Raw genomic sequence first — 54,633 nt, 5'->3', positions numbered from 1 at the left:
GAACACGAACGCGCGGCGCTCCGCCAGGTACTCCCAGAGCGGTTCGTGCACGGGGTCGTCCAGCTCCGCGCCGAGCCCGCGGGTGCCGATGGCGATGCCGGCACAACCCAGTTCCTCCAGGCAGTACCGGGCTTCGTCGGCGGCTTTCCCGGTGCCGAGTGGCACGTGGCCGAGCGGATCGAGCACTCCGCGATGCCCGGCGAGCAACTCCGCGAGCGTGTCGTTGCCGCGCCGGACCGTGTCGAGGACCCTCCCCTCGTCGGTCGCGTCGGCGCAGGTGACGAACGGCGGCACCGACACCAGCTGCCGGGTGATGCCGGTGCGTGCCATGTCGGCCAGCCGCTCGTCCACGTCGTACTGGGCGGCGGGCAACGGGATCGGCGCGCCCTGCGGCATCCCGGAGATCACCGGGTCGATCCGGACCACCCCGTCGCCGCGCTCGGCGAGGCCCTGATCGGACAGCCAGTCCAGCAGCGGCAGCGGGAGGGCGTGCGTGTGCACGTCGACGACCGGGCGGTTCATCGCGTCCTGCCGAGGTGGTACAGGTAGCCGTCGTCGAGACGGCACAGGTCTCCCGTGCGAAGCCAGCCATCGCGGACCGGAGAACCGGGCGGGAACGCGTAGGAGCGCGCGATGTTCGGCCCGCGCACGCACAGCTCGCCCGCCGCGTCGATGTCGATCTCGATGCCGGGAAACGGCCGTCCCAGCGACGAGCGGTGCGGGCCGAGGTGGTCGTCCGGGGTGCTGTAGGCGATCGTCTTCGGCGCCTCGACCTGGCCGAACACCTGGCACAGCACGTGGCCGAACAGCGCGTGCGCGCGGTCGATCTCGTCGTCGGTCAGTGAGGTGCCGCTGTAGATCAGCAGCTTCAGGCTCGACCAGTCGACGCCCGCGGCCCGCGGGTGGTCCAGCAGTGCCCGGAACGTCGGCGGCATGGCCAGGAGCACCGTCGGCCGGTACGCGACGACGGCGTCCAGCAGCGCGTCCACCCCGGGCTCGTCCGGGATGGTGAACGTGCCACCGAGCAGCAGCGCCGGCAGCACGAGGTTGCCGAAGCCGCCGGACACCGGCTCCGGGCACAGCACCCGGGGGCGGTCCGGCCAGGGCAGCGTGTCCCGGAGCAGGACCGCGACCGCGCCCAGCGCCCCGCTCGTCAGCTCGACGCCCTTGACCGGGCCCGTGGTGCCGCGCGTGAACCCGAGCCGCACCACCACGTCCGCGGGTGCCACCTCGACCGGCCCGCCGGGCGCCGGGACATCCACATCGGACAGCACGGTCGCGGGGCCGATCCGGCCGAGCCGTTCGGCGAGCGCGGCGTCGTCCAGTGTGCCCGGCGGGATCCCGGCCGACCGGCGGCCTGCGACGTAGCACGCGGCGGTCACGAGCCACTGCAGCGGATCGTTGCGCCGGACCTGCACCACCGTGTCCTCGGACGGCAGCTTCGCCAGCAGTTCGACCAGGCCGAGCACCGTGGTTTCGGCGTCGCGATAGGACAGTGCGGTCCCCGCGTGTTCGAACGCCACCCGGTCCGGGTGTGCCCGCAGCGCGTCGAGGACCAGTTCGCCCGCGGGCCTCACAGGCGCTCGTCCGGCATGACCGTGCCGCACGCCTTGCACGTCCGCGCGTTGACGTCCCCGTAGAAGCGCTGGTACGCGCCCGCGACCGGATCCGTGCGGTAGTCGCTGACGTGCACGGCCTCCTCGTGCAGGAACTCGTCGCACTTCGGGCAGAACCAGCGGAAGCGGTCCAGCTCCCCCGGCCGCCGCAACCGCTCGATCACCAGCACGAACGCGTCGGGCGCGAACCGGGGCGAGTGCGCGATACCGGTCGGCGTGAAGATCGTGGCCCCCTCCGGGATCACCGCGACGTCCGAACCGCCCTCCGGCTTGCGGTAGTGCAGGTCCATCGAGCCGCGGACCATGAACATCACCTCGTCGCTCGGGTTGAGGTGGAACTCGCTGCGGTACTCGCGGCCGCGGGCGAGGAAGGCGAGCGACTCGCTCTCCTGCCACAGCACCTTGACCCGCTTCCCCGCCGCCTGGAGTTCGTCGGCGGCCTTCCGCAGCTCCACGATGGGCATCTTGCTGGGGTGCATCGGTTACCTCCTAGGTTGTGTTTCCAAGTGGCGGAGCCGCTTGTTCCTGCGCCGTCAGCTTGCACCGCCGCGGGTTCTGAGGCGGTTCCTCGCGAGGACAGCGCCTCCGTGGTGACCTGGCGGTCATGAGGAGGCGATCCCGGAGCGAGGGGCCGCCTCAGGTTCCGCTACCCGCACCGGCCCGCAAACCACTTCGATACAGGCTCTAGTCGAGCAGACCCGTGTCGTGGACGACCTGTCCGTCCACGATGGTCATCAGGGTCCGGACGTCGTCGACGATCGCGAGATCGGCCAGGTAGCCGGACGCGATCCGCCCCTTGATCGCCTGCTCACCGGTGTGCGCGGCGCCCGAGGTGGTGTACAGGCGGATGACCTCGGCGCGCGTGATCGCCTGTGCCGCGCCGACCACGCGGCCGTGCGCGTCCTGCCGGGTGGTCATGGCGTGGATGTTCTGCCACGGGTCGAGGTCGTTCACCGGGTAGTCGGTGCCCGCGGCAACGCCGTCGATCCCGAGCCCGTCGACGAGGTCCCGCAGCGGCACGGCCGCGTCGGCGCGGTCGTCGCCGAGGTGGCCCGCGATGGCGTCGCGGTTGCGCCACAGGAACGGGACCTGCGCGGCCACCTGCACGCCGAGTGCGCGAGCCCGGGCGATCTGGTCCGGCTGGATGAGGCTGGCGTGGATGAGCACGTCCGGCAGCGTGGTGCCGCCCCGGGTGGCCTCGTACACGTCGAGGGCGAGGTCGATGGCCGCGTCGCCGACGACGTGGGTGCCGACCGGCCAGCCCGCCTGGTGCGCGATACCGACCAGCTCGGTGAGCCGGGCCCGGTCGACGAACAACTCGCCGTGATGGCCGGGCCTGTTCTCGTACGGCTCGCGCGTGGCCGCCGTGCCGAGCGTCATGCCGCCGTCGACCTGGAGCTTGACGCCGCGGGTGAGGTACCGGTCGCCAACGGGTTTCGGTGGGCCCGCGGCGAGCAGATCACGCCACTCCGCCGCGGAGACCGACGGGTTCAGCTCGCCGGTCGGCGTGACCATGGCCGCCACCCGCACGGTCGCGGCGCCCGATTCGGCCAGGTCGCGCAGCACGTCCACGTCGGACGGCGGCAGCGCGCCGGCGACCACGGAGGTGATCCCGTGCTCGTTGAGCACCCGCATCGCCGCGGTCAGCTGCGCGGCCCGCTCCCCGGGTGTCCACGGCGGCACGATGCGGGCGACGGCGTGCACGTCACCTTCGACGAGACGGCCGTCGTGCCCGTCCGGGTCGATGCCCGCCAGCCGCAGCGCCGCGGTGCTGACCGACGCGGCGTGGCCCTCGGGCAGGAACACCGGACGGCCGCCTGCGGCACGGTCCAGTTCCGCGCGGGTCGGCGCCCGGCCCACCTGGAGCACGGGGTTCCACATCTGTCCCTGCACCCACGCGCCGGGCGCCTTGGTCGCGGCCAGTCCGGCCACCCGTGCCAGGGCCTCGTCGAGCGTGCGCGCACCGGCGAACGACACGAGGTGGCCGGCCATGCCCGCCTGCTCGAAGTGGCAGTGCGAGTCGATCAGCCCGGGGAGCACGGTGTGCCCGGCCAGCCGCACGACCCGCGTGGCCGGCCCGGCGAGGGCCGCGACGTCTTCGGTGGACCCGACGGCGGAGATCCGGCCGCCGGTGACAGCGACCGCCTCGGCGGCGGGTGCGCCCACCGCGTGCACCCGGCCGCCGAGCAGCACGAGGTCGGTCATGGCCGGGCCACGGCCGCGATGCACTCGACCTCCACCTGCACCCCGGTCCGGTGCGGCGTGGCGATCACGGTGGTCCTGGCCGGGAAGTGCGGGGTGCCTTCGAAGAACTCCCGGTAGACCGCGTTGAACGTCGGGAAGTTCGCGACGTCGGCCACGAAGCAGGTGCACTTGAGGATCGTCTCCCGGCTGCCACCGGCCGCCTCGACGACCGCGACCAGGTTGGACAGCGTCTGCTTCGCCTGCGCCGCGAAGTCGTCGGAGACGATGGTGCGTGTCTCCGGGTCGAGCGGGCCGGTCCCCGAGCAGTAGATCGTGTCCCCGTGCACGATCGCCTGGGACAGCGGCGCGGCGGTGCCTGCCGAGAAGCCCACGGTGGGCGCGTTGCGAGTACTGACGGCACGAATCTCGGTCATCTTTGCTCCCAGCTGGTTCACGGTGTGGCGATCTCCATGACGACGGCCTTCGGTTCGGTGAAGAACTCCCGGCTGTACGTGCCGCCCTCGCGGCCGACGCCGGAGTGCTTCGCACCGCCGAAGGGCGCGCGCAGGTCCCGCACGAAGAAACAGTTCGCCCAGACGGTCCCGACCCGCAGCGCGCGTGCGACGCGGTGGGCGCGGGAGAGGTCCTGGGTGAACACCATGGCGTTCAGACCGTATGGCGTGTCGTTGGCGGCTGCCACCGCATCGGCCTCCGTGTCGAACGGCAGCACCACCACGACCGGCCCGAAGATCTCCTCCTGGGTGACGCGGTCTCGCTGACCGGCGCCGACCACGACGGTCGGGCGCACCGACCACCCGTCACCGACACCGCCCGTGTGCAGGCGGGCACCGGCCGCGGTCGCGATGTCCAGGTACCCGGCGACCTTCTCGAAGTGTTCCCGCGAGGACAGCGGGCCGATCTCGGTGGCCCGGTCCTTCGGGTCGCCGAGCACCATCGCGTCGGCGGCCGTGGTGAACCGGGCCAGGAACTCGTCGAAGATGTCGCGCTGCACGTAGAGCCTGCTGCCGGCGAGGCACACCTGGCCCGAGTTGCTGAACACGGCCTGGACGGCCCAGCGGACCGCGTGGTCGAGGTCGGCGTCGCCGAAGACGATGTTGGCGCCCTTGCCGCCCAGTTCCAGGCTGACCGGTGTCAGGTTGGCGGCCGCGGCCCGGGAGATCGCTCTGCCGGTCGACGACTCGCCGGTGAAGGTGATCCGGTCGACGTCCGGTGACTCGGTGAGCGCCTGGCCTGCCGCGTTGGGCCCGTACCCGTGCACCACGTTCAGCACCCCGGGGGGCAGCCCGGCCTCGAGCGCCAGTCGCGCCAGGATGGTGGCGGATGCCGGGGTCTGTTCGGCGGGCTTGAGCACGACCGTGTTGCCCCAGGCCAGCGCGGGCGCCACCTTCCAGCTCGCCATCATGAGCGGGAAGTTCCACGGCGCGATGGCCGCGACGACACCGGCCGGGTCGTACTGGGTGTAGGCGTGGTGCCCGTCCGGCATGGGGAAGGTCTCGGCCGGGGTGAGCCGCGAGTGGTCGGCGAAGAACCGGAAGTTCCGCGCCGCGCGGGGCACGTCGTGGCCCGCGGTCTGGCTGATCGGCTTGCCCATGTCCGTCGTGTCGGCCAGCGCCAGCTCGCCTGCGTTGGCGACGATGAGGTCGGCGAGCCGGTGCAGGATCTCCCCGCGCTCGACGAAGCTCATCCGCGGCCACGGCCCGTCGTCGAAGGCCTGCCTGGCGGCCTGGATCGCGCGCCGCGCGTCGTCGGCCGAGCCGAGCGCGACCGTGGCCCAAGGCGCTCGCGTCCACGGGTCGACGGACTCGAACGTCGCCCCGTCCGCCGAGGCGACCTCCTCACCCGCGATGACGTGCCCGAAGGATTCCACCGCTCGTCCTCCCTTTCCTCGCTTCTCGGCTCACCCTCCGCCGCGGGCCGGGCTGTGCACAATGGTCCGTTTCCACTCACCGGGAACGCCCCCGTACGGTCTGGGACCACTCCCCCATCCGCCGCGCGAACTCCGGTGACCGCACCGCGCGGAGCTGTTCGGTGATCTCGGCGTCGATCGCCTCCTGGAAGGTGCCGGTCGCCGCCGCGATGAGCCGTTTCGTCGCCGCCGCGGCGGCTGGATCGGCCTCGGCGAGCCGCTGGGCCCGGGCGAATGCCTCGTCCAGCGGCGCGGGCACGATCTCGTCGAGCAGCCCGATCCGCAGCGCCTCCTCGGCGCCGACCTTGCGGGCGGACAGGGCGATCTCGGTCGCCCGCGCCTGCCCGGCCGCCCTGGCGAGCAGCCACGTGACACCCCAGTCGGGCACCAGCGCCATTCGGATGAACGGGCTCGCGAACACCGCGTCCGGCGAGCCGATCCGCAGGTCGCAGGCGAGTGCCAGCGCCATTCCCGCGCCGACGGCGGCCCCGTCGACGGCCGCGACGGTCGGGGCGCGGAACTCCAGCAGCAGCCTTGCCGTTGCGAACTCGCGTGCCATCCGCGCCCTGGCCTCGCCGGGGGTCTCCGCACCCAGGTCGGCGAGCACGTCCAGGTCGCCACCCGCGCAGAACGCGCCGCCACGGCCCGTGATCACCAGTGCACGCACCCGGTCGTCGGCGTTCAGTTCAGACAGCACGCCGGGCAGCCCGTCGAGCAGCGCGCGGTCCAGTGCGTTGCGGCGGTGCGGCCGGTCCAGCGCCAGCACGGCGACCCCGTCGGCGGGGAATGTCACGGTTGCGTCCATGCGGCGAGCGCACCGCACGCGCCGGCAGATCGCCAGCACCCGTTCTCACCCACCGGAAACGTGCGGTGGTGACGTCGCGGCCTGCGGCGGATGATCGCGGACGATGTCGACCTTTGTGGAGGAACACGTGACCGGACAGCTCAGCGGCAAGACGGCGATCGTGACGGGCGCGGCGTCGGGCATCGGCCGGGCGACCGCCGAACTGTTCGCCGCCCGCGGCGCGACCGTGCTCGCCGTCGACCGCGACGAACAGGGACTCGCCGAGCTGTCGATGGCCACGCTGGCCGTCGACCTCGCGGCGCCCGGCGCCGCCGAAGAGGTGTTCGGCCACTGCGCCGCGACCGTCGGCACGCCGGACGTGCTCGCCAACATCGCGGGCAAGGCCGGTGACCGGTCCGCGGGCGACACCAGCGACGAGGACTTCGAGTTCTTCGTGCGCACGAACCTGACGACGACGTTCGCGCTGTCCCGGCGGGCGGTCCAGGTGTTCGGCGGCGGCGGGGCGATCGTCAACACGGCCTCGTCGTTCGCGCTGACCGGGGTCGCGGGGTCGGCGCCGTACTCGGCGGCCAAGGGCGCGGTCGCGAGCTTGACCCGGCAGATGGCCGCCGACTACGGCCGGCGCGGCATCCGCGTGAACGCGGTCGCGCCCGGGCTGATCGAGACGCCGGCGACACGCGCGAAGATCGCGTCCGGGATCTTCGACGACCTGGTGACCCGCGCCCGGCCGCTGCCGAGGGTCGGCACCCCCGAGGACGTGGCGCGGGTCTTCGCGTTCCTCGCCTCCGACGAAGCCGCGTTCGTCACCGGGGTCACGATCCCGGTGGACGGCGGCTGGACCAGCACCCACTTCCGCGACTGAGTGCACAGCGAAGGGGGCCGCGGTAATCGCGGCCCCCTTCGCTGTCAGCGGGATCGGCGCTCGGCGATGGTCTCGTCGTTCGCCGCCCAATGCGTCGGCGGCAGTTCCCGCACCAGCACCCGCACGGACTCCCCCGGCACGCCCAGGCTCGTCACCACCGCGTGGTGGACCGCGGTGATCAGCTCACGCAGCTCCGCCTCGGTGCGTCCGGCCACCAGTGACACGTCGACGATCGGCATCCCGGTCACCGGCCCTGGCGAACGGGTTCGGCGGGTTCGGCGGCCGTGTCGCCGTCCAGGCTGACCTCGCCGAGGTCGACGCCCTTGGTCTCCGGCAACGTGAACAGCAGGATCACCAGTCCCAGCGCCATCGCGCCGACCGGATACCACAGGGCGGTGGTGAAGCTGCCGACCTCGGCGCTGATCGCGACCATCGTCGCGGGCAGCAGGCCACCGAACACGCCGACACCGAGCTGGTACGGGATCGACAGCGCGGTGGCGCGGATCCTGGTCGGGAACACCTCCGCCATCGCGGTCGCGGCGGGGCCCTGCGTCATCTGCGCGAGCGCGACCAGCGCCAGCAGCAGCAGCGCGACACCGAGCACCCGCCCGTCGAAGAAGTCACCGATCCCGTCGACCTTGATGGTGGTCGCCGACCCGTCCACCGGGTAGCCGGCCGCTTCGATGGCCGCCACGAGGTCGGTCTGCAACGACTCGCCGCCCGCGATCTCGGTGCCGTTCACCACGACCGTCGTCGGCCCGGACACGTCCTGCCGGTCGAACACGACCGAGTTGGCCTGCAGCACGTTGCGTGCCCGGTCGCAGTCCGAGGTGAACTCGGCCGTGCCGGCGGGGTTGAACTGGAACGAACAGTCGGCCGGGTCGGCCTTGATGACGACCGAGACGCTCTCCTGTGCCGCCGCGAGCGCCGGGTTGGTGGTCGACGTGATCGCGTCGGTGACGGGGAACGCGAGCAGCGCGGCGAGCCCGAGCCCGGCGAACAGCACCGGCCGCCTGCCGATCCGGTCGGACAGCCAGCACACGAACACGCACAGGAAGAACCCGATCAGCATGATCACCATGTAGATGGCGTTGACGGTGAACGAGTCGGCCTTCAGGTAGGTCTTCATCGTCGTCACCATGTACACGGTCGACAGGTAACCGATGAACGACTGCGCCGACGCCATCACGAACACGATCGCGATCATCCGCACCCGCGCCCGCGACCCGAACGCCTCCCGCAGCGGGGCCTTCGCCTGCGTGCCCTCCCGCTTCATCTTCAAAAACAGCGGGCTCTCGTTGAGCTTGCTGCGGATCCACACCGACAACGCCAGCGGCAGCACCGAGATGAGGAACGGCACCCGCCAGCCCCACGAGTCGTACGCCGCGGTGCCCACGATGGACTCCACGACGAGCTGCACCCCCAGCGAGAGGCTGAACGCGAGCGCGGTGGTGCCGGTGAGCCAGCCGACGAAGAACGAGCGCTGCCTGGCGGGCGCGTACTCGGAGACGTAGGTGACCGCCGCACCGAACTCGCCGCTGACCGCGAGCCCCTGCAGGATGCGGCACGTCACCAGCAGGATCGGCGCCGTGATCCCGATCTGCTCGGCGGTCGGCAGCAGCCCCACCGCGACGGTCGACACTCCCATCAGGACCAGCGTCATCAGGAACACGATCTTGCGGCCGACGAGGTCGGTGATCCGCGCGAACACCACCGCCCCGATCGGCCGGACGATGAACCCGGCGGCGAACGTGAGCAACGCGAACACGGTCTGCGCCGCGGACCCGTAGTCGCTGAAGAACTTGCTGCCGATGACCGGCACGAGCGCCCCGTAGAGGAAGAAGTCGTACCACTCGAACGCCGTGCCGACGGCCGACGCACCGACGACCTTGAGCTCCTGTTTGTTCATGGACGGTCTCCTCGAGCCAGCCGTGCCGCCCGCCACGTCGCGGGCGGCGGTTTGGAGCGACCGTAGGTCCGGTCGTGGCGAGAACAACGCACCCGTTTCCGGTGGCCGGAAACGACGGATGGTGTTACCTGGCCGAAACGTCCACAGTGGCGTCATGCCCGTGACCACGTGGACAGTCGAGCGGGCCGTCGGGGAACTGCGCGCTGCGGAGACCGGCCGCACCGCCCGTCGTCCCATCACCGACGACTGGCCGGAACTCGACCTCGCCACCGCCTACCAGGTGCAGACGGAGTTCGTGGCCGCCCGCGGCGAACGGGTGATCGGTGTCAAGCTGGGCCTCACGTCCCACGCCAAACAGCGGCGGATGGGCATCGACGCGCCTCTCACCGGCTGGCTCACCGACGGCATGGTCCTCGCCGCCGGTGCCCCGGTCCCGGTCGGCGAGCTGATCCACCCCCGGGTCGAACCGGAGATCGTCTTCACCCTGGGTGCCCGCCTGCGAGGCCCCGGCGTCACCCCGGCGACCGCCATGGCCGCGGTCAGCACCGTCTCGGCCGGGCTCGAGGTGATCGACAGCCGCTACCGCGACTTCCGCTTCACCCTGCCCGACGTGATCGCCGACAACGCGTCGTCGGCCCGCTTCGCCGTGGGCGACGTGACCCGCGATCCCCGCGAACTCGACCTCGCCCTGGAGGCCTGCGTGCTGCGCGAAGCAGGCGAGGTCGTCGACACCGCCACCGGCGCGGCCGTCCAGGGCCACCCGGCCAACGCGCTCGCGCTGGCCGCCAACGCACTCGCCGACCGCGGCCTCGCCCTCGAAGAAGGGTGGCTCGTCCTCACCGGCGGCCTCACCGACGCGGTGCCCTTCCGCCCCGGCCACCCGATCACCGCGGACTTCACCCACCTCGGCAGCGTCACGGTCGGCTGACCTGCTGAACGACCCCCGGCTCTGGTGGGTGCCCGTCGCCTCAATCCCGGGAGCGCGTGCCGTTCAGGAAGAAGCTCGCGGCGGTGGCGCTGGCTTCCTCCAGTCCCAGGCGGTGCTGCTGGTTGAGCGCGATCGCCTTCAGGATGGTGCCGGCGAGGAATTCGTAGAGGATCTCGACGGGCAGGTCGTCGCGCAGGACGCCGGTCTCGATTCCCCGGGCGAGGACGTCGTGGAGCGGGGCGGCGAGTTCTCCGTGTGCCGCTTCGAGTGTCGCCTGGTCGTTGGTGAGCACCGCATACCGGTCGCCGACGGCCACGAACGCGCGCAGGATCCGTTCGATCGCGTCTTCGACGGTCGCGCGTTCCAGGTTCGCGTCCGCGAGGCGTCGTGCCACGGCGTCAAGGGCGTCGGCCGTGAGGGCTTCGAGCAAGGCCTGGTCGTCGACGGAACTGGCCCCCGGGCCTGACCCTCGACGCGGCGAGCGGAGCCGTGTCCGGGACGCCGCCCCGCGCGGACAGCAGGCAGGTCACCGACGCGGCCGGGAAGGAGGCCACCGCGGCGTTCGTCTGGTTCGTTTTCCGCTGACCCGAAGAAGCGGTGCCACCCCAGGGACGGGGTGGCACCGCCGCCCATGGTCAGCTTTCCGCGGCGCAGAAGGTGTCGTCCGGCCGCTTCCCGCTCACCAGGTACTCGGTCACGAGCGCGTTCCCGCACTCGTTGGGCGTGAAGAGGTAGGCTCCGTGCCCGCCCTGGTCGATCGTGATCATCCGGGCGCGCTCGCCGAACGCCGCCCGCAGCTTGCGGGCCCCGGACAACGGCGTGCCCGGGTCACGCTGGTTCTGCACCATCAGCACGTTCGCCGGGCCGTGGCCGCTGATCCGCACCCGCGGCTCGGCGGGCGGCGCCCAGTACGCGCACGCCGCGATGTTCGCGCTCGCCGCGCCGATCAGCGGGTAGCGGATCCGGTCGACGGCCACGTCCAGCTGGTAGCTCGCGATCGAGCGCGGCCACGCCGAGTCGCCGCAGATCACCGCGAACCGGGACGCCAGCAGGTTTTCCACCCCGGTCACCGGTTCCGCCGGCGGCTTCGGGGCCCGGCCCTGCTCGAGCCCCTGCCAGTCCTCGGCCAGCTTCGTCAGGTCCGTCGAGTACAGGCCTTCGAACGTCAACCCGCGGAAGGTCGAGCCCGTGATGCCCTCGACCGGGGTGCGGTCCAGCCGCGCGGCCAGCTCGTGGAACTTGGCCGTCACCTGCGCGGGCGTCGTGCCGAGCCCGTACTCCGGGTGCTTCGCCGCGAAGGCCGCGAAGTCGGGGAACCGGTCCTCCATGCCCCGCCCGAAGCCGCGCATCGCGTCGATGTCGTAGCCGCCCGGACCGAGGCTGCTGTCCAGCACGATCCGGTCGCTGCGCTCGGGGAACAGCGTCGTGTAGACCGCACCCAGGTAAGTCCCGTAGGACGCGCCCAGGAACGACACCTTCGGCTCGCCGAGCGCCGTCCGGATGCGGTCCATGTCCCGCGCGGTGTTCGCCGTGGTGATGTACGGCAGCATCGATCCGGTCTCCGACCCGGCGCACTGCTCGGCTTCCCGCTTCGCGATCGCGGCTTGCTTCACGACGTCGGCCGGCCCGTTCGGGTACGGCAGGTTGCCGACCGCGATCTGCTCCGGCGTCAGGTCGCACGTCACCGGCGTGCTGTGCGCGACCCCGCGCGGGTCGAACCCGATGATGTCGTAGGAGTCGAGCACGTCCTGGGGCAGCTGCACGTACTTCAGCAGCTGCGGGTAGTCCAGGCCACCGCCGCCGGGGCCGCCCGGGTTGGTCAGCAGCACGCCCCGCCGCTTCTCCGGGTTCTTGCTCGGCAGGCGCGACACGGCGACGTCGATCGTCCGCCCGCCCGGGTCCCGGTAGTCCAGCGGGACGTTCACTGTCGTGCACTGCAGGTCCGGCGTCGGGAACGCCCCCGCCGGGCACGGTCCCCAGGTCAAGGTGCTCGGTGCGGCGGAGGCCGCGGGCACGGCGGTCGTCGCGCCGAGCACGGCGATCGCGGCCACCAGCAAAGCTTTGCGCATCGGAATTCCTTTCGTTCGCACCGCGCTCAGCGGCGCGGTTCCCAGCGGAAGAGCCGCGTCGCCAGCACGACCGCGACGAAGACCCAGGCCAGGGTCGGGGCGAAGAGGAGCAGGGAGCCGGCGGCCGGTTTCCCGCCGTTCCACGCGTCGAGCACCAGCTCGGCCGCCGAACCGCCGGGCAGCAGCCGCTTGAGCAGCGTCAGCTCGCCGGTGCCGGTGAGACCGACCCAGCCGGCCACCGCGATCACCCCGACGCTGATCGGCAGCGTGGTCACCTGCGCGTGTTCCGGCGAGTTCGTCAGCCCGGCCGTGGCCAGGCCGAGCGCGAGCATCATCACCACGGTGGCGACGACGGCGGCGGCCAGCAGCAGCGGGTTCGCCGGCTTCCCCGTGACCACGGCCAGCACCGCGAGCAGCACGGCGATCTGGACCACCGCGATCGCGGTGACCGGCAGCAGCAGTCCGCCGAGGATCGCGGCGTCCCCGGCCGCGGTCGAGCGCAGCCGCTTGAGGAACAGGTTCTGCCGGCGGGCGGCCAGCGTCGTCACCGTCGTGGTGTAGAGGCCGATGCCCAGCACGAAGAACAACGTCAGCGTCGCGATGTAGCCGAGGCTCCCCATTTCGGTGAAGGCGTCGTGCCGGGCGATGAAGAACGCGCTGAGCGCTGCCGGCAGCACCAGGGCGGTGACCAGCACGAGCCGGTTCCGGAAGAGCTGGATCAGCTCGCCGCGAGCGATCGTCAACACGGTTGCTCCTCTCAGGAGTTTTCGATGGCGCGGAAGACGTCGTCCAGCCGCGTCGGCCCGGCCTGCAGGTCGAGCAGCTCCACGGCCTGGTCCTGCGCCCAGGCGAGCAGCGTGTGCAGGTCCTTCTGCAGGCCGAAGGTCTCGACGAGGAACTTGCCGTCCACGCCCCGCGTGGCGAGAAGCGGCGGCGACGGCGCGTCGGCCGGGAGTCCGAAGTGGATGGTCGAGGGCAGCGTCCGGGTCAGCTCGGCGACGGTGCCCTCGCGGTGGAGGGCGCCCCGGTGCATGAGCCCGATGCGGTCGGCGCGCTGCTGGGCTTCCTCGAGGTAGTGCGTGGTGAGCACGACGGTCGAGCCGTCCTCGCGCAGCCGGTCGACGGCGTCCCAGAGCGCGTCCCGCGACTGGATGTCCAGGCCGGTGGTGGGCTCGTCGAGGAAGACCAGCTCGGGCGTGCCGTAGATGGCGGTGGCGAAGTCGAGCCGCCGCTTTTCCCCGCCCGAGAGCTGCCCGACTCTGGTGCCTGCCTTGCGGGTGAGGCCGGCCACGTCGAGCAGGCGCCCGACGTCGTCGTGCCGTCCGGTGAGCCGCCCGACCAGCCCGACGGTCTCGCGCACGGTCAGGTCGGCGGAAAACCCGCTTTCCTGCAGCATGATCCCCACCCGTGGGCGGACGGCGGCGCGGTCGCGGGGGTCCTTCCCGAACACCCGCACGGCGCCCGAGCTGGGCGCGCGGTGCCCTTCGACTGTCTCCAGGGTCGAGGTCTTGCCGGCGCCGTTCGTACCGAGCAGGGCGTACAGCTCCCCGCGATCCACTTGGAACGAAAGGTCCGTCACGGCGGGGAAGCCGCCGTAGGTGAGGGTGAGGCGATCGACGTCGATGACCGGTGTCGTGGACATGCCTCGAATTCCAGCGTGGACCGGCGCGGCCCGGCAGTGCGGCGGCGTCACCCGGATACATGACGTGGTGTCACTGGTGGTGCCCGCTCAGCTGGATACGCTCGGCTGGTGGAGGTGCCGACGATCGCGCGCCGGACGTCCTGGACCGGCGGGAAGGTCCAGGAACGCCTGCGCCGGCTGAACCTGATCACGACCGTCCCGCCACTGGCGCTCGTGGGCGTGTTCCTACTGCTGGTGAGCGCCCGGTCCGGGTGGCACGTCGTCATCCAGGTCGTAGGGCTGCTCGCAGCGCTGGCGACGGCCGAACGCTGGACCGCGGGTGACTACCTCCGCGTGGCGCGGCCGAGCCTGGTCGTCACCGCGGTGGTGTGGCTGGCCGGGTCCCTGACCGACGACACGGCCGCGTTCTTCGGGCTGTCCGTCGTGGGGTCGTACCTCATCCCGCCGCTGCCCCGCCGCCGGCTCGCCGCGCTGGCCGGGCTGACGGTCCTGATCGCGGGGCTGGGCGCGGCCAACGTCCTCGTGCACGACGACCGGATCGGCTGGCGGCTGTTCCAGTTCGCCGCCGTGCCCGCGGCAGCGACGCTGGTCTCGACCGCGTTCATGTTCGCGAGCCAGCGCTTCTTCGACCTGATCGCGGAGCTCGAACAGTCCCGCGAGCGCGACGCCGACCTCGCCGTCACGCGGGAGCGGGTGCGCTTCGCGTCCGACCTGCACGACATCCAGGGGCACACCCTGCACGTGGTGAAGCTGAAGGTGGCGCTGGCCGAGAAGCTGCTGGACCGCGAACCGGATCGGGCGCGCGAGGAACTGCGTGAAGTGCACGAGCTGGTCGGCGACACCATCGTCCAGACCAGGGAACTCGCCCACGCCCAGCGGCGGCTGAACCTGTCCGCCGAGCTGGAGAACGCCAAGAACCTCTTCGAGGCCGCGGGGATCCACGTCCGCGTCACGCGCAAGTCCGAAGTGGACGCCACGGCGGGCGACCTGCTCGGCCAGGTGCTGCGCGAGACGACGACCAACATCCTGCGGCACGCCGAAGCCCGCCATGTGGGGATCACGCTCACCCGGCGCGGGATCGCGATCGTCAACGACGGCGCCCCGGACACCGGCCCGCTCGAGCTCGGCGGGCTCGCGGTGCTCCGGCAGCGCTTGGCGGAGCACGGCGCCGAGCTGGAAGTCTCGCACTCCGGTGGCCGTTTCCGCACCGCGGCGGCCTTCCCCGCGCCGAAGGAGGCCCGACGATGACGACGGTGGTGCTCGCCGACGACGAAGCCCTGCTCCGCAAGGCGCTGGCCGCGCTGCTGCCGCTGGAGGACGAGATCACGGTGCTGGCCGAGGCCGACGACGGCGAAACGGCGGTCGCGGCCACCCTCGAACACCGGCCGGACGTGCTGGTCATCGACCTCGAGATGCCCCGCGTGGACGGGCTCGGCGCGGTCGAGGAGATCCGCCGGGCCCGGCCGGAGCAGGTGATCCTGATGCTGACCCGCCACGCCCGCCCCGGCGTGCTCCGCAAGGCGCTGAAGCTCGGCGTCCAGGGCTTCGTCAGCAAGGCGGCCGAACCGGCCCACATCACCTCGGTGATCAAGACCCTGCACGCGGGCAAGCGCTGGATCGACCCGGACGTCTCGGCCCTCGCCGTCGTCGACGACTGCCCGCTGACCGACCGCGAGCTGGACGTGCTGCGCGCGACCCGTGAGGGTTTTTCGGTGGCCGACATCGCCGGGCAGCTGCACCTCGCGGAGGGCACGGTCCGCAACTACCTGTCCAACGCGATGCAGAAGACCCAGACCCGCACCCGCCACGAAGCGGCCCGATACGCCCGTGAGCACGACTGGCTGTAGCCGAATGGCGGGAGCGGCTCGTGCACGCCGCCGTCCGCCTGGCACAGCGCGGCAGCCTCGCGAGCATCGCCGCGGAGAACACCGTCCGCGCGGAGTTCCCCGCGCTCGCCGACCGTCGCTCGCCCGGCCGGCTACATACGTGTGGGCCGAACAGTATGTCCGGTTTCTGACGGATGTCACGACGAGGTGATGGGCAACATCGCTACCCGCGAGAACGCGGGTTGATCAGCATTGCTGGCATGACGAAGCAGACCACCCCGGCCGTGACCGTGACCGATCCCGACGCCCGCGAGAAGCTGCACATCGCCCGGGTGCTGCTTGGCGGCTACGCGGCCGTGAGCGTGCTGACCCTGCTGGCGATCGTGGTGTTCAGCGGCGATCCCGGCATCGTCACCGATGCGGTGTGGATCCGTGGCTCGATCCTCGCCGTCGCTTCGCTGGTCACCTTCGCGCTCGGGGTGTCCATGGCCAAGGGTTCCCGGAGCAGCCACCGCAGGGTGCGGATCATCGCGCTGGCGCAGGTGGTGGCCATCATCGTGATCGAGTGCGTTCCCGGCGCCTTCCCGGTCTGGTTCAAGATCGAGAACGGGGTGTGCGGAACGCTGCTGATCATCGTCGTCCTGCTCACGTTCGCCCGGACCGTGCGCACCACGTTCGCGGCCCGGTGATCACGACATCCGCGAGAGCCGGGCGGGCTGTCGGTACGGTCGTCGGCGTGGAGGAATCGCGCGGCAGGGACGAGTGGCGCCGGCTGCTGCTCTCGCTGGGCATGCTCTGCTATCCGTTCCTGACAGCCGTGGGTGTCGCCCAGTACACGCGCGGTTTCGGTCTCGTCGCCGGTTACCTGCTGCTGGTGGGGGTCTCCGCCTGCTACCTGGGCATCGTGGTGGCCTCGATGCGATCGGCGTGGCGGGCCTACTGGTGGTTGCTGGCGGGGATGACGGTGCTGGCGGTGCTGGTCGCGCCGCTGGCCCACGAGAACGTGCTGATCCTCGCCGCGGTGATCGTGCCGTCTGCGGCGGCGCGTGTCAGCGGCCGGACGGCGGTGGTTCTCGTGGTTCTGGGCGCCGCGGCGTGCGTCGTGGTGCCGATGGCGGTGCCCGGCTGGAGCGCCGACCCGGCCGGGTACTTCGCGGTGGCCGTCGTGTTCACCGCGCTGCTGGTCCACGCCTTCAGCCGCACCGCGACGGCCAACCAGCAGCTGCGCGAGGCCAGAGCGGAAGTGGCCAGGCTGGCCTCGGAGGCCGAGCGCAACCGGATCGCCCGGGATCTGCACGACCTGCTCGGCCACTCCCTCACCGCCATCACCGTGAAGAGCGGTCTGGCCCGGCGGCTGGCCGTCGGCGCACCTCCCGCGGCGCTGGCCGAGATGGAATCGGTGGAGCAGCTGGCCCGCCGGACGCTGGCCGACGTCCGGGCCGCGGTGTCCGGATACCAGGACGTCACGCTCGCCGGCGAGCTGGCCCGCGGCCGGGAACTGCTGCGGGCGGCCGGGGTCACCGCCGACCTGCCCACGGCCTACGACGCGGTGCCACCGGAGCGGCAGGAACTGTTCGCCTGGGTCCTGCGGGAAGGGGTGACGAACGTGGTGCGGCACGCACGGGCCGACCGGTGCACGGTCGAGCTGACCGCGACCTCCGTCGAGGTGCGCGACGACGGGGTCGGCGGCCCGGCTGGCGCCGGGTCCGGGCTGACCGGCCTGCGCGCCAGGGTGGCCGCGGCCGGTGGAGTGCTGACCGCGGGCCCGGCATCGCCCCGCGGGTGGTCGCTGCGGGTGGAGGCGCCGGCATGACGATCCGGCTGCTGCTGGCCGACGACCAGGAACTGATCCGGCAGGCCCTGCGCGTACTGCTCGACCTGGAGCCGGGCTTCGAGGTCGTCGCCTCGGTCGGCCGCGGCGACGAGGTGACGGCCGCGGCTCTGGAACACCGGCCCGACGTCGCGCTGCTGGACATCGACATGCCCGGGCTGGACGGGCTCGCGGCGGCCGCGGTGCTCACCGCGCAGGTGCCCGGCTGCCGCGTGATCATCCTGACCACCTTCGGCCGCACCGGTTACCTGCGCCGGGCCATGGAGGCGGGCGCCGCCGGGTTCGTCGTCAAGGACGCCCCGGCCGACACGCTCGCCGACGCCATCCGGCGGGTGGCGGCCGGGGAACGGGTGGTGGACCCGGCGCTGGCCGCGGCCACCCTGGCCGCGGGCGAGTCGCCACTCACCGCCCGCGAACGTGACGTGCTCATCGCCGCCCGCTCCGGGGCCACCGTGGCCGAGATCGCGGCCCGGCTGTACCTCGCCGAGGGCACCGTGCGGAACTACCTGTCCGGAGCCACGACCAAAACCGGCACCCGCAACCGGATGGAAGCCCTGCGGGTGGCCGACGAGCGCGGCTGGCTGTGACCGCACCGCACTCGCACCGCCTCCAGAGCCTGAGCTGACTTCCGCGCGGCCGGCCGAGGTACCGCACGTTGCCCTTACAACTCGTTTCAAAAATGATCGGCGCGTCTGCTGGCCGTAGTTGATCAAGTGTGGGCATGCTGATGTGGTGCTTGAGAAGTTGGTTCCCGACAGTCTGTGGCAGCGGGTGGAGCCGTAGCTGCCACCGAGGCCTGTGCGGCGGAGTCGGTATCCGGGTCGGTTGCCGGTGGATGACCGGGCGGCGTTGGCGGGGATCGTGTTCGTGCTCAAGACCGGGATCTCGTGGCGGGAGCTGCCGCGTGAGGTGTTCGACTGCTCCGGGGTGACCTGTTGGCGTCGGTTGCGGGACTGGACCGAGGCCGGGGTGTTCGACGCGGTGCACAAGCTCTTGCTTGACCAGCTGCGAGCGCTGGATCGGCTCGATCTGGATGTGACGGTGGTGGATGGGTCGCATTTACGGGCGTTGAAAGGGGGGAAGCGACGGGCCCCTCGCCCGTCGATCGGGCTCGGCTCGGTTCCAAGCACCATGTGATCACCGACGGCAACGGTATTCCGCTCCTGGTGTCTGTTACTGGTGGCAACCGGCACGCACGCAGCTCATACCGCTGGTCGAGGCGCTTCCAGTGATCCGCGCGAAACGCAGTCTACGGATCCGCTGGGAACGCCGAGCCGACATCCACCTTGGCCTCATGCACCTGGCCTGCGTCCTCATCTGCTACCGCAAGCTGCCGACTTCATTATGAAACCAGCTGTTAATCCCTTGGCCGCGGGTTCGAGCCCCGCCCGGCCCACCGGTTCTGACCAGCGACAACAAGATCAGACGCACGATGCTCTCAGCGCGCGGTCGGGCTCGAGCCCGGTGACTGGCCGATGACCAGGCTGCGCATCGTGCGCCGGGGTGAGGCGGTCGCGCCAGAAGGTGGTGGCGACGTTCCGCGCGAAGCGTGGCCGATCGGCGGGCCCTCAGAGTAACCGGTGGGATCAGCGGCGGGCCGTGGTGGTGCCGGGCACGGGATCGGGAACCGAGATTCCCGGTGCGCTCAGCACGGTCGGGTGCGTCGTGATGGTGCGTTCGATCGTCGCCGCGCAGTCCCGCAGGCGTGGGAGTATCGAGCCGAACAGGGTTTCGTCGTCGATCTGTCCGGTGGGGGTGCCGATCGTGACCGCGGCGACGACCGCACCGGCCGCATCGTGAAGCGGCACCGCGACGCTGCGGACCCCTTGTTCGAGCTCCTGGTCGTTCAACGCCCAGCCGCGTTCGCGCGCCTCGGCCACGGCGGCGGCCAGTTCGCCGCGGTCGGTGCAGGTGCGAGCGGTGTAGGCAACCGGCGGGAAACGGTCGAGGTACTCGACCAGCTCGCCGGGGGTGAGCCCAGTCAGCAGCGCACGGCCGACCGCGGACGCGGTGGCTGGCACCCGGGTGCCGGGTGCCAGCCTGATCGACATCACGCTCCGAACCGCGGCGCGGGCGACGAACACGGCGCTGTCGCCGTCGAGGACGGCCAGCGAGCACGAGTGCTCGACGGCCTGTGCGGTGTCCTCGAGGTAGGGCTGCACCAGCTCGGGGAAGGTCGCCGAGGCGACCGTCGCGTAGCCGAGTTCGAGGACCTTGGCGGTCAGCCGGTACCGGCTGCCGGTGGACTCGACGTAGCCGAGGGACGCGAGCGTGCGCAGCAGCCTGCGTGCTGTCGCCCGGTCGAATCCGCAGCCGGCCGCGACATCGGTGACGGACAGTTCGGCCCGCTCGGCGGAGAAGCAGGTCAGGACGTCGAGGGCCCGGTCGAACGTGCGCACGAAGGGGCCGAGGGCGCGCGCGCCGTCACCTTCGGCCATGCCCCGTGCCTTTCGATCAGTTGCTGTCCGTTGCTACCGACATTTCACCACGCTCGGGTGCCGGGTCGGCACTCCGGGTTTCCGGGCTGGCGAAGACAGCGGCGGCGGACGCGAGCGCCGTGCCGACGACGAACACCCCCACGGCCCAGTAGGAGCCGGCCGCGGCGAGCAGGGCCGTGGCGATCAGCGGGGTGAAACCGGCGAGCGGGTCCGAGGCCGACCGGGCGAGGTTCACGCCGCTGTTGCGTACCCGCGGCTCGAACATTTCGGCGAGGTAGGCACCGGACACCGACAGCGCGATCTTGACGCCGATCCCGTAGGTCAGCACCAGCGCCAGCACCACGAGCGCCGGGTTGCGGGTCTGGAGCAGCCAGAAGAAGGGAAACCCGAGCGCCGCGACGAGCAGCAGGCCGGTGAGGAACACCGGGCGGCGCCCCCACCGGTCGGCACACCGGCCGGCGAGCGGGATCACGGCGAGTCCGACGAGGTTCGCGATCAGGACGCCGGTCAGGGCCGGCGCGGCGGGCATGTGCAGTTCGCTCGTGCAGTAGGAGATCGCGAACACGTTGAAGATCTGGCCGCCGACAGCGTCGGTGCACCGCGCCAGCGCGGCGAGTCCGACGTGCTTGCGGTGCGTCGTGAACAATTCGCGGATCGGACTGCGGGCCACCGCTCCGGACTTGCGGAGCTCGGTGAATTCGGGCGATTCGTCGACCCGCAGCCGGATGTAGAGGCCCACGAGGACCAGGGCGAACCCGACCAGGAACGGGACGCGCCAGCCCCAGGCGAGGAACGCGTCCCTGGGTAGCCCGGACAGCGCGGCGAAGACCCCGGTGCCGAGCAGGATGCCCAGCGACACGCCGAAGGCCGGCGTGCTCGACAGCAGACCGCGCCGTCGCGCGGTCGAGTACTCGGCGCTCATCGTGATGGCCGTGCCGTACTCGGCTCCGGCGCCGATGCTCTGCAGCAGCCGCAGGAGGACGAGCAGAATCGGCGCGAGCGCGCCCACTTGCGCGTAGGTGGGCAGCAGGCCGATGCACCCGGTGGCGACGCCCATCAGGATCAGGCAGATCACCATCACGTTCTTGCGCCCGATGGTGTCGCCCCACCGTGCGAGCACAACACCGGCGACGGGACGGAGGACGAAACCGATCGCGTAGGTGGCGAACGCGGCGAGCGTTCCGGCCAGTGCGCTCGATGTGGGGAAGAACAGCGCACCGAACACGAGTGAGGTCGCGGTGCCGTAGATGTAGAAGTCGTACCACTCCAGGACGGTGCCGATGAGGTTCGAGGCGATCGCGCGGGTGCGGCCGCGGGTGGACGGTTGGGTCATCGTTGACCTCCAGGTTCAGTCGTCGGTCGGGGCTGGGTCAGGAGCGGGTCTTTTCGGGAAGCGGCGCGGCCAGCGGTGGCGGATCGACGATCGCGCCCTGGCCACGCAGCACCGCGCGGATCCGGTCGGCGGGTACGAGGCGCGGGAGCACACCGACGTCGGCGGCGAGCGCGGCCGCGACACCGGCGGCGTGACCGGTGGCCATGGCGGTGCCCATGTGCCGCGCCGCGCCCATCGCGGCTTCGGTCGCGGACAAGCAGCGGCCCGCGACAAGCAGGCCTTCGACCTCCTGCGGCAGGAGGCTGCGGTAGGGCACTGAGAACGGAGCGGGCGGTTCGACGAGCCGGAGGCCGCTGGCATTGTCGTGCACGTCCAGCGGACCGCCCGCCTGCGCGATGGCGTCGGAGAACTGGGTCCCCGTCACGACATCCGTTTCGGTGAGCAGGTAGTCGCCGACGATCCGCCACGTCTCCCGCACTCCGATCCAGGGCGCGAGTGCCGAGAGGTGAGCACGTTCGAATCCGGGCACGGCGCGCCGCAGGAAGGACAGCACGGAAGACACCTGCCGGCGGCCGGCGATTTCGGCCTGGGTCAGGTCCTGGCTGTCCGCTCCGTCGAGACCGGTGACCCTGGTCATCAGGATGAACGCGTCGTTACCGTGGGGAGCGCTCACCACCGACAGCAGCTGCTGGGCCAGTTCACCGGTCTCGACCCCGAGCCTGGCCAGCCGCCGCTTCTCGGTCCTGTCGAGTGCCCGGAACCGCTGAGTATCCACATTGGACATACGAGCCATCATCGTCATGGGCTGGCGTTCGCGCCGGTCCTCTGCCGAGTTCTCGGTGCGGCACCCGCAACGACGGCTCACCACGGCGTTACCCGTCGCGTCGACGACCGCCGGTGCGCTGATCGCCTCCGGTTCGTACAGTCCCTGCGTCACCAAGCCGTGCACCGCGCCGTCCCGCAGGACCGGGCTGACGGCTTGGGTGTGCAACCGCACCTCGATCCCCGCTTCGCGCACCATGTCGTCCAGAACCAGCTTGAGCACCTCCGGGTCGAAGGGGAAGGTGCGTACCCGCAGCGGGGTCTCGCTGGCCTCGGCCAGCACGTAGGGCGTGAAGCCGGTAGCGCCACCCGCGCTGACGAGCCGCTCGGTGATCTCCTTGCCGATTCCGCCGCCGACCAGCACATCGCGCCAGTAGAAGCCCATGAAACTCGCGACCATCGCACCGGTCGCGGTGCCGCCGAGGAACGGCCCGCGTTCGACGAGCACCACCTTGGCACCGGCGCGGGCCGCGGCGATCGCGGCGCAGAACCCGGCGGGCCCTCCGCCTGCGACGACGACGTCGGCCGTGGTCCGCACGTGGAGCTCCGCGTCCGGCACCCGCACGGTGCGCTCCGCCGAAAACCGGGGCAGTGATGTCATGTGGAAGTTCCTCCTGCGAGTCGTCGGATCGTCACCGCGGCGTGCCGGACGGCCAGCGCCGACCAGCCGCCGTGGCCGGCGGCGTCGCCGACCGCCACCACGGTCTTTTCCGGCGCGACGGCGCGGACTTCGGCGGCGAAGCCGCCGGGGTCACCACCATCTACCGAAGCCAGGACGGGGCCGGGCGCGGCCAGCACCCCGGTGTTCCCAGCCATGTCGCGAATGTGGACGCGGTCCGGCTCGATCGCGGTCACCACCATGTCCATGACCAGGCGGACCCTTGCGTTGCCGCGGAGCCTGGCCAGCGGCAGGACCTTCGCTCTGGCACCGACGTCGGACGCGGGTTCCGGTTCGGCGCCGATGAGCGTCACCTTGGCGCCCGCGGCCGCGAGGTGGTCGGCGACGGCCGTACCGTCGCGATCCGCTCCCCACACGACGTACTCGTCGTCGGGTTCGCGGTCCAGCCCCGTCGCGAGCCAGTCGAGCAGGTCCTGGGGCCGTGCAGGCGAGACGCCCGGCACGTCGGGCACCGTCCTGGCCGTTCCGGTCGCGAGGATGACGGTGGTCTCCGGCCGCGCGGCGATATCGGCGGGCGACAGGTCGGTCTGCAGCTCGATCGCCACACCTGCCATGGCCAGTTGCTCGCGGTACCAGTCGATGACGCGCGGGTACTCGGGGTACTCGTGCAACCGTGCGGCGAGTCCGAACGCCCCGCCCAGCGCCGGGCGGCGATCCACGAGCCTGACGCGGTAACCGAGCGTGGCCGCGGTTCGTGCCGCCTCCAGCCCGGCAGGTCCTGCCCCGACGACGAGGACGTCATCCGCCCGCCGGGTCGCGGTCGCCGCGACCGGAAGCGGCCCCGCGGCCTCGGGCGCGACGGCGCATCCGACGGGTTCGCCGGTGCGCAACGCATCTGCGCAGTAGTTGCAGGCGATACAGGGACGCGGGCGCCGGCCTGCGAGCACCTTATTCGTCCACTGTGGATCCGCATGCAGGGCGCGACCGAGCGTGACGAAGTCGGCCTGCCCGGCGACGAGGATCCGGTTCGCGGTCGCTTCGTCGACGATCCGGCCCGCGACACCGACCGGCGGGCCCAGCCGCCGGAAGCCGGCGGCCGTTTCCGCGTTCAGACCGCGTGGTAACTCACCGGAGGGAGTGATCCACTGCCCCGCCTCGTAGCAGCCCGCGGACACGTCGACGAAGTCCAGTGCGGACACACCGGCCCGCGCCAGGATGGCGATCGTGGATTCGGCGTCAAGGCCGTCCGGCAGCCCCTCGTGGGCGGAGACCCGGATACCGACTGCGGTGCGGGGTACGGCTGCCCGCACCGCCGTGATCACCTCACCGAGGAACCGGGCCGGGTCGCCGTACTCGTCAGCGCGCCGGTTCGTCCTCGGCGACAGGAACTGCGCGAGCAGGTAGCCGTGGGCCGCGTGCAGCGAGATCACATCCGCACCCGCCTCGGCGGCGCGGCTCGCGGCCCCGGCAAAGCGGGACACCAGGTCCGCGATGTCGTCGTGGTCGAGTTCGGTGGGCAGATCGCCCTGCACCACTTCGGCGACGACCGGCGACGGTGCGACGGGGGTGTACCCGCTCACAGCGGATCTGGCGATCCGCCCACCGTGCACCAGCTGCACACCGAACAGCGCGCCCGCCCCGTGCGCGGCGTCGGCCAGCCTCCGCAACCCCGGGATCGCGGCGTCCTGGTCGACGGCGAGCTGGCGTGGCCGGACCCGGCCGTCGGCACGGACATAGGAGGCCTCGGCGTAAACGAGTGCCGTCCCGCCCGCCGCGACCGCGGCGACGCGCTGCACGTAGTGGTCTGACGGCACACCGTTGCGGTCGCAGTAGTTGCGTTCCATCGGGGCGGCGACCACGCGGTTGCGCAACCTGACCGGACCGAGTCGCAGCGGAGACGCCAGCCGGGGCTCAGCCATGTCCGGCCACCTCGATGAGGATCTTGCCGAGGTTCGGATCCCCGTCGTGCGCGAGCACGAACGCTTCCGGCACTCGCTCGAGTGCGAACCGGTGGGTGATCAGGTTCTCGACGAGGGTCCGGTGCCTGGCCACGAAGTCGATCGCCGCCGGGAACAACGCCCGGCTGTTCCGGCTGCCGACCAGGTCGAGCTCCTTGTAGGGCAGCAAGCTCATCGACAGCCGCGCCTCCGCGGTGGAAATCCCGACCGCGACGACCCGCCCGGCGCTGACGACCAGGTCGAGCGCGGTGGCCAGCGCGCTCGGAGCCCCGGTCGCCTCGATGACGACCGATGGTCCTTCGCGTTCCGCCCACTCGACGATCTCCACCCCCGCACCATCGGTGGCCGCCCGGGCGAACTCGGCACCGAACCGCCGGGCCCGTTCCGCCCGGTGAGGTTCACGGTCGATCGCGGCCACCCGCACGCCGCGATCGGCCAGTGCACGTGCCGCCAGCAGGCCGATCGGCCCGCACCCCAGCACCAGGGCGAACGCTCCCGCTCGGGCGTGCGACCTCGCCACGGCCTGCAAGGCGATCGCGGTGGGCTCGACCATCGCCGCGGTCGGAGCCGTCAGGCCAGGCGCGGCGTGGACCCGGTCCGCAGGCACCACGATCGTCTCGGTCAGCGCGCCGTCGAGATGCACGCCGAGCACCGAGCTACGCGCGCAGGCGTTCGGCCGGCCATTCCGACAGGCGTAGCAGCGGCCACAGGACAGAGCGGGTTCGACCACCACCAAGTCGTCACCGGCCCGGCCGGCGATTTCGTGGCCCTGCACGAGCGGCAGCGACGCGGCCGGGTACTCACCCGCCCAGATGTGCGCGTCGGTACCGCACACCCCGACGGACTCGACGGACACCAGCACCTCGCCGTTGCCGGCCGCCGGGACCGGCCGTCGCTGGATCTCAACGCGCAGCGGGCCTGTGGTCACGGCCGCCCTCACTGGTTGCGCCCTCTGCGCACGTTCGTTCTCATAGCGCCCGAGTATGACTAGCTCGATCGCGAAACTCAAGGACCGGTTCTGCGTTCAACCAGGGGGGCTATATTGGTGCACGATTGTGCGCAAAGCGCGCACGCGAGCCAGAAGGGCAGGCGAGCGGAATGGCCGAAGACCGAGCAGAACCGGAAGTCCTCGCTTCGGTCGAACGCGGGCTCGCCGTGCTGAGGGCGTTCCGGCCCGAACAGACCGCGATGACGCTCAGCGAGGTCGCCAAGGCCAGCGGCCTCGACCGGGCCTCCGCCCGGCGCTTCCTCCACACCCTGCTCGCGCGGGCCTACCTGCGCGCCGACGGCCAGCAGTTCCGGCTGCATCCGTCCGTGCTGGAACTGGGCAACGCCTACCTCGAGGCGCTGCGGCTGCCGCGGATCGCGCTGCCCCATCTGAGGAGCCTGTCAGCGCGGTTCAACGAGCCGGTTTCCATGGCCGTGCTCGACGGGGACCAGGCCGTGCACGTCGCGCACGTGCCCAGCAATCGCCTGATGGCCGCCATCGCGACCATCGGGAGCGCGGCGCCCGCCCACCGGAGCGCTCTGGGGCGAGCACTGCTCGCGGGTAAACCCGATGAGTGGCTGGACGGCTACCTGGCCGCGGGCCGGTCGGGCACACCGGATGATCAGCCGGACCCCGCGGCACTCCGGGCCGACATCGCCACCGTGCGGCGAACCGGGTGGCTCACGACCGGCAGCGAGGCCGGCGTTCGCTCGATCGCGGCCCCGGTCCGCGACACGACGTCCACCATCGTCGCCGCCATCGGCATTTCCAGCCACGCCGACCGGGTGAGCGAGTCCACGCTCGTCGACACCATGCGGCCGGCGCTGCTCGAAGCCGTCGATCACATCCAACAGGCCTACACGCGAGGAGAAGACGATGCGGATCGTCCATGACGCGCTGGTTCGCGTGGAGGTCGACGACCTGGACTCCGCCCTCGGGATCTACCGCGCGCTCGCCGGCACGGACGACGTGACACGGTTCCGCTCCGGCGACATCGACCTGGCCTGGGTGGGGCGATTCCTCCTGCTTGCCGGCCCCACCGCCGAACTGGCCCGGGTTCGCCGGACCGCCACCCTGCTGGTGGAAGACATCGACGCGGCCAGGACACTCGTCGCGGGCAGTGGCGGGGAGATCCTGGAAATCCCCTCCCCCGGACCCAACGGCGCACGCATGATCGCCCGGCACGCGGACGGAGCCGTCTTCGAATACATCGAAACCCCGAGGCGCGACGGAATTGTTTGATGGATGACCCCGTCGACGATCCGGACCCCGGGAAGTCCTGTGCCGGAAGTACCTGGACGCGGGAGCAGATGCGCATGACGATCTTGTGGCAGCGGTATGAGCTGCGTGCTGTCGTGCCGGTTGCCACCAGTAACAGACACCACGAGCGGAATACCGTTGCCGTCGGTGATCACATGGTGCTTGGAACCGAGCCGAGCCCGATCAACGGGCGTGGTCGAGGCGCTTCCAGTGATCCGGGGGAAACGCAGCCGGCCTCGTCAGCGCCCGCGCTGGCTCTACGGCGACCGCGGCTATGACTACGACCATCACCGCAAGACCCTGCGAGACAAGGGCATCGTCCCGCGAACCGCTCGCAAGAACACCGCTCGCAAGAACACCGCTCACGGCACCCGTCTCGGCAAGACCAGATGGGTAGTTGAGCGGATGTTCGCCTGGCTGCACCAGTTCAAGCGTCTACGGATCCGCTGGGAACACCGAGCCGACATCCACCTTGCCTCATGCACCTGGCCTGCGTCCTCATCTGCTACCGCAAGCTGCCGACTTCATCATGAAACCAGCTGTTGGGTGAGTCTTGAGATTGTCCAGAACCGCACTCGGTCCCGTCCTGGGCGATAGGAACACGCTGTAGCTCCGGCACATGCTCAGGTAGTCCAGCCGCCGCTGAGCGGCCGATGGCGTGGCCAGGCGGCTCGATCCCGGCCAGCCGACGGTGCCATGTTTCGGATCGTCTGCGGCCCGAACACCGCCGACACATACCGCCACCCGAGCTCACAGCGGTACCGGTGAACGATTCCCTCCACCACCGCCCGCGCATCCGAAAACGGACGCCCCGGCAACGGGACAGGGACCTGCAAGGTGAGGCCCGTTATGTGGGCGTCCGCTGGGTGGCACTCGCCTTGTTCCGATCCCTTTCAGCGAAGCATCAGGTCGGCGGCCGCCCAGCTGGACAGCTACCGTGATCGCCTCGGTTCAGGCGATGGTGTTCGTTCTCCCCCGAACCCACCGAGTGTTCGATCAGCGCGAGCGGAGTCCTCGTCCGGGTCGGCGACCGGTGGGAGGGCGCGGACGGCCGGCCTGCTGCTCACGGTGCCAGCGCGGTGCGGACGAATGTGCCTGCGCGTGTCATGGCGGCGTCGGCCTCGTCCCACGAGGCGGCGAACGACTGGAAGACGTGTGTCGCCTCAGCGGTGACGTCGAGCGTCACCGACACGTCAGCCGCCACGAGTCGTGCTGCGAGCCGGGTGGAGTCGTCCAGCAGCACCTCGTGGGAGCCGACTTGGATCAGTGTGGCCGGCAGGTCGCGGAGGTCCGCGAACAGCGGGCTGTGCTGTTCCGCCCTGGATTCGTCGCCGACGTAGTCGCGCACACGGCGTTCGAGGGCGGTGCGGTTGACGATGAAGTCCGCCTCGGCCCTGGTCGTCATCGAGTCGCCGCTGAGCGTGAGATCAACCCACGGCGAGAACAGCAACGCCGCGGCGGGCATCGGATCGCCGGCCGAGGACAGAGCAGCCAGCAGCCCGAGTGCGATTCCGCCACCGGCCGACTCGCCGGCGACCACGACCCGTCGCGCGTCGACGCCGGAGGCGATCAGTGCCCGGTAGGCGCGTACCGCGTCGTCGGTAGCGGCAGGGGCGGGATGCTCGGGAGCCAAGCGGTAGTCGATGGTGATCACCCGCGTGTGTGACCGGCGCGCGAGGTCGGCGACGATCCCCAGGGAACTGCGTGCAGACCCGAGGACATACGCCCCGCCGTGGAAGTACAGGACGGTACCGGCACTGGCCTGGTTCGCAATTTCCACCAGGAGACCGGAGACCGTGTCGTAGCGGACTTCGGTGACGATGACGTCCTCGGGGACAGGGTGGTGGGACAACACCTGCTCGAACAGGACGCGCTGTTCGTGGACCGCACCGCCGAGATCGAGGGGTGACGACTCGCGAAGCTGCCGGATGGCCTCTCGCTGCTGGCGGCTCATGTTTGCTCCATACGCTTGTTCATGGGCGGGACGACGGTTGAGGGGGGTTCAGACGGACCATCGAGCAGGTGCTGGGTGAGCGACACCAAGATCGGTGCCGACTACGTGCGCTTCCCGGTCACCGAGGACGTCCAAGCCGGCCGGGGTGCGACGTCGCACCAGATCGCGCGGGTGTGCGGGACGCCGCCGTGCCACAGCAGCACGGCCGGCCCATGCCCGAGCGTTTCCGCGGCGAGTTCGACCCCTTCGATCGGTATCCGATGCGCGGTCGCGCCGGGAAGGTGAGGTGGTGGCGCCAGCTGGTGCACAGACACTCTCCGTGGTTATGATCCGAAACGTGGTAACCATAGGAGACTTATCGTGAGCAGCAAAGAAGGCACTTCTCCGACACCAGGTGACGCCACGGTAACCGCCTCTGGTCAGGCGAACCTGTTCGATCCGCTGTGCCCGACGCGGCTCCTGCTCGACCGGGTGGGGTCGCGCTGGACGACCATGGCGGTGCTGTCGCTGGCCGCCGCCGACGGCGAGTTGCGGTTCGCCGAGTTGAAGCGCGAGATGGCCGGTGTGTCGCAGAAGATGCTGGCGCAGACCCTCAGATCGCTGGAACGAGACGGACTTGTCGATCGTCGGGTCGAGGCGAGCAAGCCACCACGGGTGTACTACCGACTCACCGCCCTGGGCACGACGCTCGTCGCGCCGCTGCGGGGCCTGCGAGCGTGGGCCGAGCAGCACATGCCCCAGGTCCAGCACAACTGCTCCAAGTTCGACGCCGCCGACCGCCCTGACCGCCACGGTTGACACCCGCGCACGGAACTCGTCGGCGGTTTTGTGGGCGGCGCCGGAGCCGTTCGTGGTCGTCCACAGCACAAGCGCCTCGGAGACCGGCGAAGAGGTATCCGGCCTCGCATCAGATGATGTCGATTCCGTACAACGATGCCGCGTTGGCCGAGGAGAACTTCTCGCGGGCTCTATCGGAGGAGAAGTGCCGCAGGAAGGAGTTGACGTCGTCTGCGGTCGGGCGTTGGAAGGGGTAATCGGTGGAGAAGATCAACCGGTCGATCGTGGTCACGGACAGGGCGTGGTGCAGCAGCGCCGGGTTGAGCATGCCGGAGGTGGTGATGAAGAAGTTCGACCGGATGTAGTCGGACACCGATCGTTCCAAGCCGGCGACGCGGGAGAGACTGTCGGCCCGGTCCAACCAGAACAGCAGCATCTCTCCCCAGTGGCCGAGCACGACCTGGAGGCCGGGATGGCGGTCGAAGGTGCCTCGCAGGATCAGCCGCAGTGCCGCGGTCGCGGCGTCCAAGTGCCATCCCCAGCCGAGAGTGGCCAGGGCGAGATCGGTCATGGGATCGAATCCGCGGTAGGAAGCGTCACGAACGGCCGGCGATGGCAGTTGAGGGTGGACGAACACGGGTTGGCCGAGTTCCGACGCGGCAGAGAAGAAGTCATCATAGGCGAGGTCGTCCAGGAACAGGTCTCCTGACCGGCCGTAGACCATGGTGCCCACGTGCCCCATGCTCGCGGCTCTTTCGAGCTCGCCGCTGACGTCCTTCGGCGATGACATGGGCAGCGTGGACAACGAACGGAACCGGGCCGGATTCCGGGCGACGGCCGCCGCGGCCAAGTCGTTCGCAGCGCGGCTCAGCGCCAAGGCCTCCCTGGGCGGCAGCGGCTGGGTTCCTGGCGGTGTCAGAGCGAGTATCGACACGTCGATGCCCTGAGTGTCCATGGCCGCGATGCGGCCGGCCCCCAGGTCCTCCAAACGTTCCAAATTGTCGTCCATCTCGTTGAAGGCAAGGCTTTCGTCACGGTGCGGCACAGCGCGAAGGGCGGACATCAGGTCCGGCATGATCCAGTGTTCTTCGACAGCGATGAGAGGCATCCCGTCCTTGCCTATCTCTTGTGTGAGATGTGATGACGAACCGCTACGAGGGCCGCGAGGAGGGCCAGGGCGTACGTCCAGTGGTCAATCGGCACGGCTCACCAGGGCACGGTCTGTCCCCAGCGGTCCAGAAACGCCAGACCTGGAGCGCCCAGCTTCGACAGCAGAACGTCCACCAACAGCGGGACGCTCTCCTCGATGGTGAACGGTGCGTCCGGCCCACCGAGCGCGGTGCGAATCCAGCCTGGCGCCATCAGGACGAAGGCGCGCTGCGTCTCGGCCTGGCGGGTCGCAAAGCTGCGCATGAACATGTTCAGGGCCGCTTTACTTCCCCGGTAGACCTCGCGGCCTGCGGTCGTGTTGTTCGTGATGCTGCCTTGCCCGGATGACATCGCCCCGATAAGTCCGGTGGGGGATACGAGATCTTCGAGCGCTTCGATGACGCGCATGGGGCTGAGAGCGTTGGTGATCATCACCTCGACGAAATCGGCTGTCGGAACCGCGCCGATCGGCGTCTGCTCGTTGTTCGTGGTGCCTGCGTTGACGAAGAGCAGGTCGAGCCGGCGTTGCGCGAGCCGTTGGTGCAGGGGCGCCAGGTGGTCGGGCTGATTGATGTCGAGATGCTCGACGGTGACGCGCCCGCCGGCTCGGTCCGCGAGATCGTGCAGGGGCGTCCGGGCAGTGGTGTCACGGACTGTGCCGATGACGCTCCAACCCCGGTCGAGGAATTCGGCCACCATCGCGTGGCCGAGGCCGCGCGAGGCCCCGATGACGAGCGCGGTAGGCGCGTTCTGGCTGGGGACAGTCGATGACATCCAGCGTCATCTCCGTTCTTGTCTGGTGAGCTCACGTCGTGAGTCCGTGACCGCGACCTTGGGCGGCATCGGTCGGTGATGCTGCCGTGGCTCTTCTGCTGTGCGTCGCAAGTCTGTCCGCCGCGATGCCGTCAGGGGCAGCCGAGAAGGTCAATCTGTAGGATTCTCCTCGTGTCCGGCTCCTCGATGTCCGAGTCCGTCGCTGTCCAGCCCGATGATGTGCGAATCATTCGTGCGCTGCAGATCGCCCCGCGGGCTTCTTTCGCCTCGATAGCGGTAGCGCTCGGCCTCACCGAAGGCGCCGTCAACCGCCGGTACCGGCGTCTGTGTGCTGATGGCGTCATCCGCGTCACTGGCGTGGTCAACCCGGGGGCGCTGGCGCAGAGCAGGTGGCTGGTGCGACTCCGCTGCCGCCCCGGCAGCGTCGAAGCGATCGCCGACGCGCTCGCCAAACGTGCGGATGTCAACTGGGTAGCCCTGACCGCAGCAGGCTGCGAAATCACCTGCGCGACCCAGTCACGGACTCAAGAACAGCGCGATGACCTGCTCGGCCGGCGACTTCCGCGCACAGCGGCGGTGCTCGACATCAACGCCTTCGCCATGCTGCGTCAGTTCGTGGGAGGCCGGGGTCACTACTGGACCGCCCTGCAGGGCACGCTGGCCCCAGAGCAGGAAGCCGTGCTCGGCAGCGGCGGCTCCCCCTTCACCGAATCCCCGGTCGTCACCCGCGATCCCGTGCGCATCACAGCTGAGGACGAGAAGATTCTCGACACTCTTGCCACGGACGGTCGCGCCAGTCTCGTCGACCTCGCCACCGCGGCGGGCTCCACTCCGGGACGCGTATCACGCCGCCTTCACGCCTTGCTCCTGCGCCGTGTCGTCCACATCGATGTCGAGATCGCCGCGGCCGCTCTGGGCTATCACGCTCGGGCGAACCTGTGGCTGCGTGTGCATCCGTCGGCGGTGAAGGACACCGGACGCGCACTTGCTCAGGAACCCGAGATCGCCTTCGCGGCGGCCATCTCCGGGCCCCACAACATCCACGCCGTCGCACACTGCCGAGACCTCAACGAACTGTACGAATTCACATCCGATCGCCTCGGGTCCTTGGCCGGACTGCAGAGCATGGAGGTCTCACCTGTACTGCGGCACGTCAAGCAGGCTGGCACGCTGCTGTCCGGCGATCGCCTCGTCGAGCCAGCGCAGGCTCGCGCCGCGAGGTAGTGCTGTGGCACCACCGCAACCTGGCACCGCTGGTCAGCCCTGTTCCCTTCCTTGGGTGCTCTTGCCGGGGGCACTCATGAGATGCACACAACCTTGACCGGGACTTCCCGAGCACCGATCCCCCGACGATCGGTATGGCCGTCGGGGATGCCGACTTCGAGCACGGCTTCCGACGCTCCTCCTTCGCGACGGCGCCACGCAGCGCGAGCACGGCGTCGACGGCCATGCCAGCCCTCGACCACGTCGGCGGCTGGCTACTACTGCTGTCAAGTGATCCGGACCGCGGCTAGGCCGGAAGCTCCTCGCGATCCAAGAACGCACGCGCGGCCTGCCGGACACCTCTTAGCCAGCCGGAATCTCCCGCGGGTTCGCCATGCAGTCGTAGGTGACCTCGCCCCGTCAGGTGGTGTCGCCGGTGGCCTGGGCGGCTTTGGGGTCACGCCTGGAGCTGGCGTGGACAAATTCGTCGCCACCGGAACTTGGCGGGAACAAACCTTTCTGACCGGCTACTACAAGGGCGCGACGTACCACGGCACGGTGCAGATGGCGGTCAACCCAGCGGGGCGCCGCACGAATGGCATGTGGCTGGACTTTGGCGAAGAAGGCCCAGCGGGCCTACCACGACAAAGGCCTGCCCCGTCAGCTCAACACCGCCACGACGGTGGTGCCCGGCGGGAACGCGCCCGAGGCGATGCGCTCGAACAGGCCGTACATCATCTTGGCCTCGTACACCCAGTCGAGCGTGATGCCGTGACGGGCCTTGAAGTCGCGCGTGAAGGCGTCGAGTTCGGGCGTGCGCTTGGCGTATCCGCGGAAGGGGAAGTCGTAATCAATGGCCCAGTTGCCGGTGTCGCGGCCGAAGGCTTCCTGCTGGAGGTGCCTTACCTCGTCGTCCAGGAAGCGGCCGCCGTTGAGCACCGCGAAGCCGAGCGCCCGCTGGTCTCCGGTCAGTCCGGCCGCGATCCCGGCCAGGGTGGTGCCCGTGCCGCACGCGCAGCAGATGACGTCGAAATCCGTGTCGATCTCGGCGGGCAACTCGGCGCAACCGCGCACGCCGAGGCCGTTGCTGCCGCCTTCCGGCACGACGTAACAGGGACCGAACTCGTCGGTGAGCCGGGCCAGCACGTCCGGCTCGGTCTTGCGCCGGTACGTCGTCCGGTCCAGGTAGGTCAGGCGCATCCCCCGGCTGACGGCGTAGGCCAACGAGTCGTTGAGCGGCTGGTGCTCTTCGCCGCGCACCGCTCCGACGGTCTCGAAGCCGTAGTGGTGCCCGGCGGCGGCCACCGCCCGGAGGTGGTTGGAGTACGCCCCGCCGAACGTCAGCAGGCGGGTGTGGCCCTGCTCGCGGGCTGCCGCGAGGTTGTACTTGAGCTTGCGCCACTTGTTGCCGGGCAGCTCGGGGTGGACGAGGTCGTCGCGCTTGAGGTGGACGCGGATGCCGTGGGGCGCCAAGCGGTCGTCGTGGAGTGCGACCAATGGTGAGGGCAGGGTGACGACGAGGCTCGCGTCGGGCTCGTTCGCGGTCACGATCCGAGCCTAGTCAAGTGCTCAGATCTCCCGCTTGAGGATCTTGCCCGTCGCGGTCATCGGCAACGTGTCGCGGAACTCGACGACCCGTGGGTACTTGTAGGCGGCCAGCCGGTCCTTGCACCAGGCTACGATGTCGGCCTCGGTGACGTCGTCGGAGTCCTTGGCCCGGACGAGCACCGCCTTGATTTCCTCGCCGTGGGAGGCGTCGGGGACGCCGACGACCGCGGCCAGTGAGACCGCCGGGTGGGTCATCAGCAGCTCCTCGATCTCGCGCGGGTACACGTTGAAGCCGCCGCGGATGATGAGGTCCTTGGCGCGGTCGACGATGTAGTAGAAGCCGTCGGCGTCCTTGCGGGCCAGGTCGCCGGTGCGGAACCAGCCGTCCCGGAGCACCTCGGCGGTCGCCTCGGGGCGGCCGAGGTAGCCCTTCATGACGTTGTGGCCCTTGATCGCGATCTCGCCGACCCCGCCGGTCACCTCAGCCCAGTCGTCGTCGATCAGTTTCATCTCGACGCCCGGGATGGGCACGCCGATCGATCCGACGCGGGGTTCCTCGCCGTACACGGAGAACGACGCCACCGGCGAGGTTTCCGACAGGCCGTAGCCTTCGAGGATCGTGACGCCGAACCGGTCCCGGAAGTCCCGGTGCACCTCCCCCGGCAGCGCCGAGCCGCCGGACACCGCCACGCGCAGGCGAGCCGCCAGCGCGGACACGTCCACGCTCTCGTCCAGCGCGCCCAGCAGCCCCCAGTACATGGTCGGCACGCCGGCGAAGAACGTCACGGTCTCCCGGAGCATCAACCCGAGCGCGGCCCTCGGCTCGAACCGCGGCAGCATGACGATGGTGCCGCCGAAGGCGACGGCGCCGTTCTGCACGACCGTCTGCCCGAACGAGTGGAACAGCGGCAGCACGCACAGATAGGTGTCCGGGTTCGCCGGGTCGGCGGCGAACAGGTCCCGGCCGGCCAGCGCGTTGTCGCGCATGTTGCGGTGCCGCAGTTCCGCGCCCTTGGGCCGGCCGGTGGTGCCCGAGGTGTAGAGGATGACCGCGGTGTCGTCGTCGTCAACGTCGAGGGTGTCGAACTCGGTGGCCTCGTCCGCCCAGGGTGGGGGCGCCGCGGCGGGCAGGACGAACAGCGAGCAGGCCTCCGACACAGCCTCCGCTGCCCACTCGCCGATCGGCAGGTCCGCGGTGCCCTCGAAGGCGAAGTAGGCGACCGCGCCGGAATCGCCGAGGTGGTAGGCGATTTCGCGGGGTTTGAGCAGCACGTTCAGCGGCACCACGGTCGCGCCGGCCTTGAGGATTCCGAAGTAGACGATCGTGAAGTGCGGCAGGTTGGGGCAGGACAACGCGACCTTGTCCCCCGGCCGCACGCCGTGGCGCGCCAGGAGGTTCGCGACCTGGTTGGCGGCGCCGTCGAGCTGGGCGTAGCCGATCCGGCGGTCGCCGAACACGATCGCGGCGCGGTCGGGGTGCTCGGCGGCGGTGCCGGTGAGCAGGGTGGCCAGGTTCGTCATTCGAAGTCCTCTCAGAGCGTCACGGGCAGCGCGGGCACGGCGGCCGCGAGTTCGCCGACCAGGACCGACGCGTCGGGCAGGGAGTCGAGGTCCAGCACCATCCGCTCGATGCGAGCCCACCGGCCGGTGATGCCGATCGACTCGGCGAGGCGGCGTGCCTTGTCCACGACGGCCGGGTTCGGCAGGGGCCGCGTCGGGCCGCCGAGCGGGCCGTCCACCTCGATCTCTTCCGTGCCGCCGTCGCGCAGCGCGAGCCGCATGCGGGTGCGGAACCGGTCCTGGGGCGTGTCGAAGTCCGGGCAGTGGCGGACGTCGACACGATCCAGCACCGACCACACATCGTCGGCGGCGATCCGGTCACGGGTGAACTGCCCGGCGAGGACCTGGCCGTCCAGCAGGGCGACCGACACGGCGTAGCCGATGTTCATCTGCGCGCCGATCGTCTCCAGTGGACGCTCCGGCCGCCACCAGCCGTGGTGGTAGGCGGCGTGCGACACCTCCACGGTGATGGCCGCGATGTCGTCGGCCGTGATGCCGCGCGACCGGGCTTCCAGCGCGCAGTCGATGGGCGCGTGGGTGGCGGCCATGGCCGCGTAGGCCTTCACCCCGGTGTCGGTGAGCACCCACTCCTCCCCCAGCCCGGCGGTGATCAGGTCCGCGCGCGGGTCGTGTCCCTCGCCGAAGGTCACGAGGAACCCGCCGTACTCGCGCTCGTAGACCCGCTTGATCCCGGTGTAGCCGGCTTCGGCGAGCGCCGCGGCGTAGAGGCCGTTGCGGGCGGCGAAACCGTGGTGCATCCGCTTGGACATGGCCTCGTACTGGGCTGCCATCAACCCGGCCGACTGGGTCGCGGCCAGCCCGAGGGCGTCCTCGACGCGGGCGGCGTCCAGGCGCCGCAACCACGCCGACGTCGCGGCACTGGCGTGGGTGCCGAACACCGCGCCGGAGTGCCAGCCGCGGGACAGCATCTCGGCGCCGTGCAGCGCCAGCCCCACCCGGGGGCCGACCTCGTACCCGGCAACCAGCGCCGTGAGCAGGTCCCGCCCGGACACCGTCCGGTCGAGGGCCGCGATGGTGCTGACCGCGCTCGGGACGACGAGCGAGTTGCTGTGCAGCGGCGCCCGCACGTGGTAGTCGTCCAGTTCGAAACCCTGGATGAAGGTGCCGTTGAGCAGGCACGCCGCGGGAGCGGAGGTGGTGCGGTCCCAGCCCAGCAACGGCACGTCGCCCTTGCCCTCGAGGGCGAGCACGGCGTCCACGGCCCGCTCGGACCACGGCAGCCGGGCTCCGACCAGCGCGCACACCAGCCCGTCGAGCAGGAGATGCCGAGCCCGCTCGCGCACCGCGTCCGGGATGTCGTCGTGGCGCAGGCCGGCGATCCAGGTCGCCAGCCTGCCGGTCACGCCGTCGGGGTCGGTCGGGTTCACGCGGTCACCTCGTAGCGGTTGCGGATGCGGGTTTCCAGCTGTTGCAGGGCCAGTGTCGGCAGGAGCGCGAGGACACCGGTGAGGAGGACCTGGCCGATGATGTTCTCCACCCGCGCCAGCGACAGGTTGCGCAGCAGTTCGTAGCCCAGGCCGGAGGAGCCGGAGAACATCTCGGCGAGCAGCAGGCCGATCAGGGTGAGGCCGAAGCACAGGCGCATGCCCGAGGCGAGCGAGGGCAGCACGCTGGGCACCACGATCCGTCGCAGCAGGGACCACCGGGACATGCCCAGGCTCGCCGACAGCTTCAGGTGCAGCCGGCGCACCCCGGCGGTGGCCTCCACCATGATCAGGAACATCGGCAGCACCCCGGACACGAAGGCGAAGGAACCCCTGCTGAGGTCGCCGATGCCGAGGAACAGCAGGAAGATCGGGTACAACACGATCTTGGGGACGCTGTTGAGCGCGTACACCACGGGCAGGGTGGCCCGCGACCAGAACGCGCTCAGGCCGAGGAGCATGCCGGTGACCGCTCCGGCGGCGATGGCCGCGGCGTAGGACAGCAGCAGCACGCGGGCGGTGTCGCCGACGCTGCCGAGGAACCGGCTGTCGGTGATATCCGACCGCAGGCTCTGCAGGGCCTCGCCGGGTCCGGGGTAGACGGCGCTGTCGGCCAGTGCCGCCGTCACCGTCCACACCGCCACCAGGGCGACGGCGAGGACCAGCGGCGGCACCCATCCGGGGCTCCGGCGGGCGCTCATCGCCGCCGCCAGTCGAACGCGCTCAGCGCCGCCCCGAGCGCGAGGTTGGCGAGCAGCGCGAAGACGCTGACGAATACGATGCCCGCGTACATGTCGAGGGTGTCGAAGTTGTTGTAGGCCCGGTTGACCACCTGCCCGAGCCCGGTGGTGGCGAGGATGAACTCGGTGGCCAGCACGGCGATGATCGCGTACGCCAGGCCGAGTTTCAGCCCGGCGAGGATGTCCGGCAACGCCGAGGGCAGCAGGATCTTGCGCAGCTGCTGCGCCCGGGTCATCTCCAGGGACCGGGCGAGCTTGGTGACGATCGGTGGCGCCGACTCGAACCCGACCAGGGCGTTCGCGATGACGATGACGACGCTGAACAACGTGGCCAGCAGGACGATGGGCAGCACGCCGGTCCCGAACATCACCACCATCACCGGGTAGAGCGCGAAGACCGGCAGCGCGTAGAACACGTTGACGTAGGGCTTGACGGCCCGGTGCACCCAGCGGGAGCGGGCCATGGCGTAGGCGACGGCGACCCCGGCGACCGCCGAGGCGGCGAAGCTGACGCAGATGAGCAGGACACTGCGCAGCAGCGCGCCGACGACGAACTCGCGGTCGCCGAGCAGCTCGATCGCGCGGGCGACCATCTCGCTGACCGGGATGAGGTCGAGCCGGGACACGGCGCCCGACCGCGCGTACAGCTCGATGGCGGCGATGGCCCCGATGACGAGGACGAGCGTCCACGCCGGGGACGGCAGCCCGGCGACCCGGTGCGGAGTCGGCCGCACGTAGGACGGGACGACGGAGGAACGGGTCTTCATCGCTCGCTCCTCATCGCGACCTCGGCCTCGGTGCGGATCTGCGCCCAGATCCGCTCCTGGGCCGCCGTCGCCGCCGGTTCGGCCAGTGCGACGTGCGCGCGCGGCCGGGGCAGGCCGACGGGGACTTCGTCGATGAACGTGCCGGGGCGGCGGCCCATCACGAGCACGCGGTCCGACAGCAGCACCGCCTCCTGGATGCTGTGGGTGATGAACAGGACGCCGCACCCGATGGTCTCGACGACGCGGAGGAGTTCCTCGGCCATCAGCATGCGGGTCTGCTCGTCGAGCGCGCCGAACGGCTCGTCGGCGAGGATGAGGTCCGGGTCCATGGACATCGCGCGGGCCATGGCGACGCGTTGCCGCATGCCGCCGGACAGCTGCGCCGGGTAGTGGTTCTCGAAGCCGCCGAGCCCGACGACCTCGACGAGTTCCCTGGCCCGTTCCCGCCGTTCCTTGCGGCCGACGCCGCGCACCTCCAGCGCGAAGGCGACGTTGTCGACCACGGTGCGCCACGGCAGGGTCGCCGACTCCTGGAAGACGATCGCGGTGCGCCGGCGGGGACCGGTGAGCGGTGCGCCGTCCACTTCGACACGGCCGCGCGCCGGGTCCTGGAGGGCGCCGATGATCTCCAGCAGGGTCGATTTGCCGCATCCGCTGGGCCCGACGATGGACACGAATTCGCCTCGGCCGATGGTGAGGTCGACGGGTCCGAGCGCATGGACGGGGCCGAAGTGCTGTTCCACGCCCTCGACCCGCACGATCGGCGTGGTCGTGGTGGACGCGGTGCCGCGCTGCGCCTGCGTCTGCGTGTTCACCGGGCGCCCTCGCATTCGGCCGGGAGCGTGGCGGGCACGTTCGCGGGCAGGTAGGTCTTCTGGAACAGGTCGCAGAACTTCAGGTCGCCGCGGTTCATGGCGAGGCGCTGGGCCTCGACGGCCTGCTGGATCGCTTCGGCGTCGAAGCCGGCGCCCCAGTTGTCGTAGCTGATGGCCTTCTCGACGATCGTGGTCGCCGCGGCCACGTCGATGTCGATGTAGTCGGCGTAGAGCTGGGCGGCCTTGGCGGGGTTGGCGCGGATGAAGTCGACGGCCTCGGCGTAGCCGGCAACCACGGCCTTGACGGTGTCCGGGTTGCGCTCGGCGAACTCCGGGGTCGTGGTGATCACGCTCTGCTGGAACTTCTTCAGGTAGTCGGCGCTGGAGACGACCACCCGGAACTTGCCGGTCTTCGCCACGACCGACGGCGGGACGACGGCGACGTCGACGGACCCGGCTTCCAGGAGCGCGACGCCCTCGCCGACACCGCCGGAGGAGACCCGCTCGATGTCCTGGGTCGCGCCCGCGACCTTGGGCAGGATGTAGGTCAGGGACTGGGTGACCGACTGCGGGTTGGTGTAGGCCCACTTCCGGACGTCGGTGATGGTCTGCACGCGGGTGTTGGTGTCGAGTGTGTAGAAGTCGAGGCCGTAGACGCTCTGGGTCGCACCGGCCACGACGGTCAGCGGGGTGCCCGCTTCGCTGGACTCCAGCACTGAGGTGAAGCCGACGTCGGCCATGGGCAGGTCGCCGCTGAGCATGTTGCGCACGGTGGTGCCGCCGCCCTTGCCCGGCACGATCTCGCCGATGGTCACGCCCCGCTTGGCGAAGAAGCCCTGGTCCTTGCCGACCAGCCAGGGGATCGAGTAGGGCTCGGAGGCGTTGCTGACCGCGATGTCGAACGAGGTCACCCCGGCCGTGTCCGCGCTTCCTCCGCATCCGCTGAGCACCAGTGCGGCGGCGGCCGCGCCGGCGATCAGAGCTGTCGCGCGCTTCATGTGTTTCCTCCTGTGGTCGCGTCGTTGCGATCCAGGAAGCCGGCGGCTTCCAGGCGGTTGATCAGCCCGCCGCCGGCGATGAGCTCGACGACGAACGCGGGCAGGGGCTCGATGTGGTGCTCGGTCCCCCGGGTTTCGTTGCGCAGCAGGCCCGCGGCCGCGTCGATGTCGAGGACGTCGCCCTCGTCGATGAGCGTGCGCGCGTCCGGCACGGTGAGCGCCGGGAGGCCGTAGTTGAGGGCGTTGCGGTGGAACAGCGAGTTGTACTGTTCGGCGACCAGGCACGAGATTCCCAAGTGGACGAACAGTTCGGCGCACGCGCGGCTGGAGCCGAGGCCGAAGTTGCGGCCCGCGACGACGATGTCGCCCGGCTCGACGAGCTTGGGCCAGCCGGGCCGGGTGGCGTCGAACATGTGCTGCGCCGCTTCTTCGACGGGCAGCTTCATCGCGAACCCGGGGTACATGTCGTCGGTGTTGATCTCGTCGCCGAACACCCAGGCCCGTCCACGGGCACGCAGGGGTGAGGTCATGCCGCCACCTCCGCGACCTGGTCGGGCCCGGCGATGTAGCCGGTGAGCGCGGACGCCGCGACCGTGGCGGGCGAGGCCATGTAGACCTGCGCCTCGGTGCTGCCCATGCGGCCGCGGAAGTTGCGGGTGCTGGAGGTGACGCACACTTCGCCCGGGGCGAGCACGCCCATGTGATAGCCGAAGCACGCGCCGCACGTGGAGTTGGTGACCACGGCGCCGGCCTCGACGAGGGTGCTGACGTAGCCGCGCCGGACCGCCTCCAGGTAGACCTGCTGGGAGGCCGGGGTGACGATGAGCCGCACGCCCGGCGCGACCTTGCGGCCCTCGACGACGCGGGCCGCGACCTCCAGGTCGGCGAGCTGCCCGTTGGCGCAGGACCCGATGAACGCCTGGTCGATGCGCGTGCGGTCGAGGCCGGACAACGGCACGGCGTTGTTGATGACGGTGCCCGGCAGGGCGACCATCGGCTCGACGGCACTAAGATCGAGCGTCCGCACGTCGGCGTAGACGGCGTCCGGGTCCGGGTCGCTGCGGGTGTAGTCCGTGCCCGGAGTTACCTCGGCCAGGAACTCCTCGGTGAGCGCGTCGCACGGGAACAGCGTGAAGTCGGCGCCGATCTCGGCTCCCTGTGTGGCGATGGTCCGCCGGTCGGACATCGGCACCGACGCCAGGCCGGGGCCGCCGAACTCGAGCGCGTGGTCGGTGGCGTCGCCGTAGCGGCCGGAGATCGTCAGGAAGATGTCCTTGCCGTTGACGTGGGCCGGTTTCGTGCCGGTGAGCTCGTAGCGGATCGTCGGCGGCACGCGGTACCAGGTCCGGCCGGTGCACAGCATCTGAAGGATCTCCAGCGGCCCCAGCCCTCGCGCGGCGGAGTTCAGCGCCCCGCCGGCGCAGGTGTGGGAGTCGGTGCAGCACACGACGGTGCCGGGCAGCACGAGGCCCTGCTCGGCGATGACCTGATGGACGATGCCGTGCCGGCCCACGTCGTAGAACCGGTCGATGCCGTGCTTGGCGACGAAGGCGCGGGCCTTTGCGCCGTGGCCGGCGTCGCGCGGGGTGGGTGCCGGGACGGCGTGGTCGAGGACGACGGCGACCTTGTCCGGGTCGTGGACCGCGCGGACGTCGGCGAGGCGGTCGTGGGCGAACTGGACGTCGATCACCACGGTCATGTCGACGTCGCAGGTGACGATCTGTCCTGGTTGGACGGTGTCGAGGCTCGCGGCGCGGGCGAGGATCCGCTCGATGATGGTGTCAGGCACGGGCTGCCTCTTTCCGGGCGGTCCACTCGCCGAGGCCGACGGCTTCGAACAGGGCGCGCGGTCCGGTGACGGGGCCGGAGACGAGGCTGCCGCCGGCGATGTCGGACATGGCTTGGGTCATGGCGGTGAAGGCGGCGCCGACGGTGGCGGCGGGCAGGATCGCGCCGGCGTAGCCGAACTGCTCCAGCTGTTCCCGCGACACCTCCGGCGACTTGCCGCCGGGGACGACGTTGAAGATGACGGGGACGCCGACCGCCGACGGGATCGCGGCGACCTGGTCGAGGGTCTGCGGCGCCTCGACGAAGATCACGTCGGCGCCGGCCGCGACGTAGGCCTTCGCCCGGTCGATCGCGGCGTCGAAGCCCTCGACGGCGATCGCGTCGGTGCGGGCCACGATCAGGGTTCCCCGTCGGCGGGCCGCGACCGCCGCTTCGATCTTGAGGGCGAACTCGTCGGCGGCGATGAGGGCCTTGTCGTCGAGGTGGCCGCACCGCTTGGGGAACACCTGGTCTTCGAGCTGCACCGCGGCCGCGCCGGCGTCTTCGTAGGTGCGCACGGTGCGGAAGGTGTTGGTCTCGTCGCCGAAGCCGGTGTCGGCGTCGGCGATGACCGGGACGTCGAGGTGCCGCCGGACCACGGCGATCGCGCGGGCCATCTCGGTGACGGTGGTGAGCCCGATGTCGGGCAGGCCTTCGGCGGCGGAGACGGCCGCGCCGGAGACGTAGGCCGCCTCGGCACCGGCGCGCGCGACGACCGCGGCGGAGAGTCCGTCGTAGACGCCGGGTGCGACGAGCAGCCGTTCGCGGCGCAGGAGTCCGGCGAGCACGGTGGCGTCAGACATCGGCGTGCTCCTCGGCCGGGACGTGCCCCAGGCGGGCGGCGATGGCCCGCGCGGTGGCGGCGACGATCGGGCCGACGCGCTCGGCCTCCTCGCGGTCGAGGCGGATCGACGGGCCGCCGATCGCCAGGGCCGCCTCCGGCCGTCCGCCGAACCCCATCACCGGGGCGGCGACGGAGTTCAGACCCACCTCGCGCTCGCTCTCGGTGAAGGCCCAGCCGCGGTCGCGCACCTGGGTCAGCTGGCGGTCCAGCTCCGCGCGCGTGACGACGGTCGAGTCGGTGTAGCGCTCCAGACCGGCATCGACCGCGGCGCCAAGCGCGGCCTCGTCGAAGGCCATGAAGCACTTGCCGGCCGCACCGGCGTGCAGCGGGAGCACCTGGCCGACGTAGCCGCGGTAGATGACGGAGTGGTGGGACGAGGCCGCCTCCACCAGCACGCGGGTGGCGCCCTGGCGCACGTAGAGCCCGGCGCTCTCCCCCGTCACGTCGCGCAGCTGCTCGACGAACGGCCGCGCGACGCCGAGCAGGCTCGACCCCGACCGCGCCGGGGCGCTCCAGACGAGCACCCGCAGGCCGACGCGGTAGGTGTCGCCCTCCCGCACGAGGAGCCCCTCCTGCAGCAGGGTGGACACGATCCGCGCGACGGTCGTCGCGGGCAGCCCGGTGCGGGCGCGGATGTCCGCCACCCCGAGCCGAGGCTCGGCCTCGGTGAAGCAATCCAGTACGTCGCACGCGCGTCCGAGCACGCGCACCCCCGGCTCAGCCATCCATCCTCCAAGCACCGTTCTGCGGTTTCGAAAACCGTATAGCGGTTTTGGACGGTAGAGGGGTGAGCCCCGTCACGTCAAGCTCCGCGGACGTGCGCAGGCGGGACTTGCGACAACTGGGGAGGTGCTGACCAGCGGGTTCGCCGGTGCTGCGACAGGGTCGGGGAAGTGCGATGAGACTCCGGCCGGCCGTTCTCTGCGGCATGCACGGAGGCTTACGACCGGATTCCCCGCTACGGCATCGACGGCGGTCTGGCTCCGCGCCTACCAGCTGCGCGATCACCGAGCCAAGGGCGCCACCCTCGACAAGTGGCTGATCGGGCGCCGACGGCGTCAGTCCACTTCGGACACCAGGCCGACCCGGTAGGCGAGGACGACCGCCTGCACGCGGTCTCGCAGGTCGAGCTTGTTGAGGATGCGGGAGACGTAGGTCTTCACCGTCTCCGCGGACAGCACCAGCGCCGCGGCGATCTCGGCGTTGGACAGGCCTGCGGCGAGCTGTTCGAAGACCTCCAGCTCGCGGGGGGTCAGGGCCCGCACGACCTTGTCCCTCGCCGCGCGGGACGGGTCGGCCGGGCGCAGCCGTTCCGCGAAGTGGCCGATCAGGCCCCGGGTGACGGCCGGGGCGATCAGGGACTCGCCGCGGGCGATGGTGCGGATGCCCTCGACCAGCTGGGCCGGCTTGGCGTCCTTGAGGAGAAACCCGCTGGCACCGGCGCGGAACGCCTCGTAGACGTACGCGTCGACGTTGAAGGTGGTGACCACCAGCACCTTCGGCGGCGCCTCGACGCCGGGGCCGGCGATCTGCCTGGTCGCCTCGATGTCGTCCAGGACGGGCATGCGGATGTCCATCACGACCACGTCGGGGCGCAACCGGCGCGCCATCTCCACCGCCTCGCGGCCGTCCGCCGCCTCGCCGACCACGGTCATGTCGGGCGGTGACGACAGGACGGTGACGTAACCGGTGCGCACCAGCTCCTGGTCCTCGCAGATCAGCACGCGGATCGGCGCGGTCATGCGGCGCCGACCGGGATCAGGGCGTGCACGCGGAAACCGCCGTCCGGGCGTGGTCCGGCGACCAGGTCGCCATCGAGCATCCGCAGCCGTTCCCGCAGCCCGCGGAGCCCTCGTCCGCCGGACGGCGACACCGGTGCGGTGACGGGCCCGGTGGTGGTCACCTCGATCTCCAGGTTTTCTTCGCCGTGCCGGAGCAGGACCGTGGTCGGTTGCCCGGTCGCGTGCTTGATCGCGTTGGTGAGCGCTTCCTGCACGACGCGGTAGGCGGCCAGTTCCACGTCGACGGGCTGCGGCCTGCTGACGCCTTCTTCGGTCCATTCGACGGGTTGTCCGGACAACCGGGCCTGCTCGACCAGGTCGCTCACCCGCCCGATGGCCGGCGTCCGGACCGGATCATCGCCAGTCACCTCGAGCACGTCCAGCAGCGACCGCAGTTCGGTGAGCGCCCGGCGCCCGGTGTCGCTGATGGCGCTCAGCCCGTCCCCGGCGCGTGCCGGCTCCGCCTCGAGCAGGAACTGCGCCGCGTCGGCCTGGACCACCATCGCCGTCACGTGGTGGGTGACCACGTCGTGCAGGTCGCGGGCGATCCGCGCCCGCTCGGTGGACGTGGCCACCTCGGCGGCCAGCCGCTCGCGTTCGGCCTGTTCCGCGCGCCACCGGCGCACCCCGGTCCCTGCCAACCAGATCACCGCCATCATCAAGTAGAACGCGAGGTAGTCGAGGAACCGCGGGGGCGCCCCCAGGGTGTGCAGGACGACCGCGAGCACGGCGTAGGCCGCCGTGACCGCCGCCGCCAGCCTGCGACGGAACCGGGCGAGGTGCGCACCGGCGGCGTACAACGCCAGGAGGAGCCCCATCTTGCCGAACGTGTCCGGGTAGCCGAGCACCTGTCCGACGGCGAACGCGCTGCCGACGAGGGCGAGGCACACGGCGGGCCACCGGGTCCGCACCGCCAGCGGCAGGCACAGTGCCAGGGTCAGCACCAGCCCGGCCACCGCACCGGCGTCGCGCCGCGGGAGGTCGCCGATCTCCGGCCCGATGTGGGAGATCGCGGGCACGAAGGCCAGCACCGCGACGACCACCGCCAACGCGGTGTCCTTGACGAGAACGGGGAGACGGGGCCACTGGCGGACCACCGCGCGGATGGGGGCGGCCGTGTCGGCGAGCACCCGTCGGAGTCTAGCGACGGCGCATCGGCACCAGGTTGCCGCGCCTGCGCGCGGCGACGAGCATCGGCACGGCCAGGACCAGGCTCACGATGACGGGCACGATCGACGCCTCGAGGCCGAAACCGCCGCCGGTGAGCAGGTCGGGGCCGGTCGGCTGGGCGACCAGCAGGCCCGCGCCCGGGTGCCCCGAGACCGGGATGCCGAGCAGCCCCACGCTGGTGTTCCAGGCGAAGTGCAGGCCGATGGCCAGCCAGATGTCGCGGCACCACAGGAACGCGGCGCCGAGCAGCACACCGGCCTCGACGGCGATCGCGAACGAGCTCCACAGCGTGGCGCCCGGGTTGGCCAGGTGCACGAGACCGAAGAACACCGCGGTGACGGCCAGCGCGACCCAGCTGCCGAACAACCGTTCCAGTGCCTGCAACGCGAGACCGCGGAAGATCAGCTCCTCGGTCACCGCCGCTCCCAGTTGCACGGCCATCACCGTCGCGGTGATCGCGCCCTTGTCGCCGGACAACCCGGTGAACGAGAACTCGGTCATCACGACGATCACCGAGGTGGCGATGAACACGACCCCGAGCACGACGCCGGTCAGCGCGCGGGGCACCGCCCGCGCCGAGAGTAGTTCCGGCGTGCTCCGCCGCGCGACGTAGCGCATGACCAGCCAGTAGACGGGGACCGCCGCGACGGCCCCGACGGCGGCCAGCACCGGCGGCCCGCCGGAGGTCAGCGCCGACACCCCGCCGACACCGGCGATCCCCACCAGCATCCACACGAGCGGAAACCGCAGAACGCGGTCGAACTTCCCAGCTCTGTGACCCGTGCTTGCCACAACTCCCGCGTCCACTCCGGACCTCCCGTCGACCGTGGCCACCGCGAACCGGTGACCGCCACGAACGTTACGAGCGCACGGCCGGCGTGGAATCCCCGCAGAGACGACGATCCGGGTAGCTCGCTCGGGGGATCCCGGTGCGGACTACGGAAGTGTCCACGCCAAGGGGATCCGCGTCGGGCAGTTGAGGTCGCCGGCGCCACGGTGGCGAGCTGCGACACGGATGACGCGGCGGACGGGACCGCGCCACCGACCGTCGCCGAGGTGGCCGCCCCCTCCGCGGCACCTGGGGCACGTACCCGCCACTGGCCAAGGGCGCCAGTCGTGATCCCTGGCTCGTCTGCTGCGCGGTCCAGGTTCCGCTCGACTACGGAAACCCTGGCGGCGCCACCATCGACGTGGCCGTCTCAAAACCGCCCGCGAGCGTCGCGGTGTCCTGCTGCTGAACCCGGGCGGCCCGGCCCTGCCCGGCCTGGACATGCCGGGTGCCCTGGCGCCGACCCTGCCGGCGTCGGTGCTGGCGGCCTACGACCTGATCGGTTTCGATCCGCGCGGGGTCGCACACAGCGCGCCGAGGACAGCATCCGGGTGGCTCTCGGGGAGAAGAAGACTTCCTACTGGGGCCAGTCCTACGGCACCTACCTAGGCGCGGTCTACGCGTCGCTGTTCCCCGACCGCGCCGACCGGGTCGTCCTGGAGGGCAACGTCGATCCCCGGAAGGTCTGGGCCCACGCGACGGACAACTGGGGCAAGGGCATGGCGGACCGCTTCCCCGACGCGGCCCGCCTCGCCGCCGCGCAGGACGCCGTGCTCGGACTGGGCAGCACCGCCGACGAGGTCGCCCGCAACTACCTGGCACTCGCCGACCGCCTCGACCGCACTCCCGCCCCCGTACCGGGCGCGGGAGTGGCTCTGGCCGGATCGATGCTGCGCAACGTCACCTACAGCCTCCTGCTGCACAACGAGACCCTGCCGGTGCTGGCCCAGTTCTGGTCGGCCGCCGCGCACCTGGCCGACGGCGCGCTCACGGAGACGGCCAGGTGCTGCAGCAGGTCTTCGCCGCGCCGCCGGCCACGCCGGGAGTGCCTGCCGACAACCAGGCCACCATGTTCCTGGCACTGATCTGCGGTGATGCGCGGTGGTCGCGCGACGTCGACACCTACGCCCGAAGCGCCGCCGCGGACCGCGCGGCCTGGCCGCTCACCGCGGGCATGCCCGCCAACATCTGGGCGTGCGCCTTCTGGCCCGAACCGGTCGAGGAGCCCGTCGCGGTGACCGCCGAGGGACCACGCAACACCCTGATCCTGCAGAACCGCCGGGACAACGCCACCCCGTGGGAGGACGCCCTCGGGCTCGCCGAGGTCCTCGGCCGGCGCGCGGGTTCCGTCGGCGCCGACAACGGCGGCCACTACGTCTACGGCCAAGGCTCCACCTGCGTCGACCAGGCGACCGTGACGTTCCTGACCACCGGCCGGCTATCGGAGGAGAACCTCTACTGCACCGACGTCCCAGAGGGATGACCGCGCGGGGTCACGGCCGCGGCACGTTCTCGGAGCCCTCGGGTCCGGGCCGCAGCGCGGCTCCGAAACCGTCGACCGACATGCTGAGGTTGCCCGCTTTCCTGGTTCCGATCGGCATCCGGCTAGCGACTGCCTGCCCCCGGCGTGAGGACGGTGCGGTCGAAGGGGCCGCCGTGGGCCGCGGCGTGGGTGACGGCCTCGTTGACCTGGTCGAGGCCGAACCGGGTGATGCGTTCGGGCGCGAGGTTCAGTGCTCCCGTCGCGATGAGGCGGATCATGCCGACGTTCGCCGCGCGCGGGTACATCCATTGGCCCCGGACGGTCACCGAGTTGCGCATGATCCAGGGGTAGGGCAGGGCAAGATCCGCACCGCCGAGCATGCCGACGCCACCCATCAGCACGACCCGCCCGTACTCGCGCACCGTCATGGCGGCCGCGCGGGCCACCGAGCTGGGCGCCTCGGGCGGCAGGAGATCGAGCACCATGTCGATCCGGCCGTCGGTGGCCGCCGCCATGGCCGCGCGGTCGGTGTCTTCGTCTCCGCTGAGCTCGACCGGGCTCACCCGCGCGCCGAACCGGTCGGCGAGCAGGTCGAGGACGGCCCGGTTGCGGCCCGGGGCCACCACGTGCCCGGCACCCATGGCGAGCGCGACGGCGACGGCGCTGCTGCCGAGGTTGCCGGTCGCCCCGCTGATCAGCAGCGTCTCCCCCGCCTCGAGCCGGCCTGCCAGCAGCCCGCCGTAGGGAATGGTGTGCACGCCCAGCACGGACCAGCGTTCGGGATCGGCCGCGGCGCCGGCGGGCAGGGGGTACACGTTCTCCGTGGGCACGCGCATGAGTTCGGCGAACGGCCCGTCGTGGAAGTACCGGGCCAGCCTGGCGCCCCCCTCGCCGCGGGAGCTCCAACCCTGCAGCGTGATGTCCGGTGTCAGGGCGTCGTCGCGGGCGCGGACCGTCGAGTCGCACCACACCACGTCCCCCACCTTGAGCTTGGTGGCGTCCGGCCCCACGCTCACCACCCGGCCGATGCCGCCGACACCCGGCACGACCGGCAGTTCCAGCGGATAGCGCCGGGCACCACTGAACACATCGGCCGCGTACGGGGGCACGCAGGTCGCCAGGACCTCGACCACCACCTCACCGGTGCCGGTTCGCGGGTCCGGCGCGTCGTGCACCTTGAGCGGGGAACCGAAAGCTGTGAGTGTCGCTGCACGCATGGAAAACCTTCCTGTCTCGTCCTCCGCCACGCTAGGCGCGGCACGGACATGCGGGAAGCGATGATCCGGCATCTCTGGTATGCGTAGTCAGCATGGACGTGTCGAGCGCGAGCCTGCGGGTGCTGTGTCAGATCGCCGAATCGGGCAGCTTCACCGCTGCCGCCGCGGAGCTGGGCTACACGCAGTCCGCGGTCTCGCGCCAGGCGATCGCGCTGGAACGCAGCGTCGGAGCCACCTTGTTCGAGCGGCGGACCGACGGGGTGCGGCTCACCCAGCGCGGGCTGACGCTGCTGCGCCATGCCCGGACGATCCTGGAGTCGGTCGACGCGGCCGAGCGTGACCTGACCGGTGCGGCTCCCCGCACGGAACTGGTGCGGCTCGGGCTGGTCCTCAGCGCCGGCCCGGTGATCCTGCCCGCCGCACTCGCCCGGCTCGCCAGGACAGCGCCCGGGGTCCGGGTCGCCACCCGCGAAGGCACCACGCCGGGCATGGCCAGGGCGTTGCGCACCGGTTCCATCGACGTCGCCGTGCTCACCTCGCGCCCGCCGCACCGCCCACCGGACGGCGAGTCACCGCGGCTGCACACCACGGTCGTCCAGGACACCGAGCTCCTCGTGGCGGCGTCGGCCACCGGCACGTTCGCGGGCCGCACGTCCGTGCACGTCGACGAACTGGTCGGCGCGCCGTGGATCGCCAGCCCCTCGTCGAGCGGGGAGCCACTGCTCGGTGTCTGGCCGGGCCTGCCGGGGCGAGCGCACATCGTCCACAATGCACGGGACTGGCTGACGAAACTGCATCTGGCGGCGGGTGGTTTCGGCGTCACCACGATCCCGGAAGGCTTGTCGCCGGTGCTGCCGCCGGGCGTGATTCCCCTGCGGGTCCAGGGCGCGCCGCCGGAGATCCGCAGGGTCCTCGTCGCCCGGCTCCCCGGCCCTGCCACGCCGGCGATCTCGGCGGTCACCCAGGCGATCATCGCCGGGGCTACCCAGCCGTGACCAAAGCCGTGTCGGACGACCGGCAGGGGATTCGAGGAGTCGGTGTCGACGAGTGCGAACCCGGCTTCGGTCGCGTCGGGGTGGCGCACGACCGGAGACAGCGACGGCCTACCTCCGCCGAGCAGGTTCCGGCGCTCGGCGTTGAACACCTCCCGGACGGCAGCCAGGCCCTCCGCACCCAGGACGTGCCGGGCGATCTCGGTTCCCGCGATCCAGGGGCCTGCGAGACGACGGCCCTGACGCGGGTGTCGATGGCGTCGCAGGGCTGCGCGAACGTGATGGCCATCTGCATGTCCCGGCACTGGGTGACCGCATCGAACTCCTCGCGTGGCTGACCGTCGCCGGGTCCGAAGCCGCGGTGGTCGTACAGGACCACCCCGAAACAGCGGTCGGCCAGCCATTGGGCCGCCGGCGCCAGTCGCTCGGCGGAGTCCGCCATTTCGGGGAGGGGCATGATCACCACGGGCACCGGGCCCGCGAGCTCACTGTGCGGCGACGCGCGCCAGAGCCCAGTCGTTGTAGTCCTTTTCGGACGTCTCGCGCCGTATCCGGGCGGAGTTCTCGACATCTTCGCCGACCAGGTACCGGAGCTGGGTGCTGTCGTCCTCGGCCGCGGTGACGACGGCTTCGGCCACCGTCCGGGCGGTCGCGAGCCGGTGAGGGCCCTCCTGCTCGAAACCTCCCATCACCTGCCGCACGAGCGTCATGTAAGCGGCGGGGACGGGCACGGCCTGAGCGCTTTCGGCGGTGCGGGCCAGGAAGTTGGTCCCCCGCACCAAGCCGGGCTCGACGAGCTTGACCGAGACCCCGCGCGCGGCCGCCTCGTAGCGCAGGGATTCGGTGAAGCCTTCGACGGCGAACTTGGTCGCGCTGTACACCGACAGCAGTGGCTCAGGGACGATCCCGGCCCCGGAGCTGATCGCGATCAGACGGCCGCCCTGGGCCGCGAGGATCGGCAGGGCGGCCTGCGTCACCTGCATCATCCCGAAGACGTTGGTCTCGAACAGCGCCCGGACGGTGGCCATCGGGGTGGACTCGAAGACGGAGAACAGCCCGGCGCCGGCGTTGTTGACGACGCAGTCGAGCCGGCCGAACCGGGCCAGGGCGCCCCGGAGTGCGGTCTGGATCGAGTCCGGGTCGGTGATGTCGAGTACGGGGGTCAGCAGGTGTTCGGTGGCTGGGCCGAGGTGGTCCTCCGGCAGCGGGCGGCGGGCCGTCGCGACGACGTTCCACCCCCGGTCCAGGAAGAGCTCGGCTGCGGCCTTGCCGAACCCCGAGGAGCTGCCGGTGATCAGGACGGTTTTGCGGGTCTCTGTGCTCACGCATCAAGTCTCGACGCCGCCACCCGGACTGTCTATCATCAGAACTCCGATATTAGTTAGCGAGAGTCCGGATGAGCGATCCTCTGGCCGAGGTGATCGGCCTGCTGCAGCCGTGCGTCGTCCTCTGGAAACAGATCGAGGGCTCCGGGCGGTGGGGGCTGCGGTTCGAGGGGAACTCCGACGTCAACTTCGGTGTGGCCACCGCCGGCCAATGTTGGCTGCGGTGCGAGGGAGACCCGGTCCCGCTCGCGGAGGGGGACTTCCTGCTGCTGTCCGGTCCGCCCGCCTTCACTTTCAGCAGTGACTTCGGCGCGGCGGTCGTCGACGGGGAACGGGCGCTGGCCGGCGTTCCGGACAACCACTTGAGACTGGGCAGCGGGGAAGGGCCGGTCACGCGGCTGCTCGCCGGGCATTTCGCGATCGAGCCGGAAAACGCCCATCTCCTGCTGGATCTGCTGCCGACGGTGGTCCATCTGCGGGCGGGCACCGACGGCGCCGGGCGGATCGCGAAGCTGCTCGAACTGATCGGCGACGAAGCGGGCGCGGACCGGCCCGGTGGGTCGCTGGTGCTGTCGCGGCTCGTCGAGGTGATGCTGGTCGAGGCGCTGCGCAGCGCTCCGGCGACGCTGGAGCACCCGCCGGCCAATCTCCTGGCGGGCCTGAGCGACCCGCCGGTGGCGGCTGCCCTGCACGCGATCCACGCGGACGTCGCCCGGCCCTGGACGGTGGCCGACCTGGCGGCCGAGGCGCGGATCTCCCGGTCGGTCCTGGCCGAGCGGTTCGCCCGGCGCGTGGGCCTGACGCCGATCGAGTACCTGCTGTCCTGGCGGATGGCCATCGCCAAACGCGCTCTGCGGCAAGGGAACCAGCCGATCGCCGAGATCGCGCGGCAAATCGGCTACGGCTCGACGAGCGCGTTCAGCACGGCGTTCGCCCGCGTCACCGGGTCAGCTCCCGGCCGGTACGCGCGCAGGCGGACCGCTGAATGAGGTTGTTCCGCGCCGGTTGCCGGTGTCGTGGGTCAATCCCCTGCCGAACGTTCCAGGATCGCCTGGGCGCGCAGGATGACGGGGCGGTCCACCATCTGTCCGTTGTGGACGCCGACGGAGCCGTCGGTGACCGAGGCCAGGATCTCCTTCGCCCACTGGACTTCCTTTTCGGAAGGGGTGAAGGCGGCGTTGACCGCGTCGACCTGCCGGGGGTGGATGCACAACTTTCCGGTGAAGCCCAGTTCGATCGCGTGCGCCAAGTCCGCGCGCAGGACCGCCGGGTCGTCGAGGGTGGTGGTGACGCCGTCGATCGGGGCGGCGCGGCCGGTCGCGGCGGCGGCGAGCACCACTGCGGAGCGGGCGTGCAGTAGGGCGGTGTGGGAGCGGTGGTCGACGCCGAGCTGGGCCGCGAGGTCGATGCTGCCGAACGCGGGCCGCACCACCCCCTCCGCGGCGCAAACTTCGACCGCCCTGGTCACGCCGAGTGCGGTTTCGATCAGCGGGATCACCGGCGCGCCGATCGATTCCAGCACGGCGGGGTCTTCGGCCTTGGGCACGAGCACCGCCGTGGCGCGCCCGGCGAGGGCCAGGTCGTCGTCGAACCAGGGGGTGCCGGGGCCGTTGATCCGCACCACCGCGTCATGGCCGTCGGCCAGCCACGCGCGGACGTGTTCCCGACCCTGGGTCTTGCTGTCCGGGCCGACGGCGTCCTCCAAATCGAGCACCACCACATCACAGCCCGACGCGGCGGCCTTGGCGAACCGGTCGGGTCGGTGGCCGGGCACGAACAGGAAACTCCGCGCCCCGGCGATCATGCGACACCCCGCAACTGGCCGGTGGCAGTCTGCCGCCCGTGCATGTCCCGCACGCTCGTGGTCACCCCGTCGGATTCCTTGGTGGCGCTGGTGATCAGCCCCTGGTGGTCGAACAACGGGGCCACTAGCCGGTAGGTGAACTCTACTTCACCGCCGACACCACGAGCGCGGGCGGCTTCGGCCATTGCCAGCGCCTGCAGCGGCCCGTGCGTCAGCAAACCCGGATAACCCTCCACGTCCCGGGCGTAGTCGCGGTCGTAATGGATGCGGTGCGCGTTGTAGGTCAGCGCGGAGAACCGGAACAACAACGTCGGCGTCACCTCGATCGCCCACTCCCCGGCCCCGGCAGGCACCACCTCCCCACCCGAGACCGCGGGGAGGCTCCCGGCGGCAGGGCGGTAGACCAGGTCCTGCCGCTCCTCCACCACCACCCGCCCGCCCTGCGAGATCAGGTGCTCCACCACCACGAACGTCAACGGCCCGGACCGGCCCTGCTTGTCGGCCACCGACACCACCCGGGTGCGCCGCGTCGCCGGCTCCCCGCACCGCAACACCCCATGGGTGCGGACCCGGCCGCCGGCCCACATCCGCCGCCGCCCCGGCCCCGGCGGCGC

56 protein-coding genes and 3 pseudogenes (1 of these 59 only partly in view) are annotated in these 54,633 nt (G+C 71.0%); 19 read left to right on the top strand and 40 right to left on the bottom strand.

What is annotated here, in order from left to right:
• From ABZ193_RS01545 to ABZ193_RS01515, 7 genes are all read right to left on the bottom strand, one after another.
• Nucleotides 1-522 carry the 5' portion of an amidohydrolase family protein gene (locus tag ABZ193_RS01545; protein WP_020415840.1) on the bottom strand. 471 nt of this gene lie to the left of the window's left edge, so only the first 522 of its 993 coding nucleotides appear in the window; it begins with the start codon at nt 520-522; its stop codon lies beyond the left edge, outside the window.
• Entirely contained in the window at nt 519-1,577 is a 1,059-nt protein-coding gene (locus ABZ193_RS01540) for an AMP-binding protein (RefSeq protein WP_354708442.1), read from the bottom strand. The genes ABZ193_RS01545 and ABZ193_RS01540 overlap by 4 nt, the downstream gene beginning before the upstream one ends.
• Nucleotides 1,574-2,095 carry a 3-hydroxybutyryl-CoA dehydratase gene (locus ABZ193_RS01535; protein WP_020415842.1) on the bottom strand — a complete coding sequence of 174 codons (522 nt, stop codon included), beginning with the start codon at nt 2,093-2,095 and terminating at the stop codon, nt 1,574-1,576. The genes ABZ193_RS01540 and ABZ193_RS01535 overlap by 4 nt, the downstream gene beginning before the upstream one ends.
• Before the next feature lie 205 nt (nt 2,096-2,300).
• A complete protein-coding gene (locus ABZ193_RS01530) occupies nt 2,301-3,821 on the bottom strand; it encodes an amidohydrolase (RefSeq protein WP_354708441.1) in 1,521 nt (506 codons plus the stop codon).
• Complete coding sequence (locus ABZ193_RS01525) at nt 3,818-4,234, bottom strand: RidA family protein (RefSeq protein ID WP_354708440.1); 417 nt, start codon at nt 4,232-4,234, stop codon at nt 3,818-3,820. Before ABZ193_RS01525 ends, ABZ193_RS01530 begins: the two co-directional genes overlap by 4 nt.
• A gap of 17 nt (nt 4,235-4,251) precedes the next feature.
• On the bottom strand, nt 4,252-5,688 hold the full coding sequence (locus ABZ193_RS01520) for an aldehyde dehydrogenase (RefSeq protein WP_354708439.1): 1,437 nt from the start codon (nt 5,686-5,688) through the stop codon (nt 4,252-4,254).
• A gap of 76 nt (nt 5,689-5,764) precedes the next feature.
• A complete protein-coding gene (locus tag ABZ193_RS01515; protein ID WP_354708438.1) occupies nt 5,765-6,532 on the bottom strand; it encodes an enoyl-CoA hydratase/isomerase family protein in 768 nt (255 codons plus the stop codon).
• 103 nt (nt 6,533-6,635) lie between these two features.
• On the opposite strand from ABZ193_RS01515, the gene ABZ193_RS01510 reads away from it, so the two are divergent.
• The gene (locus ABZ193_RS01510) at nt 6,636-7,394 is read left to right on the top strand and encodes an SDR family oxidoreductase (protein WP_354708437.1); all 759 of its coding nucleotides are present in this window, start codon (nt 6,636-6,638) and stop codon (nt 7,392-7,394) included.
• A 44-nt stretch (nt 7,395-7,438) separates the two neighbouring features.
• Here the strand turns inward: ABZ193_RS01510 and ABZ193_RS01505 are convergent, their stop codons facing one another.
• Together ABZ193_RS01505 and ABZ193_RS01500 are read right to left on the bottom strand one after the other, a co-directional pair.
• Nucleotides 7,439-7,633 carry a tautomerase family protein gene (locus ABZ193_RS01505; RefSeq protein WP_027935530.1) on the bottom strand — a complete coding sequence of 65 codons (195 nt, stop codon included), beginning with the start codon at nt 7,631-7,633 and terminating at the stop codon, nt 7,439-7,441.
• Between the two features lie 5 nt (nt 7,634-7,638).
• Nucleotides 7,639-9,303, bottom strand: a complete 1,665-nt coding sequence (locus ABZ193_RS01500) for an MFS transporter (protein WP_354708436.1) — start codon at nt 9,301-9,303, stop codon at nt 7,639-7,641.
• Between the two features lie 154 nt (nt 9,304-9,457).
• Between ABZ193_RS01500 and ABZ193_RS01495 the strand changes: the two genes are divergently transcribed.
• Nucleotides 9,458-10,231, top strand: coding sequence for a fumarylacetoacetate hydrolase family protein (locus tag ABZ193_RS01495; RefSeq protein WP_354708435.1), 774 nt, complete (start codon nt 9,458-9,460; stop codon nt 10,229-10,231).
• 40 nt (nt 10,232-10,271) lie between these two features.
• Here the strand turns inward: ABZ193_RS01495 and ABZ193_RS01490 are convergent, their stop codons facing one another.
• Nucleotides 10,272-10,625: a hypothetical protein gene (locus ABZ193_RS01490; RefSeq protein ID WP_354708434.1), complete on the bottom strand. Its 354-nt coding sequence runs from the start codon at nt 10,623-10,625 to the stop codon at nt 10,272-10,274.
• A 68-nt stretch (nt 10,626-10,693) separates the two neighbouring features.
• On the opposite strand from ABZ193_RS01490, the gene ABZ193_RS01485 reads away from it, so the two are divergent.
• A complete protein-coding gene (locus ABZ193_RS01485) occupies nt 10,694-10,816 on the top strand; it encodes a hypothetical protein (RefSeq protein WP_255346828.1) in 123 nt (40 codons plus the stop codon).
• A gap of 50 nt (nt 10,817-10,866) precedes the next feature.
• Here ABZ193_RS01485 and ABZ193_RS01480 read toward each other — a convergent pair whose 3' ends face one another.
• From ABZ193_RS01480 to ABZ193_RS01470, 3 genes are read right to left on the bottom strand one after another with little or no spacing between them, the layout of a single operon-like run.
• Nucleotides 10,867-12,300 carry an alpha/beta hydrolase gene (locus ABZ193_RS01480; protein ID WP_354708433.1) on the bottom strand — a complete coding sequence of 478 codons (1,434 nt, stop codon included), beginning with the start codon at nt 12,298-12,300 and terminating at the stop codon, nt 10,867-10,869.
• Between the two features lie 26 nt (nt 12,301-12,326).
• Nucleotides 12,327-13,046, bottom strand: a complete 720-nt coding sequence (locus tag ABZ193_RS01475) for an ABC transporter permease (protein ID WP_354708432.1) — start codon at nt 13,044-13,046, stop codon at nt 12,327-12,329.
• An 11-nt stretch (nt 13,047-13,057) separates the two neighbouring features.
• The gene (locus tag ABZ193_RS01470; protein WP_354708431.1) at nt 13,058-13,942 is read right to left on the bottom strand and encodes an ABC transporter ATP-binding protein; all 885 of its coding nucleotides are present in this window, start codon (nt 13,940-13,942) and stop codon (nt 13,058-13,060) included.
• A gap of 108 nt (nt 13,943-14,050) precedes the next feature.
• On the opposite strand from ABZ193_RS01470, the gene ABZ193_RS01465 reads away from it, so the two are divergent.
• From ABZ193_RS01465 to ABZ193_RS01440, 6 genes and pseudogenes are all read left to right on the top strand, one after another.
• Nucleotides 14,051-15,190 (top strand): histidine kinase, encoded by a 1,140-nt coding sequence (locus ABZ193_RS01465; RefSeq protein ID WP_354708430.1) that lies wholly within the window; start codon nt 14,051-14,053, stop codon nt 15,188-15,190.
• Nucleotides 15,187-15,789 (top strand): response regulator transcription factor, encoded by a 603-nt coding sequence (locus tag ABZ193_RS01460; protein ID WP_020415857.1) that lies wholly within the window; start codon nt 15,187-15,189, stop codon nt 15,787-15,789. Before ABZ193_RS01465 ends, ABZ193_RS01460 begins: the two co-directional genes overlap by 4 nt.
• A gap of 239 nt (nt 15,790-16,028) precedes the next feature.
• Nucleotides 16,029-16,457, top strand: coding sequence for a hypothetical protein (locus ABZ193_RS01455; protein WP_354708429.1), 429 nt, complete (start codon nt 16,029-16,031; stop codon nt 16,455-16,457).
• A 47-nt stretch (nt 16,458-16,504) separates the two neighbouring features.
• A complete protein-coding gene (locus tag ABZ193_RS01450; protein WP_354708428.1) occupies nt 16,505-17,581 on the top strand; it encodes a sensor histidine kinase in 1,077 nt (358 codons plus the stop codon).
• A complete protein-coding gene (locus tag ABZ193_RS01445; RefSeq protein WP_354708427.1) occupies nt 17,578-18,186 on the top strand; it encodes a response regulator transcription factor in 609 nt (202 codons plus the stop codon). The genes ABZ193_RS01450 and ABZ193_RS01445 overlap by 4 nt, the downstream gene beginning before the upstream one ends.
• Nucleotides 18,187-18,382: 196 nt before the next feature.
• Nucleotides 18,383-18,947, top strand: a pseudogene (locus ABZ193_RS01440) (transposase).
• Nucleotides 18,948-19,185: 238 nt separating this feature from the next.
• Here ABZ193_RS01440 and ABZ193_RS01435 read toward each other — a convergent pair.
• From ABZ193_RS01435 to ABZ193_RS01415, 5 genes are read right to left on the bottom strand one after another with little or no spacing between them, the layout of a single operon-like run.
• Entirely contained in the window at nt 19,186-20,037 is an 852-nt protein-coding gene (locus ABZ193_RS01435; RefSeq protein ID WP_020415862.1) for an IclR family transcriptional regulator C-terminal domain-containing protein, read from the bottom strand.
• Between the two features lie 16 nt (nt 20,038-20,053).
• Nucleotides 20,054-21,370 (bottom strand): MFS transporter, encoded by a 1,317-nt coding sequence (locus tag ABZ193_RS01430; protein WP_020415863.1) that lies wholly within the window; start codon nt 21,368-21,370, stop codon nt 20,054-20,056.
• A 37-nt stretch (nt 21,371-21,407) separates the two neighbouring features.
• Nucleotides 21,408-22,793 carry an FAD-dependent oxidoreductase gene (locus ABZ193_RS01425; protein WP_354708426.1) on the bottom strand — a complete coding sequence of 462 codons (1,386 nt, stop codon included), beginning with the start codon at nt 22,791-22,793 and terminating at the stop codon, nt 21,408-21,410.
• Nucleotides 22,790-24,730 (bottom strand): FAD-dependent oxidoreductase, encoded by a 1,941-nt coding sequence (locus ABZ193_RS01420; protein ID WP_354708425.1) that lies wholly within the window; start codon nt 24,728-24,730, stop codon nt 22,790-22,792. The genes ABZ193_RS01425 and ABZ193_RS01420 overlap by 4 nt, the downstream gene beginning before the upstream one ends.
• Nucleotides 24,723-25,697, bottom strand: a complete 975-nt coding sequence (locus tag ABZ193_RS01415) for an alcohol dehydrogenase catalytic domain-containing protein (RefSeq protein ID WP_354708424.1) — start codon at nt 25,695-25,697, stop codon at nt 24,723-24,725. The genes ABZ193_RS01420 and ABZ193_RS01415 overlap by 8 nt, the downstream gene beginning before the upstream one ends.
• A gap of 170 nt (nt 25,698-25,867) precedes the next feature.
• On the opposite strand from ABZ193_RS01415, the gene ABZ193_RS01410 reads away from it, so the two are divergent.
• Together ABZ193_RS01410 and ABZ193_RS01405 are read left to right on the top strand one after the other, a co-directional pair.
• Complete coding sequence (locus ABZ193_RS01410) at nt 25,868-26,650, top strand: IclR family transcriptional regulator C-terminal domain-containing protein (protein ID WP_354708423.1); 783 nt, start codon at nt 25,868-25,870, stop codon at nt 26,648-26,650.
• Nucleotides 26,634-26,999: a glyoxalase/bleomycin resistance/dioxygenase family protein gene (locus ABZ193_RS01405; RefSeq protein WP_020415868.1), complete on the top strand. Its 366-nt coding sequence runs from the start codon at nt 26,634-26,636 to the stop codon at nt 26,997-26,999. Before ABZ193_RS01410 ends, ABZ193_RS01405 begins: the two co-directional genes overlap by 17 nt.
• An 89-nt stretch (nt 27,000-27,088) precedes the next feature.
• Here ABZ193_RS01405 and ABZ193_RS01400 read toward each other — a convergent pair.
• A pseudogene (locus ABZ193_RS01400) lies at nt 27,089-27,208 on the bottom strand (transposase); the annotation flags it as partial.
• 1 nt (nt 27,209) lies between these two features.
• On the opposite strand from ABZ193_RS01400, the pseudogene ABZ193_RS01395 reads away from it, so the two are divergent.
• Nucleotides 27,210-27,550: pseudogene (locus ABZ193_RS01395) on the top strand (transposase); the annotation flags it as partial.
• Between the two features lie 530 nt (nt 27,551-28,080).
• Here ABZ193_RS01395 and ABZ193_RS01390 read toward each other — a convergent pair.
• Nucleotides 28,081-28,971, bottom strand: coding sequence for an alpha/beta hydrolase (locus ABZ193_RS01390; protein ID WP_354708422.1), 891 nt, complete (start codon nt 28,969-28,971; stop codon nt 28,081-28,083).
• 360 nt (nt 28,972-29,331) lie between these two features.
• Here ABZ193_RS01390 and ABZ193_RS01385 point away from each other — a divergent pair, with 360 nt between their 5' ends.
• Nucleotides 29,332-29,769: a helix-turn-helix domain-containing protein gene (locus ABZ193_RS01385; protein WP_084505989.1), complete on the top strand. Its 438-nt coding sequence runs from the start codon at nt 29,332-29,334 to the stop codon at nt 29,767-29,769.
• A gap of 109 nt (nt 29,770-29,878) precedes the next feature.
• On the opposite strand, the gene ABZ193_RS01380 is transcribed toward ABZ193_RS01385, so the two are convergent.
• Both ABZ193_RS01380 and ABZ193_RS01375 read right to left on the bottom strand, forming a co-directional pair.
• Nucleotides 29,879-30,856, bottom strand: coding sequence for an amidohydrolase family protein (locus ABZ193_RS01380; protein ID WP_354708421.1), 978 nt, complete (start codon nt 30,854-30,856; stop codon nt 29,879-29,881).
• A 98-nt stretch (nt 30,857-30,954) separates the two neighbouring features.
• Nucleotides 30,955-31,671, bottom strand: coding sequence for an SDR family NAD(P)-dependent oxidoreductase (locus ABZ193_RS01375; protein ID WP_020415874.1), 717 nt, complete (start codon nt 31,669-31,671; stop codon nt 30,955-30,957).
• Nucleotides 31,672-31,842: 171 nt separating this feature from the next.
• Here ABZ193_RS01375 and ABZ193_RS01370 point away from each other — a divergent pair, with 171 nt between their 5' ends.
• On the top strand, nt 31,843-32,895 hold the full coding sequence (locus tag ABZ193_RS01370; protein ID WP_354708420.1) for an Lrp/AsnC family transcriptional regulator: 1,053 nt from the start codon (nt 31,843-31,845) through the stop codon (nt 32,893-32,895).
• A gap of 639 nt (nt 32,896-33,534) precedes the next feature.
• On the opposite strand, the gene ABZ193_RS01365 is transcribed toward ABZ193_RS01370, so the two are convergent.
• The 14 genes from ABZ193_RS01365 to ABZ193_RS01300 all read right to left on the bottom strand — a co-directional run bounded on the left by ABZ193_RS01365 (nt 33,535) and on the right by ABZ193_RS01300 (nt 47,098).
• Complete coding sequence (locus tag ABZ193_RS01365; RefSeq protein ID WP_354708419.1) at nt 33,535-34,422, bottom strand: pyridoxal-phosphate dependent enzyme; 888 nt, start codon at nt 34,420-34,422, stop codon at nt 33,535-33,537.
• A 21-nt stretch (nt 34,423-34,443) separates the two neighbouring features.
• Complete coding sequence (locus ABZ193_RS01360; protein ID WP_354708418.1) at nt 34,444-35,943, bottom strand: long-chain fatty acid--CoA ligase; 1,500 nt, start codon at nt 35,941-35,943, stop codon at nt 34,444-34,446.
• 11 nt (nt 35,944-35,954) lie between these two features.
• The gene (locus ABZ193_RS01355) at nt 35,955-37,370 is read right to left on the bottom strand and encodes an MmgE/PrpD family protein (RefSeq protein WP_354708417.1); all 1,416 of its coding nucleotides are present in this window, start codon (nt 37,368-37,370) and stop codon (nt 35,955-35,957) included.
• A complete protein-coding gene (locus ABZ193_RS01350; RefSeq protein ID WP_354708416.1) occupies nt 37,367-38,128 on the bottom strand; it encodes an ABC transporter permease subunit in 762 nt (253 codons plus the stop codon). The genes ABZ193_RS01355 and ABZ193_RS01350 overlap by 4 nt, the downstream gene beginning before the upstream one ends.
• Nucleotides 38,125-38,934, bottom strand: coding sequence for an ABC transporter permease subunit (locus ABZ193_RS01345; protein ID WP_354708415.1), 810 nt, complete (start codon nt 38,932-38,934; stop codon nt 38,125-38,127). Before ABZ193_RS01345 ends, ABZ193_RS01350 begins: the two co-directional genes overlap by 4 nt.
• On the bottom strand, nt 38,931-39,749 hold the full coding sequence (locus ABZ193_RS01340; RefSeq protein ID WP_354708414.1) for an ABC transporter ATP-binding protein: 819 nt from the start codon (nt 39,747-39,749) through the stop codon (nt 38,931-38,933). The genes ABZ193_RS01345 and ABZ193_RS01340 overlap by 4 nt, the downstream gene beginning before the upstream one ends.
• Nucleotides 39,746-40,747: an ABC transporter substrate-binding protein gene (locus tag ABZ193_RS01335; RefSeq protein ID WP_354708413.1), complete on the bottom strand. Its 1,002-nt coding sequence runs from the start codon at nt 40,745-40,747 to the stop codon at nt 39,746-39,748. Before ABZ193_RS01335 ends, ABZ193_RS01340 begins: the two co-directional genes overlap by 4 nt.
• Nucleotides 40,744-41,277 carry a 3-isopropylmalate dehydratase gene (locus ABZ193_RS01330; RefSeq protein ID WP_237335237.1) on the bottom strand — a complete coding sequence of 178 codons (534 nt, stop codon included), beginning with the start codon at nt 41,275-41,277 and terminating at the stop codon, nt 40,744-40,746. The genes ABZ193_RS01335 and ABZ193_RS01330 overlap by 4 nt, the downstream gene beginning before the upstream one ends.
• The gene (locus ABZ193_RS01325) at nt 41,274-42,536 is read right to left on the bottom strand and encodes an aconitase/3-isopropylmalate dehydratase large subunit family protein (protein ID WP_354708412.1); all 1,263 of its coding nucleotides are present in this window, start codon (nt 42,534-42,536) and stop codon (nt 41,274-41,276) included. The genes ABZ193_RS01330 and ABZ193_RS01325 overlap by 4 nt, the downstream gene beginning before the upstream one ends.
• Nucleotides 42,529-43,377, bottom strand: coding sequence for an isocitrate lyase/PEP mutase family protein (locus ABZ193_RS01320; protein ID WP_354708411.1), 849 nt, complete (start codon nt 43,375-43,377; stop codon nt 42,529-42,531). The genes ABZ193_RS01325 and ABZ193_RS01320 overlap by 8 nt, the downstream gene beginning before the upstream one ends.
• Nucleotides 43,370-44,143 carry an IclR family transcriptional regulator gene (locus ABZ193_RS01315; protein WP_354708410.1) on the bottom strand — a complete coding sequence of 258 codons (774 nt, stop codon included), beginning with the start codon at nt 44,141-44,143 and terminating at the stop codon, nt 43,370-43,372. The genes ABZ193_RS01320 and ABZ193_RS01315 overlap by 8 nt, the downstream gene beginning before the upstream one ends.
• 333 nt (nt 44,144-44,476) lie before the next feature.
• Nucleotides 44,477-45,160, bottom strand: coding sequence for a response regulator transcription factor (locus tag ABZ193_RS01310; protein ID WP_354708409.1), 684 nt, complete (start codon nt 45,158-45,160; stop codon nt 44,477-44,479).
• Nucleotides 45,157-46,329, bottom strand: a complete 1,173-nt coding sequence (locus tag ABZ193_RS01305) for a histidine kinase (protein WP_354708408.1) — start codon at nt 46,327-46,329, stop codon at nt 45,157-45,159. Before ABZ193_RS01305 ends, ABZ193_RS01310 begins: the two co-directional genes overlap by 4 nt.
• A 10-nt stretch (nt 46,330-46,339) precedes the next feature.
• Nucleotides 46,340-47,098: a CPBP family intramembrane glutamic endopeptidase gene (locus ABZ193_RS01300; protein WP_354708407.1), complete on the bottom strand. Its 759-nt coding sequence runs from the start codon at nt 47,096-47,098 to the stop codon at nt 46,340-46,342.
• 651 nt (nt 47,099-47,749) lie between these two features.
• Between ABZ193_RS01300 and ABZ193_RS01295 the strand changes: the two genes are divergently transcribed.
• The gene (locus ABZ193_RS01295) at nt 47,750-48,283 is read left to right on the top strand and encodes an alpha/beta fold hydrolase (protein WP_354708406.1); all 534 of its coding nucleotides are present in this window, start codon (nt 47,750-47,752) and stop codon (nt 48,281-48,283) included.
• Nucleotides 48,268-48,681 carry an alpha/beta hydrolase gene (locus ABZ193_RS01290; RefSeq protein WP_354708405.1) on the top strand — a complete coding sequence of 138 codons (414 nt, stop codon included), beginning with the start codon at nt 48,268-48,270 and terminating at the stop codon, nt 48,679-48,681. Before ABZ193_RS01295 ends, ABZ193_RS01290 begins: the two co-directional genes overlap by 16 nt.
• 122 nt (nt 48,682-48,803) lie before the next feature.
• On the opposite strand, the gene ABZ193_RS01285 is transcribed toward ABZ193_RS01290, so the two are convergent.
• Entirely contained in the window at nt 48,804-49,898 is a 1,095-nt protein-coding gene (locus tag ABZ193_RS01285; protein ID WP_354708404.1) for a zinc-binding dehydrogenase, read from the bottom strand.
• Between the two features lie 92 nt (nt 49,899-49,990).
• On the opposite strand from ABZ193_RS01285, the gene ABZ193_RS01280 reads away from it, so the two are divergent.
• Entirely contained in the window at nt 49,991-50,893 is a 903-nt protein-coding gene (locus tag ABZ193_RS01280; protein WP_354708403.1) for a LysR family transcriptional regulator, read from the top strand.
• Entirely contained in the window at nt 50,890-51,228 is a 339-nt protein-coding gene (locus ABZ193_RS01275) for a hypothetical protein (RefSeq protein ID WP_354708402.1), read from the top strand. Before ABZ193_RS01280 ends, ABZ193_RS01275 begins: the two co-directional genes overlap by 4 nt.
• Nucleotides 51,229-51,375: 147 nt before the next feature.
• On the opposite strand, the gene ABZ193_RS01270 is transcribed toward ABZ193_RS01275, so the two are convergent.
• Nucleotides 51,376-52,215 (bottom strand): SDR family oxidoreductase, encoded by an 840-nt coding sequence (locus ABZ193_RS01270; RefSeq protein WP_354708401.1) that lies wholly within the window; start codon nt 52,213-52,215, stop codon nt 51,376-51,378.
• Between the two features lie 71 nt (nt 52,216-52,286).
• Between ABZ193_RS01270 and ABZ193_RS01265 the strand changes: the two genes are divergently transcribed.
• A complete protein-coding gene (locus ABZ193_RS01265) occupies nt 52,287-53,204 on the top strand; it encodes an AraC family transcriptional regulator (RefSeq protein ID WP_354708400.1) in 918 nt (305 codons plus the stop codon).
• A 32-nt stretch (nt 53,205-53,236) separates the two neighbouring features.
• On the opposite strand, the gene ABZ193_RS01260 is transcribed toward ABZ193_RS01265, so the two are convergent.
• On the bottom strand, nt 53,237-54,019 hold the full coding sequence (locus ABZ193_RS01260; RefSeq protein WP_354708399.1) for a CoA ester lyase: 783 nt from the start codon (nt 54,017-54,019) through the stop codon (nt 53,237-53,239).
• A partial coding sequence (locus ABZ193_RS01255; RefSeq protein WP_354708398.1) for a MaoC family dehydratase N-terminal domain-containing protein occupies nt 54,016-54,633 on the bottom strand: 618 nt, incomplete at its 5' end. The genes ABZ193_RS01260 and ABZ193_RS01255, both read right to left, overlap by 4 nt.

The sequence above is a fragment of the Amycolatopsis sp. NPDC006125 genome, from assembly GCF_040614195.1.
GTDB classification, from domain to species: domain Bacteria; phylum Actinomycetota; class Actinomycetes; order Mycobacteriales; family Pseudonocardiaceae; genus Amycolatopsis_E; species Amycolatopsis_E tucumanensis.
The sequence above is the reverse complement of the archived record's forward strand: the minus strand, read 5'-3'. Positions and strand labels throughout refer to the sequence as shown.

What these genes read in the sequence shown, in the direction of transcription:
- ABZ193_RS01535 (WP_020415842.1), bottom strand. Translation starts at nt 2,095, where the DNA reads ATGCACCCCAGCAAGATGCCCATCGTGGAGCTGCGGAAGGCCGCCGAC.
- ABZ193_RS01530 (WP_354708441.1), bottom strand. Translation starts at nt 3,821, where the DNA reads ATGACCGACCTCGTGCTGCTCGGCGGCCGGGTGCACGCGGTGGGCGCA.
- ABZ193_RS01525 (WP_354708440.1), bottom strand. Translation starts at nt 4,234, where the DNA reads ATGACCGAGATTCGTGCCGTCAGTACTCGCAACGCGCCCACCGTGGGC.
- ABZ193_RS01515 (WP_354708438.1), bottom strand. Translation starts at nt 6,532, where the DNA reads ATGGACGCAACCGTGACATTCCCCGCCGACGGGGTCGCCGTGCTGGCG.
- ABZ193_RS01510 (WP_354708437.1), top strand. Translation starts at nt 6,636, where the DNA reads ATGTCGACCTTTGTGGAGGAACACGTGACCGGACAGCTCAGCGGCAAG.
- ABZ193_RS01505 (WP_027935530.1), bottom strand. Translation starts at nt 7,633, where the DNA reads ATGCCGATCGTCGACGTGTCACTGGTGGCCGGACGCACCGAGGCGGAG.
- ABZ193_RS01500 (WP_354708436.1), bottom strand. Translation starts at nt 9,303, where the DNA reads ATGAACAAACAGGAGCTCAAGGTCGTCGGTGCGTCGGCCGTCGGCACG.
- ABZ193_RS01495 (WP_354708435.1), top strand. Translation starts at nt 9,458, where the DNA reads ATGCCCGTGACCACGTGGACAGTCGAGCGGGCCGTCGGGGAACTGCGC.
- ABZ193_RS01480 (WP_354708433.1), bottom strand. Translation starts at nt 12,300, where the DNA reads ATGCGCAAAGCTTTGCTGGTGGCCGCGATCGCCGTGCTCGGCGCGACG.
- ABZ193_RS01470 (WP_354708431.1), bottom strand. Translation starts at nt 13,942, where the DNA reads ATGTCCACGACACCGGTCATCGACGTCGATCGCCTCACCCTCACCTAC.
- ABZ193_RS01460 (WP_020415857.1), top strand. Translation starts at nt 15,187, where the DNA reads ATGACGACGGTGGTGCTCGCCGACGACGAAGCCCTGCTCCGCAAGGCG.
- ABZ193_RS01455 (WP_354708429.1), top strand. Translation starts at nt 16,029, where the DNA reads ATGACGAAGCAGACCACCCCGGCCGTGACCGTGACCGATCCCGACGCC.
- ABZ193_RS01445 (WP_354708427.1), top strand. Translation starts at nt 17,578, where the DNA reads ATGACGATCCGGCTGCTGCTGGCCGACGACCAGGAACTGATCCGGCAG.
- ABZ193_RS01435 (WP_020415862.1), bottom strand. Translation starts at nt 20,037, where the DNA reads ATGGCCGAAGGTGACGGCGCGCGCGCCCTCGGCCCCTTCGTGCGCACG.
- ABZ193_RS01430 (WP_020415863.1), bottom strand. Translation starts at nt 21,370, where the DNA reads ATGACCCAACCGTCCACCCGCGGCCGCACCCGCGCGATCGCCTCGAAC.
- ABZ193_RS01425 (WP_354708426.1), bottom strand. Translation starts at nt 22,793, where the DNA reads ATGACATCACTGCCCCGGTTTTCGGCGGAGCGCACCGTGCGGGTGCCG.
- ABZ193_RS01420 (WP_354708425.1), bottom strand. Translation starts at nt 24,730, where the DNA reads ATGGCTGAGCCCCGGCTGGCGTCTCCGCTGCGACTCGGTCCGGTCAGG.
- ABZ193_RS01410 (WP_354708423.1), top strand. Translation starts at nt 25,868, where the DNA reads ATGGCCGAAGACCGAGCAGAACCGGAAGTCCTCGCTTCGGTCGAACGC.
- ABZ193_RS01405 (WP_020415868.1), top strand. Translation starts at nt 26,634, where the DNA reads ATGCGGATCGTCCATGACGCGCTGGTTCGCGTGGAGGTCGACGACCTG.
- ABZ193_RS01390 (WP_354708422.1), bottom strand. Translation starts at nt 28,971, where the DNA reads ATGAGCCGCCAGCAGCGAGAGGCCATCCGGCAGCTTCGCGAGTCGTCA.
- ABZ193_RS01380 (WP_354708421.1), bottom strand. Translation starts at nt 30,856, where the DNA reads ATGCCTCTCATCGCTGTCGAAGAACACTGGATCATGCCGGACCTGATG.
- ABZ193_RS01375 (WP_020415874.1), bottom strand. Translation starts at nt 31,671, where the DNA reads ATGTCATCGACTGTCCCCAGCCAGAACGCGCCTACCGCGCTCGTCATC.
- ABZ193_RS01360 (WP_354708418.1), bottom strand. Translation starts at nt 35,943, where the DNA reads ATGACGAACCTGGCCACCCTGCTCACCGGCACCGCCGCCGAGCACCCC.
- ABZ193_RS01350 (WP_354708416.1), bottom strand. Translation starts at nt 38,128, where the DNA reads ATGAGCGCCCGCCGGAGCCCCGGATGGGTGCCGCCGCTGGTCCTCGCC.
- ABZ193_RS01345 (WP_354708415.1), bottom strand. Translation starts at nt 38,934, where the DNA reads ATGAAGACCCGTTCCTCCGTCGTCCCGTCCTACGTGCGGCCGACTCCG.
- ABZ193_RS01335 (WP_354708413.1), bottom strand. Translation starts at nt 40,747, where the DNA reads ATGAAGCGCGCGACAGCTCTGATCGCCGGCGCGGCCGCCGCCGCACTG.
- ABZ193_RS01330 (WP_237335237.1), bottom strand. Translation starts at nt 41,277, where the DNA reads ATGACCTCACCCCTGCGTGCCCGTGGACGGGCCTGGGTGTTCGGCGAC.
- ABZ193_RS01320 (WP_354708411.1), bottom strand. Translation starts at nt 43,377, where the DNA reads ATGTCTGACGCCACCGTGCTCGCCGGACTCCTGCGCCGCGAACGGCTG.
- ABZ193_RS01315 (WP_354708410.1), bottom strand. Translation starts at nt 44,143, where the DNA reads ATGGCTGAGCCGGGGGTGCGCGTGCTCGGACGCGCGTGCGACGTACTG.
- ABZ193_RS01310 (WP_354708409.1), bottom strand. Translation starts at nt 45,160, where the DNA reads ATGACCGCGCCGATCCGCGTGCTGATCTGCGAGGACCAGGAGCTGGTG.
- ABZ193_RS01300 (WP_354708407.1), bottom strand. Translation starts at nt 47,098, where the DNA reads ATGCTGGTGGGGATCGCCGGTGTCGGCGGGGTGTCGGCGCTGACCTCC.
- ABZ193_RS01290 (WP_354708405.1), top strand. Translation starts at nt 48,268, where the DNA reads ATGTTCCTGGCACTGATCTGCGGTGATGCGCGGTGGTCGCGCGACGTC.
- ABZ193_RS01285 (WP_354708404.1), bottom strand. Translation starts at nt 49,898, where the DNA reads ATGCGTGCAGCGACACTCACAGCTTTCGGTTCCCCGCTCAAGGTGCAC.
- ABZ193_RS01280 (WP_354708403.1), top strand. Translation starts at nt 49,991, where the DNA reads ATGGACGTGTCGAGCGCGAGCCTGCGGGTGCTGTGTCAGATCGCCGAA.
- ABZ193_RS01265 (WP_354708400.1), top strand. Translation starts at nt 52,287, where the DNA reads ATGAGCGATCCTCTGGCCGAGGTGATCGGCCTGCTGCAGCCGTGCGTC.
- ABZ193_RS01260 (WP_354708399.1), bottom strand. Translation starts at nt 54,019, where the DNA reads ATGATCGCCGGGGCGCGGAGTTTCCTGTTCGTGCCCGGCCACCGACCC.